Below are 54959 nucleotides of genomic sequence, written 5' to 3'. Positions count from 1 at the left end.
GCCATGATCCACACCATCAGCAAGCGCCTCACTCGCTAGTTCAGGAACAGGCTCTCAGACGCGGACCCGGAGCTCGTCGACACCGTTGATGTCGAACGAGCGCATGAACCTCGGCGGGTTCTCCGGGTCCGCGCTCAGGTCCGGGAACCGGTCGAGCAGGCGGTCCAGGGCGATCCTGCCCTCCATCCGCGCCAGCGGTGCGCCGAGGGGCCGCGCACCGTCGACCTCGGCCTGCACCAGGTCGGTCAGCAGGTCCCGGCGGGGAGCGCGGCGGCGCTCGGCGGAGTGGCCGAGCAGGTACTCGCCCCTCTCCGCGACCATCCGCGCCTGCCGCTGCGCCTCGTCGCTGTCGACGTCGATCTCCCGCGCGTTGAACTCGGCGTCGGTGGTGAGCAGCCAGTCGGCCCACCTGTGGAGCTCGGAGGTGCTGTGCCCGGGGGTCGGGGGTGCGCGCAGCGCCGTGGTGCCGCGCGTACGCTGCGCGTTGTGTTGGAGTTGCTGGTCGAGTGGTACGACGGCGTCGAGTTGTGGTTGGTGCAGCTCGTCTACCCCCTGCAGGTAGCCCTGGTCCTTGCAGTGCTGGTGCCGTTGTGCTGGGGAGTGGCGCGGGTCGTCGACCGCGCGGTGGACGGCGTCGAAGCCAAGTTCACCGGCGTGCGCGGCACCGGAACTCCCGTCGGTCGCGACGAGGGTGAAACCAGGCGGAGGAGAAGGACGGCGTGAGCTCGCGCAAGCGCATTTCGTCGGCGTTGGTCGGGCTGGTCGCCCTGGTCGTGCTCGGGTGGTTCGGCAAGGACGTCGTCGCCGACTCGCCGAGCACCGAGGTTCCCGGTGCCGATCAGTCCGGACTGCAGGTCAAGCAGCTCTCGCAGCTGCCGCCGGAGGCGGACAAGACCTACAAGCTCATCGTCAAGGGCGGGCCGTTCCCGTACTCGGGCAAGGACGGCTCGGTGTTCGGCAACCGCGAAGGCGAGCTTCCCAAGCAGAAGTCCGGTTACTACCACGAGTACACCGTGCCCACGCCCGGTTCGAAGGACCGTGGGGCGCGACGACTGGTCACCGGGAGCCAAGAAGAGGTGTACTACACCGGTGATCACTATGAGTCGTTCGTGGTTGTGGATACGGCGGGTTGAGTGCCATGTTCGGAGCGAAACTGGCAAGCAGGTTGCGGAAGGAGCAGCCGGTGAGTGATCAGCCGAACGCGGAGCTCACGGCTCGCGAAGCGGTCGAGACCGCCGAGGGGCGAGGGGCGACCGCCCACGTCCTCGACGGCGTCGACCTGACCAGCAAGCGCTTGACGCTCGACGGCATCGCCGCGGTCCTGGACTTCCCCGAGTGGGCGGGCCGGAACCTGGATTCCCTCTTCGACTGCCTGACGGACCTCTCCTGGTTGCCCGAGGGGGAGCACGTCCTGATCTGGACCGGCTTCCAGGACCTCGCCGACCACGACCCCAAGGCGTTCAACGGCATCAACTCGGTCCTGCGGGACGCGGCGGAACGGCCCATGTGCGGCCGCCGCTTCACGGCAGTGCTGACCAGGTCGTGATCAGCCGCTGTTAATACCGGCTGCTCCCGGTCGCCGTCCACGCGACGGCGACCGAGCAGTCCTCACCTGAGCGCGTCGGGAACCCAGCGGGGCTTGCGCTTCTCGGCGAACGACGCGATGCCCTCCTGGCCTTCCGCGCCCGCGAAGTGCTTCGCCGACAGCTGCAGCATCTCGGCGAAGTCCTCGCTCATCGAGTCCGGGCGGCGGCTGGTGAGCATGGCCTTGGTGGCCGCCAGGGCTTGGGGACCGCCGAGCGCCAGCATGTCGGTGTAGCGCTTGACCTCCGCGTCGAGTCCCTCGGCGGGCACGGCGGAGTTGAGCAGGCCGATCTCGGCCGCGCGGCGACCGTCGAAGGTCTCGCCGGTGAGGAACAGCTCGTGCGCCTGGCGGGCGTCGAGCCGGGGGAGCACGGTCACCGAGATCACCGCGGGCACCACGCCGATGCGGACCTCGGTGAAGGCGAAGCTCGCGGTCTCGGCGGCGACCGCGATGTCGCAGGCCGCGACGAGGCCGACGCCGCCCGCCCGAGCGGGTCCGGCGACCTTGGCCACGACCGGCTTCGGGCTGGTCCAGATCTGCTCCAGCAGTGCGGGGAACTCGTTGACTCCCTGCTGATCGGAGTCCGCCGAGCGCGACTCCTTGAGGTCCATTCCCGCGCAGAACACCTTGCCCGTGTGGGCGAGGACGATCACGCGCACCGCGTCGTCGTTCGTCGCCGCGTCCAGGCGCTCCTTGAGCTCCCGGCGGAGCTGAGCGGACAGGGCGTTGCGGTTGTGCGGCGAGTCCAGGGTGATCGTCCCGACCCCGTCGGCCACCTCGAAGTGCACGAGCTCATCCATGCCCGAGACGTTATCCAGCCCACCACCCCGACGCCAACACGCCGATGCGAACTCACGTGGGCGGGTAGCGGGTGTCCCAAGTGGGTGGGCGCGGGCCGAATTCCTGGGTGGCGTCTTGGGCGAGCCGTTCTATGACGTCGTGGAGTTCGAGTTCGGCCGTCCAGCGCTGCGGGATCTGGGCGGCGCCGGTGCCGGTCGCGGTGAGAGCGCCGGCGACAGCGGCGGTGGTGGCGCTGTTGCCGGAGTGGTTGGCCGCGATCCGCAGCGCGGTGTCGAAATCCCCGTCGGCGGCCAAGGCCGCGTAGGTGCCGATGGCGAGGGCTTCGGCGGCCGATCCGGCCGTGCCCAGTTCGCGTTCGAGCTCCTCTGGGGCGAGCCGGGAGCCACCGGCGAGGTTCGCGGCGGCGGTGAGGCGCCGGGTGACCTCCTCGTGGCCCCGGTGCGGGGCGAGCTGCGCCAGCGCGCCGGTCACCGCGTCGGCGAGCGGTTCGCCGACCAGCAGCCGCGACGTCAGGAAGCCGAGCGCTCCGGCGCTGAGCAGCGCGGTGGTGTGGCCGTGGGTGAGAGCGGCGCCGCGCATCCCGAGCGCGAACACCTCGGACGGGTCGTCCGACCACAGCGCGGCCGGGACGGCGCGCATGATCGCGCTGCTGCCCGCCGAATCGCTGACCGGCTGGTCCGGGCTGCCGATCGGCTGCTGGCCCTTGGCGAAGGCGATCAGCGTGCGCATCATGGTCCGTCCCGGGTTCCGGGTCTGGAACAGCGCGCGCTGCTGCACCAGCCAGCCGTCCGGTTCCGGTGCCTCGCGGAGGAAGACGCCGGCCGCGCGCGGCCAGCTGAGGTGCTGGGTGTGCAGCCACCGCTGGTAGGCGTGCTGCAGGTGCCGGATCGGGTCGTCGGCGTCGCCCGCGCGACGAGCGATGTTGGCCCGCAGCACGCCCTCCACCGAGAACAGCAGCAGCTGGGTGTCGCTGCCGAGCCGGCCGGAGGGGTGTCCGGCGGGCACGTACTCGGTGATGCCGTCGGCGCCGTGACGGGCGCGGATCTCGTCCCAGTTGTCGGAGGCGACCGGCATGCCCAGCGCCTCGCCGACCGCGCAGCCCAGCACCGCGCCGAGGAACCGGTCCCGCGACGCGGCCAGGCGCGGTACCCCGGTCAGGCCGGTGCGGTAGTCCGTTGTGGACGGTGTCTGCGCGGTGATGGCCGAATCGTCCGGCGGGTAGCGGGTTTCCCACCCGGCGGACTCGTCGGGATCGGGTCCGAACTCCGTCGCCGCGTCCCGCCCCAGGCGCTCGATCACGTCGAGGACCGGGAGCCGTTCCACCATGTCAGGGGGGATCGCGGTGGGGCCGTGCAGCGCGCCGAGCAGCTGACCGCACAGCACCGCCGCGCTGGCCGCGTCCCCGTCGTGCTCGGCCGCCGACGTGATCGCCGCGCGGAAGTCGTCCTCGCAGGCCAGCGACACGCGTGCGGCGACCGCGAGCGCGCCCAGCCCGCTGCGGCCGGCGCCCAGGTGCGCCGGGCCGGGCCGGAAGCCTGCCGGGCTGAGCAGACCCAGCTTCAGCGCGTCGCCGAGCGCGGTGCGTCCCGACTGCCAACCTGAGAGCCCTTGTCGCAGCGAGTCTCCGAGGCCGTTGCCGCGCAGCAGCCACAGCGTGGTGGTGCCCAGCACGCTCGCCGGGCTGTGGCCCAGGGGGTGTCCGTGGGTGAGCGCGGCGAGGTCGCCGCCGAGCGCGAACACGGTTCCGGGGTCGCCGGACCACAACGCGGCCAGCGCGCCGAACGGGACGGCGGTGGCCGTGTCCGCGGTGTTGATCGGCTGCTGCCGGGTGCCCTGCGGGTGCCCGGCAACGACCTTCGCGACCGCGGTGAGCAGCGTCGGCTCGTCGCTGGAGGTGTCGTGCAAGTCCGGCTCGGCGACGAGGAACCCGCTCGGCCGGGGCGATTCGCTGCCGCAGTCGCGCCACGGCACACCGCGCGTGTGCAGCCAGCGCCGCAGCGCCGCCTGCGCGGCGGCGGTCGGCTCGCCGGAGCCGGTCGAGCGCAGCTGGGTGTGCGCGCGGATCAGGCCTTCCAGCACGAACAGCAGGGCGCCGGTGCGCTGACCGACGCGGCCGAGCGCGGTGAACTCGCCGACCGCGCCGCCGAGCAGCATCCCCAGCACGCGGGCGGAGGCACCCGGCAAGCCGCCGTCGCGGTCGGCCAGACCGGTGTCCGGTGCTGCCGCGTCCACCGCGAGACGTCCTCGCAGCTCCGCGGCCCACAGCGGGCGGGTCGCGGGGTGGCTCTCCCAGCGGCGCCAGACCGCCAGCAGCCGCCGCTCCACCGGGTCGCGCCGGCAGGCGGCCAGCAGTGCGCGCTCGTCCTCGTCCAGCCCGCGCCCGTCCACTGCGGCCTATCCGGCGCTGTTCGCGACGGGTTCGGGGGCCTCGGCCTCGGAGATGTCCACTTCGGACAGCAGGCGTTCCAGGACTTCCCGCAGCTCCAGCTGGTCCACCCACTCCTCGGGCAACTCCTCGACACCGCGCGCGGTGCCCATCAGAGCACCGCAGATCGCTGCGGTCGCGGCGCTGTTGCCGGCGTGCGTGGCCGCGAGCGACACCGCGTCGGGCACCGAACCGGGGTGCGAGAGCGCGGCCGCGACCGCGATGGCCAGGGCCTCCGGGCCCTGCCAGCCGAGACCGAGCGATTCCAGGACGGTCGGGGACACCGGGCCGCTGGTGGCGATCTCCACCGCCGCCCGCAACCCGCTCGCCGTGCTCTCGGCGCCCTCCATCCGGTCGAGCTCGACCAGCACGGCCTGCACGGCGTCGATCAGCGTGCGACCGGCGTCGAGACCGGAGACGAGGCCCGCCAGCGCGGCCGCGGGGAAGTAGCCGTCCGGGTGGCCGTGGGTGAGCACGCCGATGCCGATCCCCAGGGCGATCGCCTCGGCCGGATCGGTGGACTCGAAACCGACCACCGCACCGCGGGCGGTGGCGGCGGCGTTGCGGGCGTCGTTGGGCGGGTTGCCGGGCGTCGGGTTCTCGCCGCGGTCGCCCCAGCGGGCCACCGCGGTCAGCGTCGCCTCGTCCGGGAACCGCTGCGCGCGCAGTGATTCCACGTCGGTGAGCTTCCCGCCGCCGTCCGGAGTGGGCCTGCCGCCCTGGGTGCGGACCCAGTCCCGCAGCGAGGCGCGCACCAGCGACGGCCGGTCCGGGTTCTCCCCGTTCAGCCCGGCCAGCACGAACGCGGCCTGCTGCGTGTAAGCGGTGGCGGCCCCGAAGCGGCCGAACAGCTCCGCGTGCTCGCGCACCCCGTCGGGGTTCTCGCGCAGCGTGGTGAGCAGGTCGCTGAACATCCAGGGAGCGCCCAGCGCGTCGCCCGCAGCGGTGCCGAGGACGCAGCCGGCGAGCCGGTCGCGGCGGCTGGGCCGGACCTGCTCTTCCTCCTCTTCGTCGGCGGCGGCCCCGGTTTCGGCCTCGGCCTCGTCCTCGGTCTCGGCGTCCTCCGCACCGGATTCACCGACGAGCTGAGCGGCGCGTTCCTCGCCGAACGCCTCCACCAGGAGCTTGTGCAGACCCTGGCTGAGATCGGCGTTGTTTCCCGCGTCGTCGTTGTCGCGGAACTTCCGCCACGCCAGCAGCAGCCGGAGCTCTTCGTCGGACAACCCGTCGTCGTCGGAGACGTCCTTGTCCGGGGCTTCTCCCGCTGCCGCCGACTCGGTCCCCTCGGGCTCGGTGGTCTCCTCGACGACGACCGCCTCGGCGACCTCGGTCTCCTCGGGCTCGGCCTCGACCGGTTCCGGCTCCACCTCGGTCTCTGCGACGTCCTCGGCAGGTTCCGGCTCCACCTCGGCCTCTGCGACGTCCTCGGCGGGTTCCTCCTGCGCGACCGGGTAGCGCGCGGCCCACAGCTGCCCGGACGGCGGGGTGGAGCCGAACTCCAGGTCCGCGTCGGCGGCCAGGAACTCCAGCGTTTCGCGCAGCTCCAGCTTGTCCTGCCAGTGCTGCGGGATGGCGGAGGCGGTGTGGGCGGCTCCCATGATGCCGCCGCAGATCGCCGCGGTGGAGCCGCTGGCACCGGAGTGGTTGGCGGCCAGCACCAACGCCTCCGGGAACGACTCGGGGTGGGTCAGCGCCGCGCACACCGCGATCGCCAGCACCTGGGCTCCGGAGTGCGCGGTGCCGAAGGCGTCCTCGATCTGCTCCGGCGTCGGCGTGCCGGTCGCCGCGAGCTCGACCGCCTTGCGCAGCGCGGTGATCGTCTCCTCGTGACCGTCCCATTCGGACAGTTCGAGGAGCGTGCGGTCCACCGCCTGCGGCAGCGAGCGGTCGGCGAGCAGCTGGTGCGCCAGCAGCGCCAGCGCGCCGGCGGGCAGGTAGGCGCTGGCGTGGCCGTGGGTGAGCAGCGCGGTGCGCGTCCCGGTGCGGAACGCCTCGGCCGGGTCGTCGGTCCACAGCGCGGTCGGAGCCGCGCGCATCACCGCGCCCCAGTCGGCCGCGTCGTTCGGCGGCTTCTCCAGGGAACCCCGCTCGTGGCCGCCCGCGTAGGCGCGCAGCGCCTGCATGGTCGTCATGCCCCGGACCCGGCGGTCGAACAGCTCGCGCTGGTCGATCAGCCAGCCGTCCGGCTCGTCCGGGCTGCGACCGGTCTCGGACCACTCGACGCCCTGGGTGTGCAGCCAGCGCTGGTAGGCCTGCTGCACGTGGATCGCCGGATCGGCGGAACCCCTCGCGCGGCGCGCGGTGGAGGCGCGGATGAGCCCTTCGGTGGTGAAGGCGGTCAGCTGCGTCTCGTCGCTGATCGACCCGGCCGGGCGGTGCCCGTCGACGTAGTCGATGAGCCCGGAATCGCCGTACTTCGCCCGGATCTCGGCCAGCGAGTCGGCTTCGATCGGGAAGCCGAGGGCATCGCCCGCGGCGGTGCCCAGCAGCATTCCGAGGATCCGCTGGGTGCGCCGGTCCTCCGGCGACGCGGGCGGGGGCGGTGCGGTCGACTCCGGCGGGGAGACCACCGACTCGACCTGCGGGGCCGACACCTCGGGTTCGGCGTCCTCCTCCGGTTCGGCGTCCTCCTCCGGTTCCGGGATCTCCTCGGCTTCGTCGGTCGCCTCCGGCTCCTCGCTCTTCGCGCGAGGCAACGACGAGCCGAAGTCCAGGTCGGAGACATCGCCCGACGCCGGGTAGCGCTTGGCCCAGGCGTCGCCGGCCGGCGGGGTCCCGCCGAACTCCAGCAGTCCGTCCTTGGCCAGCGATTCGACGATCTCGCGCTGCCGGAGGTCGCGCAGCCACACGCCGGGGAGCGCCGCGGCGCCGTCCCGGGCGCCGACCAGGTTGCCGCAGATCGCCGCGGTCGAGTCGCTGTCGCCGGAGTGGTTGACCGCGATCATCAGCGCGTCGGCGATGGTGTCGGCGCTCAGCGCCGCGCACACCGCGATCGCCAGCGCCTCGTGCCCGGCCCAGCCGCCGCCGAGGGCGTCCTTGAGCTGCTCGGGAGTGGCCTTGCCCTTCTCCGCGAGCTCTTCGGCGGCCTGCAGGGCGCGGTCGGTGTCCTCGTGCCCCGCGTAGGACGCCAGCAGTTCGCGCGCCTGCGCCAGCGCCGAGGGGAGCGATTCCTCGCGCAGCAGCCGGTGGACGAGCACCGCCAGCACACCGGCGGGCAGGTGGGCGTTGGGCTGGGAGTGGGTCAGCGCGGCGGTGGCGGCCGCGAGCTCGAAGACCGAGCGCGGGTCGTCCGACCACAGCGCGATCGGGGCCACGCGGACGACGCCACCGCAGTCGTCGGAGTCGTTGATCGGCCGCTCGAACGTGCCGGGAGCACCGACCGAGGCGAACTCGCGGAGCGCGCCGATGGAGCCGCTGTTGGGCGAGCGCACCGCGAACAGCTCGGACTGCTCGACCAGCCAGCCGTTGGCCTTGGGGTGCTTGGCCGCGAACGGCCCGGCCGAGCGCATCCACGCGTAGCCCTGGGTGTGCAGCCAGCGCTGGTAGGCCAGCTGGAGCGCGGGCAGCGGGCCGCCGGAGTCGCCGCTGCGGACCAGGCGGTGCGCGCGGATCATGCCTTCCAGCGTGAACAGTGTGAGCTGGGTGTCGTCGGTGAACTCGCCCGGGTGCTCGCCGTTGCGGTCGTACTCGGTGACGCCGTCCTCGCCGAAGCGGCTGCGGATCTGGTCGATCGGGTAGAACTCCACCGGCGCGCCCAGCGCGTCACCGATCGCCCCGGCCAGCATCGAACCGAGGAACCTGCGGCCGAACTCGGTTTCGGCGGGATCGGGCTGCTCCGGCTCGGCCGAGGCCGACGCCGACGCAGCGGGTGCCGGTGCCGGGGGAACGGCCGGAGTCGCGGGGCCGACTGGAACGGGCGGCGCGGCCGTCGGCGCCGCGGACGGCACGGCGGTGCCCGAGGGCGGCGACAGCGGAGCGCCCGCGGGTGCCGAGACGGGCGTGCCCGTCGCCGGCGACACCGGGACTCCTGTGGGCATCGGTGGCATCGGCACGCCTGCGGGCGGCGACATCGGGACGCCCACGGCCTTCGGCGGGACCGAGGCGGCGACCTTGGCGAGGTCTTCGCCGGGCAGCCTCGCCTTGACCGGGCTCGTGGGGTTGATCTGCAGGTCGATGCCGCTGAGCTGGTTGGTCGCCAGCTGGCGCCCGGTCATGCGCTGCCAGGTCGTCCAGTTCGGCGGCAGGAAGCCCTCGGAGGTGAACACCTGGAGCTGACGGCGTCCCGACTCGTGCTCCATCGTGAACAGGCCGGTTCCCTGCGGCTGCGCGAACAGGATCAGCTCGGAGTCGAGCATCGAGGCCAGCAGTGCCTGGCCCTGCGCGTAACCGGTGGTGGTCAGCTGCAGCGCGCGCTCGACGTCGTTGGTCGGCGCGGGCAACCGCAGTGCCACCGGGGAAGGTCGGTAGTTGGGGTTGGGGGAGAAGTCGTCGGTGATCTCACCCTGTTCGTCGACGCGGTAGCCACCGATGAATCCCCACGGCGGTACCTCGGCGTTGGGATCGGTGAAGATCGGGTCGACCACGTACAGCCAGGTGTTGGGCTGCTTCTTGGCCTGGTCCCGCATAGCCGGTGTGATGACCGGTCGACTCGGCTGCTGCGTGTTCATCTCGCCCTGTTGTCCCCGACTCCCTGTCCAGCCTTGCATTGATCGCCCCCACAGCGACGGTCACTCGAACGCATGGGCCCAACGGGTAAACGATGTACGGTGAGCTGCCGGTTCCCCGTCCAGACGCCGTCATGCACCCTCTCATGACCTCATGGGGTGAATCGTAGTCTTTGAGTGAACAACTCTGCGTGAAACGAGCTGCGCGGGGGTCCGGTGGATCACACGTCGGCCGGGACGGCCGCGGTTCAGTCGAGCGGGCCGGGACTTCAGTCGGAGAGCGCGGCGGCCATCAGGCAGCCCAGGCACGGCATCCCCGCAGGTCCGTCCAGCGCTTCGGCCTCACCCGGGGCGATGCTGAAACCGCAGTAGGCGCGCAGGGTTTCGGGCAGTGGATCACCGCTGGGAACCGGGAAGAAGTGGCAGGACTTGTCCTGCTCACTGCGCGCGAACTCAGGTCGCACCCGCGCGATCAGGTGCGGGATCGTGCTCATCGGGTGGTGACCCCCTGCGCGCGCAATCCTGGCAACAACGGCACAGATCACATCATGACGACGCCGCCGCCGGGGTGAACCCGGTTGGCGAATTCTCGCCAACCGGTTGCGCGCGAGAGGAGTCGACCCGCAGGGCTGTCCTCGGGGTGGGGGGAAGTTTTCATGAAAACTTCCCCGCCCACGAACAACGACGGGGAAGAGCGGTCTTCGCCTCAGGCCAGTGCGGGAACAGGTACGTCGACCGAGGCGAGGTCGTAGCGGTGCAGGACCAGGTCGGCCACGGCCGGGTCGTCGGCCATCGGACCCGCGATCAGCGGAGCGGCCGAGCACGCCTCGGCCTGCTCGGTGATCCGGTCCGGCAGCAGGCCCGGGGCCAGGAACCAGGAGCCCACCGCGAACCGCCGCGCACCGCGCGCCCGCAGCAGTTCCACGGCGGTCGGCACGTCCGGAGCCGCCGCGGCGGCGAAGGTGGCGACCGTGCCGGCCCAGGACGTGCGGGCCTGCCAGCGAGCGGCGACGTCGGCGACCAGCCGGTTGGCGGGGGAGTGCGACGAGCCCGCCCCCGCGAGCAGAACGCCGAGCTCCGGGTCGTCCGGATCGACGCCCGCGGCCAGCAGGCGGCGCCACGCGGCGGCGTCCAGCCGCGGGTCGGGTCCGAGCACGTCGCCGACGCGCACGCGCAGGTCCGGATGCCGCTGGTGCGCTTCGGCTACGGCGGAGGGGACGTCGACGCGGGCGTGGAAGGCGTGCCCGAGCAGCAGCGGCACGACCACGGCCTCCCGGTGCCCGTCCGCGCGCACGGCGTCCAGGACGTCGCCCAGCAGGGGCTGGGACAGGTCCAGGAACGCCACGCGCACGTCGAGTTCCGGCCGCAGAGCGCGCACCTCGCCGAGCAGCCGGTGGATCGTCGCGGCCGAGCGCGGATCCCGGCTGCCGTGCGCGACGGCGACCAGGGGCGGGGTGGTCATCGCGCTGCTTCGGCGAACGGGGTCAGCGGGACACCGATCAGACCGGCGGCCAGCGTGGTGCCGTCGGAGGGATCGATCACCAGGAACGACCCGTTGCGGCGGCTGTCCGCGTAGTCGTCGACCGGCAGCGGCTCGGCGGTGCGCAGCTGCACCCGGCCGATCTCGTTGAGCTGCAACGAGTCCGGAGCGGCGACGCTGGTCAGCTGCTGCTCGTCGAAGCGGGCGGCCAGCTCGGTGACCAGCGCCTGCACGGTGCGGGCGCCGTGCTTGACGAGCACCTTCGCGCCCGGGCTCAGCGTCTTCTCCGCCAGCCAGCAGATCGTGGCGTCGATCTCGTCGGTCAGCCGGGGAGCGGTGTCGGCCGCGGCGATCAGGTCACCGCGCGAGATGTCGACGTCGTCCTCCAGCAGCAACGTCACCGAGTGACCCGCCGCGGCTTCCGCGCGCTCGCCGTCGGCGGTGTCCACCTTGGACACCTTGGTGCGCACCCCGGCGGGCAGCACGACGACGTCGTCCCCGGGCCGCACCACACCGGCGCCGACCTGGCCCGCGTAACCGCGGTAGTCCGGGTGCTCCGCGGTGCGCGGGCGGATCACGTACTGCACCGGCATCCGGAAGGGCACGTCGTGCGGGTCCGGCGCGACCGGCACGCTCTCCAGGTGCTCCAGCAGCGACGGGCCGGAGTACCACGGCGTGTTCTGCGAGCGCTCCACCACGTTGTCGCCCAGCAGGGCCGACACCGGGATGGTCACCACGGCGTCGTCGGCGTACCCGAGCGCCTTGGCGTGGGCGGAGAACTCCTCGGCGATGCGGGTGAAGGCCGCCTCGTCGAAGTCCACCATGTCGATCTTGTTCACGGCGAGCACCAGCTGCGGCACGCCCAGCAGCGCGAGAACGGCCGCGTGCCGCCGGGTCTGCTCGACCACGCCGTTGCGCGCGTCGACCAGCAGCACCGCCAGCTGCGCGGTCGAGGCGCCGGTCACGGTGTTGCGGGTGTACTGCACGTGACCCGGGGTGTCGGCCAGCACGAAGGTCCGCTTCGGAGTGGCGAAGTAGCGGTAGGCCACGTCGATGGTGATGCCCTGCTCGCGCTCAGCGCGCAGGCCGTCGACCAGCAGCGACAGGTCAGGGGTGGCCAGGCCGCGGTCCGCGCTGGCCCGGTGCACCGCGTCGAGCTGGTCGGCCAGCACCGACTTGGTGTCGTGCAGCAGCCGGCCCACCAGCGTGGACTTGCCGTCGTCGACGGAGCCCGCGGTGGCCAGCCGCAGCAGATCGGTGTTCACCGGCAGCGTCACCTCGGTGCCGCTGTCCGGCGCGGTACGAGTCGTGGTCTCGGTCATCGTCTGGAAACCCATTCCTGGTGGCTGTGGGAAGGAGAAGGGAGGACGGGCGGGATCAGAAGTAGCCCTCGCGCTTGCGGTCTTCCATCGCGGCTTCGGAGATCCGGTCGTCCGCTCGGGTGGCGCCGCGCTCGGTGAGGCGGCTGGCGGCGACCTCGGCGATCACGTCGTCGACGGTGTAGGCCTCGGACTCGACCGCGCCGGTGCAGGAACCGTCGCCGACCGTGCGGTAGCGGACCGTCTTGGACACCGGGGTCTCGCCGTCGCGCGCCCCACCCCACGGACCGGAGGTCAGCCACATGCCGTCGCGCTCGTAGACCTCGCGCCGGTGCGCGTAGTAGATCTCCGGGAGGTCGATCTTCTCCCGCTGGATGTAGCGCCAGATGTCGAGCTCGGTCCAGTTCGACAGCGGGAACACGCGCACGTGCTCGCCCGGCCGGTGCTTGCCGTTGTAGAGGTTCCACAGCTCAGGGCGCTGCCGGCGCGGGTCCCACTGGCCGAATGCGTTGCGCAGGCTGAAGATGCGCTCCTTGGCGCGAGCGCGCTCCTCGTCGCGGCGACCGCCGCCGAAGACCGCGTCGAACTTGTTGTCACCGATGGCGTCGAGCAGCGGCTGGGTCTGCAGCGGGTTGCGGACGCCGTCGGGGCGCTCCTGCAGCCGACCGTCGTCGATGTAGTCCTGCACCCCGGCCACGACCAGGCGCAGCTGGTGCTTGTCGACGATCCCGTCGCGGAAGTCCAGCACCTCGGGGAAGTTGTGCCCGGTGTCGACGTGCAGCAGCGGGAACGGCACCGGGGCGGGCCAGAACGCCTTGATCGCCAGGTGCACCAGCACCGTGGAGTCCTTGCCACCGGAGAACAGGATCACCGGGCGGTCGAACTCGCCGGCCACCTCGCGGAAGATGTGGATCGCCTCGGACTCCAGCGCGGCCAGGTTGTCCACCTGCGGCGGCGCCGACACCTCGGTGTCTGCTGTGGTCATTACCCCTCCGTCGTCTCCCGGACACCCGCACCCGGGTCAAGTCGTGCTCGTGCGGCCGTACTAACTCAGCCGTGCAGACCGCATTCGGTCTTGGAGCTGCCCGCCCAGCGACCGCTGCGCGGGTCCTCGCCCGGCTTCGGCTTGGCCGTGCAGGGCTGGCATCCGATGGACGGATAGCCCGCTGGGACCAGCGGGTTGACCAGCACTCCGTTGTCGTCGATGTAGCGCTGCATCTGCTCGTCGGACCACGCCGCGAGCGGGTTGACCTTCACCAGCCCGTTGCGGTCGTCCCAGGTCAGGACCGGCGTGTTGGCGCGGGTCGGCGCCTCCACCCGGCGCACGCCGGTCACCCAGCCCTCGTAGCCGGCCAGGGTGTTGCGCAGCGGGACGACCTTGCGCAGGAAGCAGCAGCGCTGGGGGTCGCGATCGTGGAGCCGCGGGCCTTCGGCGGCGTCCTGCTCGGCCACGGTCTGCTCGGGGAGCGCGTTGACGATGTTCACGTCGTAGACCTGCTCGACCGCGTCGCGCGTGCCGATGGTCTCGGCGAAGTGGTAGCCGGTCTCCAGGAACAGGATCTCCACTCCCGGCATCGCCTTGGCCGCGAGGTCGACCAGCACCGCGTCCTGCATGTTGGAGGCCACGATGAGCTTGCCGTCGCCGAAGTTCTCGGCGGCCCAGCGCAGCGCCTCCTCCGCGGTCGCGTCGGCCAGTTCCGGAGCGGCCTTCTCGACCAGGGCCTTGAGCTCGGCGTCGCTGCGCCGCGTTCCGATCTGCGTGGTGGTTTCGGCGGTCATCAGTCCTCATCCCCTCCCAGAGCCAGTCCGACCAGCCGCACGGTGAAGACCCGCAGGCAGGCGTGGCACTTCCAGGCCCCGGAGGGTTCTTCCTCCGGGGTGAGCTCCTCGTCTCCGCAGTACGGGCAGCACTGCGGGACCACGCGCTCGCTCACTTGAGGTCGTCCTCTTCGGCGCGGGCGACCCACTGGGCGAACCGCTCACCGGTCTCGCGCTGGTCGAGGTAGTTGCGCACGAGCCGCTCCACGTAGGGGCCGACCTCGGAGGAGACGACCTTGTGGCCGCGGATCTTCCGGCCGAACCCGGTGTCGATGGCCAGGCCACCGCCCAGGTGCACCTGGAAGCCCTCGACCTGGTTGCCGTTGCCGTCCGGGACCATCTGGCCCTTCAGGCCGATGTCGGCGACCTGGGTGCGGGCGCAGGCGTTCGGGCAGCCGTTGAGGTTGATGGTCACCGGGTCGCTCACGCCCGCCTGGACGTCGGCGAGCCGCTTCTCCAGCTCCGTGACCAGGTCGATGGCCCGCTGCTTGGTCTCGACGATGGCGAGCTTGCAGAACTCGATGCCGGTGCAGGCCATCACGCCGCGCCGCCACGGCGACGGGTCGGCGTGCAGGCCCAGCTCGGCGAGGTCCGAGGTCAGACCGTCCACATCGGACTCGGCCACGTCGAGCACCAGCAGGTTCTGCTCCACGGTGGTGCGCACCCGCTGCGAACCGACGCGCTCGGCCGCCTTGGCGACCTCCATCAGCGTCGAACCGCTGACCCGGCCCGCGGCGCTCTTGACGCCCACGTAACGGTTTCCGTCGACCTGCTGGTGCACGCCGAGGTGGTCGCGGTGCCCCGAAGGGGTTTCCGGCGCGGGACCGTCGATGAGCTTGCGGCCCAGGTACTCGTCCTCCAGCACCTGCCGGAACTTCTCCGCGCCCCAGTCGGCGAGCAGGAACTTCAGGCGGGCCCGGTTGCGCAGCCGGCGGTAGCCGTAGTCGCGGAAGATCTGCACGACCCCGTGCCAGACCTCCGCGGCGTCCTCCTGGGAGACCCAGGCGCCCAGCCGCACGGCCAGCTTCGGGTTGGTCGACAGGCCACCGCCGACCCACAGGTCGTAGCCCGGGCCGTGCTCCGGGTGCACCACGCCGACCAGCGAGATGTCGTTGATCTCCGGAACCGTGTCCCAGCGCGGCGAACCGGAGATGGCCGTCTTGAACTTGCGCGGCAGGTTCGACAACGACTGGTCGCCGATGTAGCGCTCGGTGATCTCGGCGATCGCCGGGGTGGCGTCGATGATCTCGTCGGCGGCGATGCCCGCCACCGGGGAGCCGAGCACCACGCGCGGGCAGTCGCCGCAGGCCTCGGTCGTCGACAGCCCGACGCTCTCCAGCTTCTCCCAGATCGTCGGGACGTCCTCGACCCGGATCCAGTGCAGCTGGACGTTCTGCCGGTCGGTGATGTCGGCGGTGTCACGGGCGTAGGTCTGCGACACCTCGCCGATGACGCGCAGCTGCTCGGTGGTCAGCGCACCGCCGTCGATGCGCACCCGCATCATGAAGTAGCTGTCGTCGAGCTCTTCGGGCTCGATCGTGCCGGTGCGCGCACCCGGGATGCCCGGCGCGCGCTGGGTGTACAGGCCCCACCAGCGGAAGCGACCGCGCAGGTCGCCGGGGTCGATGGAGTCGAAACCACCGTGGGCGTAGATGTTCTCGATCCGCGCACGCACGTTGAGCGGGTTGTCGTCCTTCTTGGAGCGCTCGTTGGCGTTGAGCGGTTCGCGGTAACCGAGCGCCCACTGGCCTTCGCCGCGACCCTTGCGCTTGCGGGCGGGACGAGCAGGCGATTCCGTCGGGGGAACCATGTCCGCGACCTCCGGGACTTTCAGGCGCGAAACCCCCGCGTGGAATTACCGTCGGCGTGACGGCTCTCACTCCTCGGAGGCCCGCGCCGACTGGACAAGACAAAAAGACGGCGGGGGATCAGACCGTGCCGAGGCAGAGCGCGCTGGCCACCCGCCGCAGGTCAACGTACCTGCGGGCGACCAGCAGAAGCGTTGGCAGAGTCGCACCCACGTCGCGCAGCGTGCCACGCGTGAACCGGCGGGACCAACCCCATCCGCATGGTGGGACAGTGGAAGCGTGCCTGCTCAACCCCCCACCGGAGAACCCGCACCGGCCGACGGGAGCCTCCCGGAATCGGCCCTCGACGGGCTGGGTTCCCGCCCCTTCGGCGTCTACGTCCACGTGCCGTTCTGCGCCACCCGCTGCGGGTACTGCGACTTCAACACCTACACCGCCGATGAGCTGGGATCTTCGGCCAGTTTCGGTACCTGGCTGGAGGGTCTGCGAGCCGAGCTGGAGCTGGGCGCGAAGGTCCTCTCGGCGGGTCCCGCACCGGCCGCCGAGACGGTCTTCGTCGGGGGCGGAACGCCCTCCCTGCTGGGCGCCGATCGGCTCGCCTCGGTGATCGATGCGATTCGCGACACATTCGGCCTGGCGGCCGGGGCTGAGGTGACCACCGAGTCCAACCCGGAGTCGACCTCGCCCGAGTTCTTCGAACGGATTCGAACGGCCGGTTTCACGAGGGTGTCCCTCGGCATGCAATCGGCCGCCGAGCACGTCCTGCGCGTGCTCGAACGAACCCACACGCCCGGGCGCGCGGTGACCGCCGCCCGCGAGGCCCGCGCCGCCGGGTTCGACCACGTCAACCTCGACCTCATCTACGGCACGCCGGGCGAGCGCGAGCAGGACCTGCGCGACTCCCTGGACGCGGTGCTGGAAGCGGGCGTGGATCACGTCTCGGCGTACTCGCTGATCGTCGAGGACGGCACCGCGATGGCCCGCAAGGTCCGGCGCGGCGAGCTCCCGATGCCCGACGAGGACGTGCTGGCCGACCGCTACGAACTGCTCGACGCCAAGCTCGGCGAGGCCGGCCTGAGCTGGTACGAGGTCTCCAACTGGGCCACCGACGCCGACGCCGAGTGCCGCCACAACCTCGGCTACTGGCAGGGCGGCGACTGGTGGGGCGCGGGCCCCGGAGCGCACAGCCACGTCGGCGGGGTCCGCTGGTGGAACGTCAAGCACCCCGCCCGCTACGCCGCGACCCTCGCGGAAGGCGGCTCCCCGGCCCAGGCGCGCGAACTGCTCACCGCCGAGGACCAGCGCATCGAGCGCGTCATGCTCGAACTCCGCGTCCGCAGCGGTCTGTCGGTGCGCGCCCTCGACGACGCGGGCCGCCGCGCCGCCGACCAGGCCGCGGCCGACGGCCTGCTGGAACCCGGAGCCCTCGCCGACGGGCGCTGCGTCCTCACCGACCGAGGCCGCCTCCTGGCCGACGCCGTCGTCCAAGACCTCCTCGCCTGACATCGATCGTCGTGACGTCGCGTCCAGATCCGTGCGACCTCGGCAGCTCCCAGTTTTAGTCCAAACTGAGCCGACATTTCGGGCACGAGAGGCGCTCAGTTATGACTAAAACTGGGACCGGTGACGCACGAGCCCCCCGCGGGAGAGGGAACTCGCCTCGGGTGGTTCACGCGGCGGCGTCCCGAGTCGTCGGGTGCGCGCCCGCTCGCTGCGGCTCTCGGTTCCGGGGGACGAACACCGTAAACTCGACGGGGGTGCCCGGGTGTTGGGTGCGGGGAAGTTTTCATGAAAACTTCCCCATCCCACGAACCGAGCGTGCGCTGAGCAGGCTGTTGAGGAGGTGCGCGGGTGAACGCGGATGAACGCCGTTTCGAGGTCCTGCGGGCGATCGTGGCCGACTTCGTGTCGTCCAAGGAGCCGGTCGGTTCGAAGGCGTTGGTCGACCGCCACGACCTCGGTGTGTCCAGCGCCACCGTGCGCAATGACATGGCGGCGCTGGAGGAGGAAGGCTTCATCGTCCAGCCGCACACCAGCGCCGGGCGCGTGCCCACGGACAAGGGCTACCGGCTGTTCGTCGACCGCCTGCACGAGGTCAAGCCGCTGACCGGCCCGGAACGGCGGGCCATCGGCAACTTCCTCGACGGCGCGCTGGACCTCGACGACGTGATGCGCCGCAGCGTGCGGCTGCTCGCGCAGCTGACCCAGCAGGTCGCGGTCGTGCAGTACCCGACGCTGACCCGGTCCACCGTCCGGCACGTCGAGGTGGTGACCATCACCCCGGCGAGGCTGATGCTGGTGCTGATCACCAACACCGGCCGCGTGGACCAGCGGATGGTCGACCTCGGCGACGTGATCACCGACGACGACGTGGCCCGGCTGCGCACGGTGCTGAACTCGGCGATGACCGAGAAGCGGCTCGCCGACGCCTCCGCGGCCGTGGCCGAACTGCCCGACCAGGCCCCGCCGGAACTGCGGGACGTGCTCATCCGGGTCTGCGGCGTGCTCATCGAGTCGCTCGTGGAGCACCCGGAGGAGCGGATGGTGCTCGGCGGCACTCCCAACCTCACGCGCAACGTCGCGGACTTCCCCAACTCGTTGCGGCAGGTCCTCGAAGCGCTGGAGGAGCAGGTGGTGGTGCTCAAGCTGCTCGCCGCCGCCCGCGATTCGAGTACGGTCCGGGTCAGCATCGGGGCCGAGAACGAGGCGTTGGAGATGCAGACGACCTCGGTGATTTCCACCGGATACGGTTCGGATGGCATGGTCTTGGGCGGTCTGGGCGTCGTCGGCCCGACCCGCATGGACTACCCCGGAACGATGGCGGCGGTTCGCGCCGTGGCCGCGTACGTGGGCGAGATCTTGGACGGCCGGTGAGCTTTCGCACCGGTATGACCGGCATTAACTCGACTTAATCGAGCAGAGGAAGTACGGAGAAGGTGGCCAGGGACTACTACGCGACCCTCGGGGTTTCCCAGGACGCGACACCCGAGCAGATCAAGCGGGCTTACCGCAAGCTCGCCCGGGAGCTGCACCCCGACGTCAATCCGGAAGAGGCGGCTCAGGAGCGGTTCGCCGAGGTGACGACCGCTTACGAGGTGCTCTCCGACCCGAAGAAGCGCCAGGTGGTGGACCTCGGAGGGGACCCGCTCGGCAACGGTGGTGGCGCCGGTGGCGGCCAGGGCGGCGATCCGTTCGCCGGCTTCGGCGGGCTCGGCGACATCATGGACGCCTTCTTCGGCGGTGGGGGCGGCGGCGGTGGCCGCGGCCCGCGCAGCCGCGTGCAGCCCGGTTCCGACGCGCTGCTGCGCTTGGAGCTGACGCTGGAGGAGTGCGCGAGCGGGGTCAACCGCGACATCACCGTCGACACCGCGGTGCTCTGCGACGTGTGCGACGGCGGCGGCTCGAAGGCCGGCAGCGCGCCCTCGACCTGCGACACCTGCGGGGGTCGTGGCGAGGTGCAGTCGGTGCAGCGGTCCTTCCTGGGCCAGGTCATGACCTCTCGCCCCTGCCCGGTCTGCCGCGGCTTCGGCGAGGTCATCACCGACCCCTGCCAGCAGTGCTCCGGCGACGGCCGGGTCCGCGCCCGGCGCACCATCACGGTCAAGATCCCGGCTGGTGTGGGCGACGGCATGCGCGTCCGGCTCGCCGGTGAGGGCGAGGTCGGCCCCGGCGGTGGCCCGGCGGGCGACCTGTTCGTCGAGGTCGAGGAGCAGCCGCACGAGCGGTTCACCCGCGATGGCGCCGACCTGCACTGCAACGTCGAACTGCCGATGACCGCGGCGGCCCTGGGCACCGTGCTGCTGCTGGAGACGCTGGACGGATCGCGCGAGGAGATCGCCGTCGAGCCCGGGACCCAGCCGGGGACCGAGCACGTGATCACCGGTCGCGGGCTGCCCAAGCTGCGTTCCAACGGCAAGGTCAGCGGCCACGGCGACCTGCACATCCACCTGGACGTCGTGGTTCCGACGAACCTCGACGACACCCAGTCGGAACTGCTGCGCGACCTGTCCAAGCTGCGCGGCGAGGAGCAGCCCGAGCCGACCGTGACCGCCAACGGCAACGGCAGGCAGGGACTGTTCTCCCGGTTCCGCTCGTTCGGCCACCGCTGAGGCGGGCTCGTGTCGCTGCCGGTCTTCTCGGTTGAGCGGTTGCCCGCCGTCGGGCCCGCCACGCTGGACGGTCCCGAGGGCAAGCACGCCGCGACCGTGCGCCGCCTTCGCGCCGGGGAGCAGTTGCTGCTCTCCGACGCGCAGGGCGGCCTGGCGCGGTGCGTGGTGGACACCGCCGAGCGCGACTCGCTGCGCCTGACCGTCTCGGAGACCTGGCGCGAGCCGCAGCCCGAGCTGCGCGTCCGGGTGGTCCAGGCCCTGGTCAAGGGCGATCGCGGGGAACTCGCCGTCGAGCTCGCCACCGAGGCGGGTGTGGACGCGGTCGTGCCCTGGCGCGCGGCCCGCTGCGTGGCCAAGTGGGACGACGGGCCGCGCGGGGCCAAGGCCCTGGCACGCTGGCGCAGCACCGCTGCCGCGGCGGCCAAGCAGGCCCGCCGCGCCTGGACGCCCGAGGTCGCCGAGCCGGTCAGCACCAAGCAGCTCGCGGAGCTCGTCGCCGAGGCCGACGTCGCGCTGGTCCTGCACGAGTCGGCGACCGGCCCGCTCACGGCGGTCGATCTCCCCATCTCCGGGGAGGTGCTGCTGGTCGTGGGCCCGGAGGGCGGCATCTCCGACGACGAACTGGCGACCCTCCGCGACGCCGGAGCTCAGATCACCCGTCTGGGGCACACCGTGCTGCGGGCGTCCACGGCCGCGGCCGTGGCGCTGGGGGCGCTGGGGGCCGTCACCACCCGCTGGTCCTGACACCCTTGGTGACCAAGATCGAGAACTTCATCCGTTCGCGTGGCGCGATCGGTCGACCGGGCGATACGCTCTGTGCTTGCGCGAGTGCGACGGGCGACCGTCGTCACCGATGTCGCACGGGCATCGGGTTCTCCGCACTCGCCGGACACCTCCCCCCTTGGTCCGGCGAGCGCTGCGCCGCAAGTGGAGCACTCCCCCCAGCCCCGGTTGCGGCGCAGCACCTCAACCCGTGGAAGTTCTCATGAAAACTTCCCCCTCCGACTCGAACATCCACTTCGGCTAGCCTGCGGGCATGAGCGAGGAGAAGGAGCTGTTCCTGCGCATCATCGCGCGGGAGATCCCGGCCGACATCGTGCGGGAGAACGAGCGGGTCATCGCGATCCGCGACATCAACCCGCAGGCCCCGACGCACGTCCTGGTCATCCCCAAGGAGCGCTACCGCAACGCCTCGGAGCTGGCGGCCGCGGACCCCGCGCTGCTGGCGGAGCTGATCAGCACCGCGCACGAGATCGCCCAGGCGGAGGGCGTCGTCGAGTCCGGGTACCGGTTGTTGTTCAACACCAACGCCGACGCCGGGCAGACGATCTTCCACGTCCACCTGCACCTGCTCGGCGGGGAATGGCTCGGTGGCATGACCGGCGGTCCGCTCAAGGGATGACCGGCGGAGGGTCCCGGGGGAGCAGGTCACGAACCCGTTTGCTCCCTTCGACTACCATCGGTGCCAGGGAGCACTGACCGAACGACCAGCGCGCAACGCGCAGAAGGTAGGCCCGAACTACGTGGCCGGTTTCGCTGTGGGTGGCGCCGCCGCCCAGTCCGGAGAGCAGTCGCAGACCGCAACGGCTCAGTCCAAGGTGAACGTCCCCGACGACGTCGTCCTGCCGCTGGTGGGGAGCCGGGACGAGAACCTGCGGGTGATCGAGGACCTGCTCACCGCCGACGTCCATGTCCGGGGCAACGAGGTGACTCTCTCCGGGGAACCTGCCGAGGTCGCGTTCGCGGAACGGGTGTTCGCCGAGCTGATCTCGCTGATCAGCAAGGGCGGTCAGGTCGGTCCCGACGTCGTGCGCCGCAGCGTGGGGATGCTCTCGGCCGACGACAACGAGTCGCCCGCCGACGTGCTCAGCCTGGACATCGTGTCCCGTCGCGGGCACACCATCCGCCCCAAGACGCTCAACCAGAAGCACTACGTCGACGCCATCGACAACAACACGGTCATCTTCGGCATCGGCCCCGCCGGTACCGGCAAGACCTACCTGGCGATGGCGAAGGCCGTGCAGGCGTTGCAGGCCAAGCGGGTCAACCGGATCATCCTGACCCGCCCCGCCGTCGAGGCCGGTGAGCGGCTGGGCTTCCTGCCGGGCACCCTCTACGAGAAGATCGACCCGTACCTGCGGCCGCTGTACGACGCGCTGCACGACATGGTCGACCCGGAGTCGGTGCCGCGCCTGACGCAGGCCGGGACGATCGAGATCGCCCCGCTGGCCTTCATGCGCGGCCGGACCCTGAACGACTCCTTCATCATCCTGGACGAGGCGCAGAACACCACGCCCGAGCAGATGAAGATGTTCCTGACCCGGTTGGGCTTCGGCTCCAAGATCGTGGTCACCGGAGACGTCACCCAGATCGACCTGCCCGGCGGTCAGCGCAGCGGCCTGAAGATGGTGCAGGAGATCCTCGACGGCGTCGACGACGTGCACTTCTCCCAGCTGGACAGCCACGACGTGGTGCGGCACCGGCTGGTCACCGACATCGTCAACGCATACGACCGCTGGCACGCGCACAACGACGCCGACCAGCACGACGGACGGCGCAACGGCCAGCGACGAGGACCAGCATGACCATCGAGATCGCCAACGAATCCGGCGTCGCGGTTCCCGAGGAGACGATCGTCTCGGTGGCCCGCTTCGCGCTCGACAAGATGAGCGTCAGCCAGCTCGCCGAGCTGTCCATCGTGCTGGTGGACCTCGACGTCATGGCCGACCTGCACGAGCGCTGGATGGACCTGCCCGGTCCGACCGACGTGATGTCCTTCCCGATGGACGAGTACGACTCGGCCCGCCGGCCCGACTCGGCCGGCTCCGGCCCCGCGCTGCTCGGCGACATCGTGCTGTGCCCGGCGTTCGCCAGGGACCAGGCGAAGAAGGCCGGTCACAGCACGCTCGACGAGCTGCACCTGCTGACGGTGCACGGCGTCCTTCACCTGCTCGGCTACGACCACGCCGAGCCGGAGGAGGAGCGCGAGATGTTCGGGCTGCAGAACCGGATCCTGGCCGAGTACCGCGAGGCGCGGGACGACGCCGAGCGGGCGCAGGCCCAACGCAGCGCGGACGACAAGGTCCTGGGCGCGGTCGGTCTGGACGACGAGCCGGGCACCGGCCCGGCTCCGGCGAACTAGGGGAGTGGCGTTGGCCGGTTCCACCGCGTTCCTGGTGCTCGCGGTGCTGCTGGTGCTGGCAGCCGGGGTGTTCGCAGCCTCGGAAGCGGCCATCACCGTGGCATCGCACGCGCGTGCCGAAGACCTCGCCCGCCAGGGCCGCACGGGGGCCAAGCAGCTGGTCCTGCTGCTCGGCGACCGGCCGAGGCACGTCAACCTGCTGCTCCTGCTCCGGCTCACCTGCGAGATGGGCGCGACCGTGCTGGTCACGGTCATGGCGCTGCGGATCGCGGATTCGGAGACGTGGGCGCTGGTCATCGCGGTGCTGATCATGCTGGTGGCCTCGTACGTCCTGGTCGGCGTCGGCCCGCGCACGCTCGGCCGCCAGCACCCGTACAGCATCGGGCTGAAGGTCGCCGCTCCCGTCCGCGTGCTGGCCCGGCTGCTGAACCCGCTGACCAGGCTGCTGATCCTGATCGGCAACATGATCACCCCCGGCAAGGGGTTCCGCGAAGGACCGTTCTCCACCGAGGTCGAGCTGCGCGAGCTGGTCGACCTGGCAGGTGAGCGCGGTGTCGTGGCCGCCGGAGAGCGGGAGATGATCCACTCGGTCTTCGAGCTCGGCGACACCCTCGCCCGCGAGGTGATGGTGCCGCGCACCGAGATCATCTGGATCGAGCACGACAAGTCCGCCCGGCAGGCGCTCGCCCTGTGCCTGCGCTCGGGGCTCTCCCGGATCCCGGTGATCGGGGACAGCGTCGACGACATCGTCGGCCTGGTGACGCTCAAGGACCTCACCCGGATCGTGCTGGAGGCCACCACCGCCTCCGGGCCTGCCGTGGAGGAGCTGATGCGGCCCGCCACGTTCGTGCCGGACATGAAGCGGTGCGACGAGCTGCTGCGCGAGATGCAGATCTCCCGCGAGCACCTGGCCATCGCGGTCGACGAGTACGGCGGCACCGCGGGCCTGCTGACCATCGAGGACATCGTGGAGGAGATCGTCGGGGAGATCACCGACGAGTCCGACCGCGAGGAGCACCGCCCGGTCGAGCACCTCGACGACGGCGTGGTCCGGGTCAGCTCCCGGCTCCCGGTCGAGGACCTGGGCGAGCTGTTCGACGTCGAGCTCGACGACTCGGACGTGGAGACCGTCGGCGGGCTGCTGGCGCAGCGGCTGGGCCGCGTTCCGCTGCCGGGGGCCGAGACCGAGATCGCCGGTCTGCGGCTGCGCGCCGAGGGCGGCAAGGACCACCGGGGACGGATCCGCATCAACGCGCTGCTGGTCCACCGGGTGAACACCGACCAAGCACCGCTGCGCGGTGCCGACCAGGAGGGAAGCAGCAGCCGTGGCTGAGCACGTCGAGAAGGCGGCACCGCAGGAGCTCGACCCGGAGGACGCCAAGATCGTCACGCTCGCGCGTTCCTCCCGCGCCCGCAACGGCGCCGCCGAAGGCGCGGCGGTCCGCGACACCGATGGCCGCACGTACGCGGCCACCACGATCGCCCTGCCCTCCCTGAACCTCACGGCCTTGCAGGCCGCGGTCGCCGCAGCGGTCTCCAGCGGAGCCGAAGGCCTGGAGGCGGCCGCGGTCGTCACCGACGCCGACGCCCTCGACCACGCCTCGGTCGCCGCTGCTCACGACATGACCAAGAACGCACCGGTCCTGCGCGCCGACGGCAAGGGCGAAGTCCAAGGCCTCATCGCCGACTGACGCACCCCAACGGCATTCGGGACCCGGAGCTCCGCGCATACCGGGTCGGCGATTTTTCGCGGAGATCCGGTCGGGGAGCTCCGGCCGGGCCGTGCGGTGGGTGGTGAGCAGGCCGGGACGAGGAGACGTCACAATGGGGCGGTGACCTCCCAAGATGCCCACCGTTCCGGATTCGCCTGCTTCGTCGGCCGACCCAACGCCGGCAAGTCGACGCTGACGAATCGACTGGTCGGAACGAAGGTGGCGATCACCTCCAGCAAGCCCCAGACGACCCGGCACGCGATCCGCGGCATCGTGCACCGCCCCGACGCCCAGCTGATCATCGTCGACACCCCCGGACTGCACCGCCCGCGCACGCTGCTCGGCCGCAGGCTCAACGACCTGGTCTACGAGACCTGGTCCGAAGTGGACGTCGTCGGCCTGTGCGTGCCCGCCGACGAGAAGGTGGGTCCCGGGGACCGGTTCATCGCCGAGCAGCTCAAGAAGGTCGCTCGTCGCACCCCCGTGATCGGCGTCGTCACCAAGACCGACCTCGTTCCCAAGCAGCAGGTGGCCGAGCAGCTGCTGGCGCTGCAGGAAGTGATGGATTTCGCCGAGCTGATCCCGGTTTCGGCCAAGGACTCCTTCCAGGTCGACGAGCTCTCCGACGTGCTCGTCTCGCAGATGCCCGAAGGTCCGCAGCTCTACCCGGACGGCGAGCTGACCGACGAGCCGGAGTCGACGCTGATCGCCGAGCTGATCCGCGAGGCCGCGCTCGAAGGCGTGCGCGACGAACTCCCGCACTCGCTGGCGGTCACCGTCGAGGAGATGAACCCGCGCGAAGGCCGTGACGACCTGATCGACGTGCACGCGCTGATCTACGTCGAGCGCTCCAGCCAGAAGGCGATCGTCATCGGCCGGGGCGGAGAGCGCCTGCGCGCGGTGGGTTCTCAGGCGCGCAGGCAGATCCAGGCGCTGCTGGGCAGCAAGATCTACCTCGATCTGCACGTCAAGATCGCCAAGGACTGGCAGCGCGATCCCAAGCAACTCCGCAAGCTGGGGTTCTGATCACTTTTTCCACGTTGGTTTTTCGGAACCGCTCACGACGGTCGAACGTCTGAGTTACGTTTCCGGTCGGCCTCGCAGCGGGCCGGAAACTTCCGAATAACCCTGGAGAAGGACTCTGTCGTGAACTACCCCTACGGCGGCCCGCCGTCCGGTCCGCAGCAGCCCTACGGCGGCCCGCCTTCGGGCCCGCAGCCTCAGCAGCCCTTCGGTCCCCCGTCGGGGCCCCAGCCCCAGCAGCCGTACGCGCAGCAGCAGGGCTACCCGCAGCAGTACCCGCCGCAGCCCTACGGCGCGCCGGGCGCGCACCCGGCCGGGCAGCTGGCCGAGTGGGGCACCCGTGCGCTGGGCTACCTGATCGACGGCGCGATCCCGATGGCCGTCGTCATCATCATGTACGTCATCTCCGGCCTGGTCGTCGGTGGCGCCGCCAGCTCCGGTGACACGGACACGGTGGCGACCGCCGGGATCACCGTCGCGATCATCGCCGGCGTGCTCTACATCGCCGTGCTCGTGTTCACCATCTGGAACACCGCCTACCGGCGCGGCACGACCGGTCAGACGCTGGGCCAGAAGTTCGCCAAGATCAAGACGGTCAGCGAGCACACCGGTCAGCCCATCGGCTTCGGCAGCGCCTTCTTGCGTCAGATCTGCCACGTCGTCGACTCGGCGATCTGCGGTCTGCCCATCGGCTGGCTCTCGCCGACGTGGGACGAGAAGAAGCAGACCTGGGCGGACAAGATCATGAAGACCGTCGTGGTCACCGTTCCGGAGGGGCAGCAGGGCCCGCAGCCGCCGCAGGCTCCGGGTGGCTTCCAGCCCCCGCAGCAGCCCGGCTACGGCCAGCAGCCGCCGCAGCAGTGGTGAGCCTTGACTGACGTCGATGCCGGTGCGGGACGACCCGCACCGGCATCGTCTTTTCTCCACCGGATGCGCCTGCCCGCGGCGACGGTGCTCGTCGGCTGCGCGGGCGCCGCGCTCGTGCTGGCGGCGAATCCCGCATCGGAATCCGGGTTTCCGCTGCCGCCGTGCCCGATCAAGCTGCTGACCGGGTTCGACTGCCCGGGATGCGGCGGTACCCGGATGATCTTCAGCCTGCTGCACGGCGACCTGCCCGCCGCCCTGCACCACAACGCCTTCGCCCTGCTGGTCCTCCCGCTGCTGGCCTGGGCCTGGGCGGTCTGGGTCGCCGGCCGCCTCGCCCGCCGACTGCCGACCTGGACCCGATGGCGCTGGACGCCGCAGGTCGCGCTGGCCGTGACCGCGGCCTGGGTCCTGCTCCGCAACACCGTCCCGGCCCTCCGCCTCTAGGGGCTGTTGAGGAGTTGCTTCGCGTGGCGGTGCGGGTAGCGGGACCTGATGCATGTCGTGTGGGTGGGTGGGGAAGTTTTCATGAAAACTTCCCCACCCACACGGACTCCCCGTTTGTCCTCGCCACGAAGGTGCTGGCGAACCCGCGGCGGTGCGGGCTGAGTCCCGCACATGGAACAGCGGCTCTGCCGCATTCCTCAACAACTCCTAGGCCGTCGGCGCGGCCGTGCCGCGTCTCCCGAGGACGTCCGGGCCCCTCGTCGGGCCGAAGTGCGAAAATGGACCGGTGAGCCTCTACCGGGATACCGCGGTCGTGCTGCGGGTGCAGAAGCTGGGCGAGGCGGACCGGATCATCACGCTGTTGACCCGGCGCTACGGCAAGGTGCGCGCGGTCGCCAAGGGCGTTCGCCGCACGACCTCCCGCTTCGGCGCGCGGGTCGAGCCGTTCTGCCACGTCGACGTGCAGCTCTACACCGGACGCACGCTCGACGTCATCACCCAGGTGCAGACGGTCGACGCCTTCGGAGTGCAGATCGTCGAGGACTACCAGCGCTACACCGCTGCCTGCGCGGTGCTGGAGACCGTCGACCGGCTGGCCGCCGAGGAAGGCGAGCCGGTGCTGCGCCTCTACCTGCTCGCGGTCGGAGCCCTGCGCGCCCTGTCCGGCCGGGACCGCGACTCCTCCCAGGTGCTCGACGCCTTCCTGCTGCGGGCGATGTCCTTCGCCGGCTGGGCGCCCGCCCTGGTCGAGTGCGCCCGGTGCGGTCAGGCGGGACCGCACGCGGCGTTCAACGTCCAGGCCGGGGGAGCGGTGTGCACGACGTGCAGGCCCGCCGGGTCGGTCCGTCCGTCGGCGCTGACGTTGCCGCTGATGGAGGCGATGCTGCACGGTGACTGGGACGCCGCCGAAGCAGCAGCCGGGCCCGTCCGCCGGGAGGCCAGCGGCCTGGTCGCCGCGCACCTGCAGTGGTACATGGAGCGGCAGCTTCGGTCCCTGCCGCTGGTGGAGCGGACCGTGCCCGAGCTGATCCGCGAACGGGCCTCGGAAGCGGCGCTGGTCGGGGCTGCGGAGGACGGGAGCGGGCAGCCGCTGAACTGATGATCGAGCTCGACCGGGACAATGGCCGCGCACGTCGAGCACGCCGAAGGAGAACCTGGATATGTTGCGACGCCGCGGGCGAGGCAAGGACGACCCGACCGTTCGGGCACCTGAGCCGCTCTCCTCGGGGGCCAAGCCACCGGCGTTGCCGGCGGAGTTCGTGCCCAACCACGTCGCTGTGGTGATGGACGGCAACGGTCGTTGGGCCAACGAGCGCGGGCTACCGCGCGTCGAGGGCCACAAGCGCGGCGAGGCCGTGGTGCTCGAACTGGCCAAGGGAGCCATCGAGCTCGGCGTGAAGTGGCTTTCGCTGTACGCGTTCTCCACCGAGAACTGGAAGCGCAGCCCCGAGGAGGTGCGCTTCCTGATGGGCTTCAACCGGGACGTGATCGCGCGGCGCGTCGACGAGCTCGACGAGATGGGCGTGCGAGTCCGCTGGTCGGGCCGCAAGCCGAAGCTGTGGCGGAGCGTGGTCAACACCTTGCAGGCCGCCGAGGTTCGAACCGCTGGCAACGAAGTCCTCAACCTCACCATGTGCGTGAACTACGGTGGTCGGGCGGAGGTCGGTGACGCCGCGCGGGAGATCGCGCGACTGGCGGCCGCCGGGAAGATCAACCCGGAACGGGTGGACGAGCGCACGATCGCCAAGTACACCTACCAGCCGGAGATGCCGGACGTGGACCTGTTCATCCGGCCGTCGGGTGAGCAGCGGACGTCGAACTTCCTGCTCTGGCAGTCGGCCTACGCCGAGATGGTCTTCCAGGACACGCTGTTCCCCGACGTCGATCGCACGCACTTCTGGCAGGCGTGCGAGCAGTACGCGCGCCGGGACCGCCGCTTCGGCGGCGCAATCGATCGGTCGGCGACAGCCACGTCGGCCCAGGAGGGCTAATTGATGACCCAAGAGGCCGCAACCACCGCGCGGTTGATGACCGCGGCGAAGGAAGCGCTCGAGAACTACCACGACGTGCACGTCGACGACGACGGTGCGCTGACGTTCCGGCACTCCGAGGTGCCGTGCGCGGTTCAGGCGATGCAGCTGGCCGAGGGCCTCACGGTGCTCAGCTTGACCTGCGTCGTCGCGTGGGACCTGCCCGCCGGTGACGAGCTGGCGCAGTCGGTCGCGGAACGTGCCGGTCAGGGCCTGTTCGGCACGCTCGGCGTGGTCCGCACCGAACGCGGCGTGGACGTGACCCTGCGCTACGCGTTCCCGGCGGAGGGCATGGACCCGGCGCCGCTGGGCACCCTGCTGATGCTGGTCGTCGCCACGGCGTCGCAGCTGCGCTCGGAGCTCCTCGCCGAGTCCGAGGGCTCGATCTGATCGGAGTTCGCCGGTTCTCGCCCGCGGTTCTGGCCATGACTGGACGTGATCGAGTCGGTCCAGTGATGGCCACAACCGCGTCACCGCACCCGCCCGAGTGATGTTCCGGTGTGTTGGAACCTGATCTGAACTGCGGTTTCAACGCTCGGGCCCGCACGTGACGAACGGGCCCTCCGCTGGGCTGGCACGATTGCGCTCGTGACCGAGATCGCCGAGCCGCAGCGGACGCGCCGTCCCGCGATCACCTCGCTGGAGGTGATGTGCGGGGTGCTGGTCCTCGCCGTGCTCTTCCAGCCGAAGTTGACCGCGATCCTGGACGTGCCCGCGCTGCGCACCGGCTCGACGGTGTTCGTGGCGGTGTGCGTGCAGGCCATGCCCTTCCTCGTGTTCGGCGTGCTGGTCAGCGGGCTGATCGCGGCGTTCGTGCCACCCGGTGTGCTGCGCCGCGCCCTGCCGGTGCGGGAGGGCGCGGCAGTGCCGGTCGCCGGGTTGGCCGGTGTCGCCCTGCCGGGGTGCGAGTGCGCCTCGGTGCCGGTCGCGCGACGGCTCATGCAGCAGGGCATCGCGCCCTCGGCCGCGCTCGCGTTCCTGCTGGCCGCGCCGGCGGTGAACCCGGTCGTCCTGGTCTCCACCGCCGTGGCCTTCCCCGGTGACCTGTGGATGGTGCCGGCCCGCTTCTCGGGGTCGCTGCTCACCGCCTGCGTGATGGGCTGGCTGTGGTCGCGGCTCGGCCGGGCCGAGTGGCTCGCCGAGCGAGCGCTGCGGCGCGTCGAGTCGCACCAGACCGGAGGCGGCAGGTGGGCGGTGTTCGCCGAGTCCGCGCGCCACGACCTGGTGGAAGCCGGCGGATTCCTGGTGCTCGGCGGGCTGACCTCGGCGGTGTTCAACGTGCTGGTGCCCGCCGAGTGGCTGGAGACGCTGGGCGGGCAGCTCCTGCTCGGCGTCCTGGTGATGGCCCTGCTGGCGGTGGTGCTGGCGCTGTGCAGCGAGGCCGACGCGTTCGTGGTCGCCTCCATGCCGGGCCTGCCGCTGCTGCCCAAGCTGGTGTTCCTGGTGGTCGGACCCGCGGTCGACCTCAAGCTGATCGCGATGCAGTCCGGTGCCTTCGGCCGTCGCTTCGCCGCGCGCTTCGCCCCGGCGACGTTCCTGGTCGCGATCGGATGCGCGAGCGCGGTCGGCGCCGTGCTGCTGGGAGGTGCGTGATGCGGCGGGAGACCCAGAACATCCTGCTGGTGCTGCTCGGCGGTGCACTGCTGAAGATCTCGCTGACCGGTGGTTACCTGCGCTACGTCAAGCCCTCGTTGCAGCCTTGGCTGATCGTGGCCGGACTGGTGATGGTCGGCCTCGCGATCTTCGCCATCGTGCGCGACATCCGCGCCGGACGTGCCGTGGACCAGCACGAGCACGGCACCCGCAGTCCGTGGATGCTGCTGCTGCCGGTGCTGGCGATCTTCCTGATCGCCCCGCCCGCACTGGGCTCGGACTCGGTCACCCGCGATCGCGCCGCCGCCGCGCCTGCGGCCCCGAGCCAAGCCCGGTTCCCACCGTTGCCGCAAGGTGAGGCACCGGTGCTGAGCATGTCGGAGTTCCTGACCCGCGTGGTCTGGGACGACTCCGGTGCGCTGAACCACCGCGACGTCCGGCTGCGGGGCTTCGTCGTCCACCCGACGCCGGAGACGACGCAGCTGGTCAGGATGCGGATCAGCTGCTGCGCTGCGGACGCGACCCCGGTCAAGGTCGACCTCGCCAGCCCGCGCGCGGAGGAGCTGCCTGCCGATACCTGGATCGAGATCACCGGACGTCTCCGCCCGGGGACGGCGACCGAGGCCAACGACTACGTGCCCACCGTCGACCCGCTGGCGATCACGAGGATCCCCGCACCACCGGAGCCCTACGAGTTCTAGGAGTTGTTGATGAGTTGTTTTGCTTGACGGTGCGGGTGGCGGAACCTGAGCGCCTTCGTGGACTCCGTGCGCCGCTCCTGATGTATGCCAATACACGGCGTCGGCGGCGTACTCGCCACGAAGGCGCTCAGAACCCGCGGCGGTGCGGGCTGAGTCCCACACCTGAAACAGCGGCTCCGCCGCATTCCTGAAGAAGTTCCTAGAGGCTCTTCGCGGCGCAGTCGGGGCAGGTGCCGATGATCTCCACGGTGTGGCTGACGTCGGAGAAGCCGTGCTCCTGCCCGATCCGCTCGGCCCAGTTCTCCACCGGCGGGTCGGCGACCTCGACGGTGCGACCGCAGTGCCTGCACAGCAGGTGATGGTGGTGGTGGCTGGAGCACCGGCGGTAGACGGCCTCGCCGGAGGGGGTGCGCAACACGTCGACCTCGCCGGCGTCGGCGAGCGTCTGCAGCGTCCGGTAGACGGTCGTCAGACCGATCCCCTCGCCCTGACGCCGCAGCTCCTCGTGCAGTTCCTGGGCCGAGCGGAAGTCGTTGACCTGGTCAAGCAGCTGCGACACCGCAGCCCGTTGCTTGGTGGCCCGCAGTCCCGGTACGCCCACGGAGGGCTCCTGGCCGGTGGTCACGCTGTCTCCGTCTCCTGTCCGCCGTCGTTCGCGTCGCTGCCCGCCCGTTCGCGGGCGATCTCGTCGGCGTGCGCCACGGCATCCACCACGATATGCGCCAGGTGCTCGTCGACCAGTCGGTACATGACCTCCCGGCCGTGGCGCTCGCCGTAGACCACGCCCGCCGACTTCAGCACCCGCAGGTGCTGGCTGATCAGCGGCTGCGCCACGCCGAGCGCGTCCACCAGCTCGTGCACGCAGCGCTCCGACGTGCGCAGCTGCAGCACGATCGCGATGCGCACCGGCGCGGCCAGCGCCCGCAGCAGCTCACCGGCGTCGTGCAGGACCCGCTGGTCGCGCACCTGCACAGGCCGCACGTCGCGGTCCGGTGAGTGGACGTGGTCCTCCGGCCGGTCCGGACGCGGAGCGCTGCTCTGGTCGGGGGCCACGCCATGACGTTCCACGCGCACCATCCTACGGGTAGCGGGTGAGCTCCCCGATCGGTCGATGCCGGTCGCGGTCACCCGCGGCGAGCGGACGCCCCCGCAGCGCTCACGGCCCAGCCCGAACGCGTGCGCTGCGCCATCGGTACGCTGGGAAACTCCAGCTCGACCAGCTGGTTCGACGTGTTTCCAGTGATTTCCCCCCGGAGTGCAACGTGCCCGCCGACCAGATCGACACGATCGTCAGCCTCTGCAAACGCCGCGGATTCGTCTTCCCGTCCGGCGAGATCTACGGCGGTACCCGGTCGGCATGGGACTACGGACCGCTCGGCGTCGAGCTCAAGGACAACATCAAGCGCCAGTGGTGGAAGTTCATGGTCCAGGGCCGCGACGACGTCGTCGGCCTGGACTCCTCGGTGATCCTGCCGCGCCAGGTCTGGGAGGCCTCCGGCCACGTCGGCGCCTTCCACGACCCCCTGGTGGAGTGCACCTCTTGCCACCGCCGCTTCCGCGCCGACCAGCTCGCCGAGGAGTACTCCGAGCGCACCGGCAAGGAGGTCACCGAGGACGACCTGTCGGACGTCCCGTGCCCGAACTGCGGCAACCGCGGCCAGTACACCGAGCCGCGCGAGTTCAACATGATGCTCAAGACCCACCTGGGCGCCGTGGAGTCCGAGGAGGGCTTGCACTACCTGCGGCCCGAGACCGCGCAGGGCATCTTCGTCAACTTCGCCAACGTGATGACCACCGCGCGCAAGAAGCCGCCGTTCGGCATCGGCCAGATCGGCAAGAGCTTCCGCAACGAGATCACGCCCGGCAACTTCATCTTCCGGACCCGCGAGTTCGAGCAGATGGAGATGGAGTTCTTCGTCGAGCCCGGCGAGGACGAGCAGTGGCACCAGTACTGGATCGACCAGCGGATGCGCTGGTACACCGACCTGGGCGTGGATGCGGGCAACCTCCGGGAGTACGAGCACCCGGCGGACAAGCTGTCGCACTACTCGAAGCGGACGGTCGACATCGAGTACCGGTTCCGCTTCGGTGGTCAGGAGTGGGGCGAGCTGGAGGGCATCGCCAACCGCACCGACTTCGACCTCACCACGCACTCCAACCACTCGGGCGTGGACCTGACCTACTTCGACCAGGCCAGCAACTCTCGCTACCGCCCGTACGTGATCGAGCCGGCGGCCGGTGTGGGACGTCCGATGATGGCGTTCCTGATCGACGCCTACACCGAGGACGAGGCCCCGAACGCCAAGGGCGGGATCGACAAGCGCGTCGTGCTCAAGCTCGACCGGCGGCTCGCCCCGGTCAAGGCGGCTGTGCTCCCGCTGTCGCGCAACGCCGACCTCTCGCCGAAGGCCCGCGACGTGGCGGCGATGCTGCGCCGCAACTGGAACGTCGACTTCGACGACGCCGGTGCGATCGGCCGCCGCTACCGGCGCCAGGACGAGATCGGCACACCGTTCTGCGTGACGGTCGACTTCGACAGCCTCACCGACCACGCCGTCACGGTGCGCGAGCGGGACACGATGAGCCAGGAACGGGTGTCCATCGACAAGCTCGACGAGTACCTGGGCGCCAGGCTGATCGGCTGCTGATGCCGAGGTTGAACACCGTTTCACCGGGCGCGTTTTCGAGGCGGGCCCGGCCCGGTAGCGGTCGGTTGGCCATCTGCGAGGATGCCTGAGTGAGCGCACATCATCCCGCCCACCGGTCGCGGACCGGTCGCATCCTCTCCCGCGCCCTCGTCGGCGCGTTGCTGGTGGCGATCCTCGTGGTCGGCGGTACCGCGGTCCGCGTGTGGCAGGAGGCGCGCGCGGACGGTCGGCAGCCGGTGGACATCGTGGTGGTGCTGGGAGCCGCGCAGTACCACGGCAAGCCGTCCGACGTGCTCGAAGCGCGCCTGGTGCAGGCCTTGGGGCTCTACGAGGACGGGCTGACCGACTACATCGTCACCGTCGGCGGTCGCAAGGCCGGCGATGCCTACACCGAAGCCCAGGCAGGCAAGAACTGGCTGGTGGAGAACGGCGTGCCGCGCGACAAGATCGTCGAGGTCGACGTCGGCACCGACACCCTCGGCAGCATGCAGGCGGTCTCGGACCTGGCCGATCAGCGCCGCTGGGACAGCGCGCTGATCGTCAGCGACCCCTGGCACTCGCTGCGGGCCCGGACGATGGCCAACGACATGGGCCTCGAGTCCTGGGCGTCGCCGGCTCGCTCCGGTCCGGTCGTGCAGACCCGCGAGATCCAGATGAAGTACATCGTCCGCGAGACGGGCGCACTGCTGTTCTACCGCCTCACCCACGCCCCGGCAGAGCTCAACGGCGACGGCCTCGGCTGACCGCCGCTCCGACCTCCGCCCCGCGTCGCCGTCCTCAGCAGCTCCCAGTTTTAGGGGTCGTTGCAGAATCACCTTGCTTGGCGGTGCGGGTAGCGGAACCTCACACGCCGTCTGGACTCCGTGCGCCACTCCTGATGTATGCCAATACACGGCGTCGCGGCGTACTCGCCAGACGACGTGTGAGAACCCGCGGCGGTGCCAGCTGAGTCCCACACCTGAAACAACGGCTCCGCCGCATTCTGAAACGACCCCTTAGTCCAAACCGAGCCATGATCATGTCCGTTTTGCCCGCTCAGTTTCGACTAAAACTGGGGCGGGCAGGGCTGTGCGCTTTCGGTTGACCCCGTTCTCGGGGTCGTGGCGTGGAGATGTCATCTCCGGGGCTTAGCCTCGTCCGATGAGTTCCGCGAACCTGGCCGGTTATGGCGAGCACGACTTGCGGCGGCTGCACCCGGAGGCGCCGAAGGAGGCCGCGGCGGCGCACCCCGACGACCGCAGCCCGTTCGCGCGCGACCGCGCCCGCGTGCTGCACTCCGCCGCGCTGCGCCGGCTCGCGGGCAAGACCCAGGTCATGGGGCCGAACGAGGGCACTGACGTGCCGCGCACGCGGTTGACGCACTCGCTGGAGGTCGCGCAGATCGGCCGCGGCATCGCCACCGCCCTGGGCGCGGACCCCGACCTGGTGGACACGGCCGGGCTCGCGCACGACATCGGTCACCCGCCGTTCGGGCACAACGGCGAGCGGGCGCTCAACGAGCTGGCGGCCGGGTGCGGCGGGTTCGAGGGCAACGCGCAGACGCTGCGGATCCTGTCCCGGCTGGAACCGAAGGTCACCGACTCGGGCGAGATCGGCCGCGGCCTGAACCTGACCCGCGCCTGCCTGGACGCGGCCACGAAGTACCCGTGGCCCAAGCGCCCCGGCGAGATCAAGTTCGGCGCCTACGCCGATGACATGGAGGTCTTCGAGTGGCTCCGCGAGGGGGCGCCGGAGGACAAGCGCTGCCTCGAAGCGCAGATCATGGACTGGGCCGACGACGTGGCCTACTCGGTCCACGACGTCGAAGACGCGGTCATCTCCGGCCGGATCTCGTTGCGCGCGCTGACCGATCCGCAGGAGAGGGCGCAGATCGCGAAGCTGGCCGACGAGCGCTTCCTGCGTCGCGGTGAGACGGCGCTGCTGGAGCACGCCGCTGAGGAGCTGGCTCGCTGGCCGGTGGTGGCCGCCGCGCTCGACCACGACGGGACCTTGTCCGCGCAGGTCGCGCTCAAGCGCTTGACCAGCGAGCTCGTCGGCCGCTTCGTGGCCGCCGCGGTGAGCGGAACGGTCGCGCGCTTCGGTTCCGGGCTTACCCGCTACGCAGCTGATCTGGTGCTGCCGGAGAAGGCCGTCGCGGAGGTGACGGTGCTCAAGGCGATGGCCGTGCGCTACGTGCTGCACGACGGTGAGCGGCGGCGGATGCAGGCGAGGCAGCGGGAGCAGCTGGCCGAGCTCGTCGAGGCGTTGAGCGCGAGCGCGCCGGACTCGCTGGATCCGGTGATGCGCGACGCCTGGATGCACGCTTCGGGGGATTCATCCCGGTATCGGGTGGTTCTGGACCAGGTCGCTTCGCTGACGGATGCGCAGGCTGTGTTCTGGCATGAACAGCATGTACACAGCGTGTCTAAAAACCTGTGACGTTAATCCGAATGGGGGTGAATGGATCTCGGTTCGTCGAGGACAATCCTCACCCAGAGTGTCGTCCGGCGGTCCTGCCGGCGCGGCGGCATGTGCCCCGATCCCCGTACCGCTCAGCACCCCGAGCCGAGCGGCGGCGGCCCGTCGTTCCCCGGCGCCGGACCGCGAGGAGACCCCGAATGCGCAACCGGCACTACATCCAGAAGCTCGTCGTCGGTGGCGAGCCGTACGTGAACGCGGACAACCTCGCCGACTGGATCAAAGATCTTCGATGGCAGGACCCCGCGGGCCAGCGCGCCGCCGAGTACATCGCCCAGGAGCTGCGTCTCATGGGCCTCAGCGACATCGAGGAATCGCTGCGCTGACAACCCAACGCGGGACCTGACGCGCTCCGCCGACGCCGTGCGCCCGGCGTCGCGGGCGCGTCAGGACCGGGAACGGGAAAGTCGGCTAGAAGCCGGGGTCGTTCGCGACCCTGGTGGGGCGCCGCGCTCTGGCAGACTCGGGATCAAGCCCGAGCCTCCCCGACGCGGAACGGAGCCCCGCCGACGTGAACGATCACCTCGACTTCACCCTGGCCCTGCACGCGAGGCTGGCTCCGCCACCGGCGAAGACCTTCTGCTGGTCGCCGTACTCGGTGAGCAGCGCTCTCGGGCTCGCGGCCACCGCCACCGGCGGACGCACCCGCGAAGAGCTGGTCGGCGCGCTGCGCGAGGAACCGGCGAGCCTGCTGGAGGTGCTCGGCGCGGCGGCGGAGCTGCGGGCCGGCTCCGGCGAGCAGCCGGTGCTGGCGGTGGCCAACACCCTCTGGGCTCACGCGGACCTGCCGATCGAGGAGTCCTACCGGCTGGCGCTGCAGGACTGGCCGGGCAGCGCCGTGCGCAACGCGCCGTTCCAGGACGATCCGGAGGCCGCGCGCAAGCTGATCAACGCCGACGTCGCAGAGACCACCCGCGACCTCGTCCCCGAACTGCTGCCGACCGGCGCCGTCCACCCGCAGACAGTCGCGGCCCTGGTCAACGCCCTGTACTTGAAGGTCTCCTGGCGCGAGGCGTTCGAGACGACCAAGACCGGCGAGCGGCCGTTCCACGCCCCGGACGGTGACCAGGACGTGCCCACGATGACGGCCGCGCGCACCTTCGGGTACGCGGCCGCCGACGGATGGCAGGCGGTCAGCATCCCGGCGGCGGGGGGAGCGGAGGCGGTCGTGCTGCTGCCCGACGCCGACCTCGCCGAGGCGGAGCCGCAGCTCGACGCCGAACGGCTGTCCGGGCTGCTCGGAGCCCTGGAGCAGCGCAAGGTCGAGCTCTTCCTGCCGCGCTTCAAGGTTTCCGGCGGCGCGGAGCTCACCGAACCGCTGGGTGCCCTCGGCGTGCGCGACCTGTTCACCCCGGCCGCCGACTTCACCCCGCTGACCGACCGGTCGCTGCGGGTGTCGCAGGTGCTGCACGAATCGGTGCTCGACGTCGACGAGGCAGGGCTGGAAGGAGCGGCGGCGACCGCGATGATGATGCGCTTGACCGCCATCGTCCGGGAGCCGGAACCGGTGCGCGTCGAGGTGGACCGGCCGTTCCTGTTCCTGGTGCGCCACCGCGACAGCGGCGCGATCTACTTCCTGGCCCGCGTCACCGATCCGAGCTGATCTGTCACGCTTCGGCGTCCCGTCTCGTCACCCCTGCGAGAACCCCGAGAACCGGGGTGGCGAGGAGGGAGCGAGCACATGCCGCGCATTCCGGGCGTGCCCACCGGTGAAGCCAACCTGCTGACCAGGCTCACCTACAAGTTCTCCAAGCGCCGCTACGGCGCGGTGCTGGACCCGTTGGCCGTGGTCGCCCACCACCAGGGCCTGATGATGGCCTCGGGCGTGTCCGAGCTGGCGCTGGAGAAGGCCGCGAAGTCGCTGCCGGCGAACCTGCGCGAGCTGGCCGTCTACCGGGCCGCCACCAAGATCGGCTGCTCGTGGTGCGTTGACTTCGGCACGATGCTGCAGCGCAACGAGGGCTTGGACATCGACCGTCTCAAGGAGATCGACCACTACCAGACCTCGGAGAAGTACACGGAGACCGAACGGCTGGTCATCGCCTACGCCGACGCGATGACCGAGCAGCCGATGCAGGTCACCGACGAGCAGGTCGCCGAGCTCGACGCGCGCCTCGGGCACAAGGGCGTGGTCGAGCTGACCTACATGATCGCCGTGGAGAACCAGCGCTCGCGCGTCAACCACGCGCTGGGGCTGACCGCCCAGGGCTTCACCAGCGGCGAGGCCTGCCGAGTGCCGATGCCCTAGGAGTCGTTGATGAGTTGTTTTGCGTGGCGGTGCGGGTAGCGGAAACCCCTGAAGGGGATAGCGCAGCGCCTTCGTGGTCTCCGTGCGCCGCTCCTGATGTCTTCCGCTTACCCCCGGGGTGGACATCGGTGTCGGCGGCGTACTCGCCACGAAGGCGCTGGCGAACCCGCGGCGGTGCGGGCTGAGTCCCACACCTGAAACAGCGGCTCCGCCGCACTCCTCAACAGCCCCTAGAACTCCACGCGGGTCAGCTTGTCGGGGTTGACGATGTCGAAGAACTCCGCTGGCCGTCCGTCGCGGACGGCCACCGCGAACACGCGGGGACCCGCTTCCGGGGTTCCGGGGAACAGCAGTCCTAAATCGCCGTTGATCAGGACCGGGCGCGCGTCGCCGACCAGTTCCACGCCGTACTTCTCGATGAGCCCCACCGCGAACCGCGCGACCTTCTCGGCGCCGACGACCGGGCGCCGCGCGGTGCGGGCGTTGCCGCCGCTGTCGCCGTAGACGGTCGCCGAGGGGTGCAGCAACCGGGTGAGGGCGGCGAGGTCCTTGGCCGCCACCGCGGTCATGAAGTCCTCCAACACCCGCTGCTGCTCGGGCAGCGGGACCCGCGCCGGTGGTGCGGCGTCGCTCATCGTCCGGCGCGCCCGCGACGCGTGCTGCCGCGCGGCAGGGACGCTGCAGCCCAGCACCTCGGCGATCTCGGCGAACGGCACCTCGAACCCGTCGTGCAGCACCAGCGCGAGCCGCTGGTCCGGCGGCAGCTCGTGGAGCACCCGCATCGCCGCGATCCGCAGGTCTTCCTGACCGGAGACGATGTCGCCCGGATCGGAGTCCACGGCGCTCACCAGCGGTTCGGGCAGCCACGGCCCGACGTAGCTCTCGCGCCGCACGGCCGCGGAGCGCATCCGGTCCAGGCACAACCGGCTCACCACGGTCGTCAGCCAGCCGCCCAGGTCGCGGATCTTCTCGTGATCGGTGTCGACCAGCCGGAGCCACGCGTCCTGCACGGCGTCCTCGGCGTCGGCGAGCCGCCCGGTCAGCCGGTAGCCGAGACCGACGAGCCGGCTTCGGTGCCCGTCGAATTCGGTGGCGAGAGTGCTGGTGTCAGGCCTCACCGGATTGATTCTGCCGCACCGAGCGGACACCCGGTCGTGGTCGATCTCCTTGGCCCTAGACTGGGTGACGTGACAGGGAGGATCCGGGAGAGCGACATCGCCGAGGTGCGCGATCGCAACCGGATCGACGACGTCGTCGGTGAGTACGTCGCGCTGCGCAACGCGGGTGGCGGCGCGCAGAAGGGCCTGTGCCCGTTCCACGACGAGAAGACCCCGTCGTTCAACGTCCGTCCCAGCCACGGCACCTTCCACTGCTTCGGCTGCGGCGAGGGCGGCGACGCGATCGCCTTCATCATGAAGATGGAGCACCTCGGCTTCGTCGAATCGGTGGAGCGGCTGGCCGACCGGGTCGGTCTCCAGCTCACCTACGAGGGCGGCACGCCGGGCCCCAAGCGCGATCGCGGCAGCCGGGCGCGCATGGTCGAGGCCCACCGCATCGCCGCCGAGTTCTACGCCGAGCAGCTGCGCTCGCCCGAGGCCCAGCCGGCCCGCGAGTACCTGACCACCCGCGGCTTCGACGAGGCCGCCGCCCAGCGCTTCGGCTGCGGATTCGCCCCCAGCGGCTGGGACAAGCTGACGAAGTTGCTGCTCAACAAGGGCTTCGAGGCCGAAGAGCTGATCAAGTGCGGCTTGTCGCGCGAGGGCAGGCGCGGTCCGATGGACCGCTTCCACCGTCGGCTGCTGTGGCCGTTGAAGGACCTCGGCGGTGACGTGGTCGGCTTCGGCGCGCGGCGGATCTTCGACGACGACCCGATCGAGGCGAAGTACGTCAACACCTCCGCCACGCCGATCTTCAACAAGTCGCAGGTGCTGTTCGGCATCGACCTGGCCAAGCGCGAGATCGCCAAGCGCCGGCAGGCCGTGGTCGTCGAGGGCTACACCGACGTGATGGCCATGCACCTGGCCGGTGTGCCCACCGCGGTCGCCTCGTGCGGCACGGCCTTCGGCGACGAGCACATCTCGGTGCTGCGGCGCCTGATGATGGACGACGACGCGTTCCGCGGCGAGGTCATCTTCACCTTCGACGGCGACGAGGCCGGGCAGAAGGCGGCGATGAAGGCCTTCGACGGGGAGCAGCAGTTCGCCGGCCAGACCTACGTGGCGATCACGCCGGACAACATGGACCCGTGCGAGCTGCGCGAGGCCCAGGGCGACGCCGCGGTGCGCGACCTGGTGGCCCGGCGCAGGCCGCTGTTCGAGTTCGCGATCCGCAGCCTGCTCACCGACTACGACCTGGACTCGGTGGACGGTCGCGTGGCCGCGCTCAAGCGCACGGTCCCGTTGATCGCCCAGATCAAGGACCCGGCCAGTCGTGACGGGTACGCGGCCCGGCTCGCCTGGTGGGCGGGCTGGAACGACGAGAACCAGGTGGTCAAGCGGGTTCGGGAGAGCTCAGGGGCCCCCGTCCGCAAGCAGCGCAGGCCGCGTCGCGAGGAGAACCAGCAGTCGCTGGGCATGGACGTCGAGCTGCCGTCGAAGCCGCCGAGGCACGATCCCCGCTGGTTGCAGCGGGAAGCGCTCAAGGCCGCGCTGCAGGTCCCGGCCCTGGCCGGTCCGCTCTACGATTCGCTGCCCGCCGAGGCGTTCACCGAGCCGATCTACGCGGAGGTGCAGAAGGCGCTGCTGACCGCAGGCGGAACGGCCTCGGGCCTGAGCGGCGCGACGCTGGTCGACGCCGTCTCGCAGCGCTGCGAGAGCCAGGTCGCGGCGCGGTTGTGCACCCAGCTCGCGGTCGAGGCGTTGGAGTGGACGACCGAGGACGACCCGCGCTACGTGGGCGCGATCATCGCGCGGTTGCAGGAACGCCTGGTCAGCAGGCAGATCGCGGACATCAAGTCGAAGGTCCAGCGGATGTCGCCGCTGGAGGACGCCGAGGAGTACAACGCCCTGTTCGGCGACATGGTCGCCCTGGAGGGATACCGCAAGGCACTGCTGGACCAGGCGATGGGAACGACCCTGTGATCAAGAGACTGCTGGCGAAGTTGAGCGGAACCGCGGAGGTCCCGGTGGACTTCCCGGGCAGCCTCGACGTCGACGAGCAGGTCCTGTCGGCCGCCGACGGCGAGGACGGCGCGGTGCTGGCCACCCACCTCGGCCTCTGGCTTCCGGAGGGGCGGCGGATCGGCTGGCACCTGGTCAGCAAGGCCACCTGGGGCGGCGGCGTGCTCACCGTGACGGAGGCCGAGGAATCCCGGCGGATCGACGGCGCGGTCTTCCTGCAGGATCTGCAACCCCGACGCCTGGTGCTGACCGGCGAGACGCGGTTGCCCGACGTGGTCCACGAGCGGGTCAACCGCTCGATCCGCTCCCGCCACCACCGGGAGCTGCCGGGCGGCGGCGCGTGGTTCCTCCAGCGCAAGGTTCCCGGCCGCAACGGCATCGAGCTCCAGATCCGTGCCGACCCGGGCACCGACGAGGCCGCCCTCGACCGGCTGGCCGGAGCTCTGGTACAGCGCCTGCGAGAGTCCCGCGACCTGCCTGCCTGAGCACTTCCGCCGCACCCTCGACGCGACCCTCGCGACCGGTATACGGTACGGGCGTACTGCTAGCGGAGGTGGCGGCATGTGGGATCCCGGCAAGTACCTGACCTTCAGCGACGAGCGCGATCGCCCGGCCTTCGACCTGCTCTCCAGAGTCCGCGCCGAGAGCCCCAGGCGGGTCGTCGATCTCGGGTGCGGTGCGGGGAATCTGACGTCGCTGCTCACCGGCCGTTGGCCGCGCGCCCAGGTCGAGGCGCTGGACTCCTCCGAGGCGATGGTCTCCGAAGCGCTCTCGCGGGGTGTCCCGGCGCGCGTGGAGGACGTGCGGGATTGGAAGCCGCAGCCGGACACCGATGTCGTCCTGTGCAACGCGGTCCTGCAGTGGATCCCGGACCACGTCGAACTGCTGCACCGCTGGTTCTCGCAGTTGCCCAGCGGTGCCTGGTTCACCTTCCAGGTGCCCGGCAACTTCGACGCCCCGTCGCACGCCACCATCCGCGAGCTCGCGTCGGAGCCGCGCTGGCGCGGGAAGCTCGACGGGGTGCTGCGCCACTCCGACGTCGTGCGCGGCCCGCTGGAGTACGCCGACGAGCTCGCCGATCCGGACCTCGAAGTCGACGCCTGGGAGACGACCTACGTGCACGCGCTGCGCGGCGACGCCCCGGTGCTGGAATGGGTGACCGGAACAGCGCTACGGCCGGTCCGAGCGGCATTGGACGACGAGGAGTGGACCGAGTTCCGAACCGAGTTGTCGAATCGGCTGTCCGCGGCTTATCCGAAACGTCCGGACGGAGTGACCTGGTTCCCCTTCCGCCGCGTCTTCGTCGTCGCTCACCGCGTGTGACCTGCACAGATGTTCGTGTCGAAGCTAACCGTGGGGGTGCCGTGAAACCCCTTCCGGGCATCAGCTAAAGTAGTTGTCACCACCGCGAGAGAGTGGCGGTGACAAGAGAACATTCCTCCGTAGCTCAATGGCAGAGCATTCGGCTGTTAACCGAAGGGTTACTGGTTCGAGTCCAGTCGGAGGAGCGCAAAGCCCAGACCAGCGGTCTGGGCTTTTTCGTGCCTTCCGGGCAAGGATCCCCACAACCGCCTGCTCGTGGGTGGGGCTTTCATGTCAACCCCCACCCACGAGAACCACTTCACCTCTTGCGCTTGCCCGCACCGCCGAACCGAGGCCAGGCGAACACGATGGCAGCGATGGCGAACAGCGCACCGACGAGACCGAGCGGGAAGATCGCCACCCAGCCGATCCACGCCCAGGGGCGTTCGACGTCGCGCACCACGGTCATCGTCGCGGGCCGGTGCCCGCCGTCGGGCAGGTTCTGCACGACGGGGAACCGCTGCCCGATGTTCTCGCTGGAGAAGTCGGTCTCGACGCTGACCGCGTTGCTCGTCGAGCCGTCCTGCCATCGCACCTGGAGAGCGCACTTCTCCCAGAAGTTCAGGAACAGCGGACCGTCCGACCAGCACTCCACCGGGGTGGCGCTGCCCGATCGCTGCTGCCTGCCGTCGACGTCCGACGCGGTCGCCCCGCTACCCACGAGCGCGATCACCCCGAGCGCACCGAAGAACAGCCCGATCACCAAACACACCGCAGCCAAGACGAGTCGCACATGAGCCGGGTCCTGCTGAGCCTTCTTCGTCTTGGTCACGGGCCCGCCTCCTTCTCCGCATTCGACGTCTGCTGCTGCCAGTTCTCATCTACTTCGCTGGCACCCTTGAGCGTCTCGCTGGTCCCCTTGACGATGTCGCCGCTGAGCATCGGCGTGAACTCGACACCATCGCTGACGAGCCGGCCCTCGGCGTTCCGCGTCGCGTTCGTGAACGCGCTGGGCTGAACCTTCCCCATGGCGTTGTCGACCGACTCGGCCATCGACCCGTTGAAACCGCTGCGCACCAGGTTCGATCTGCCGAACGAGCCGGCGAGGGTGTCGACCTTGCTGGCACCGGTGGCCACCAGCCTGCCAGCGTCGTCACCGACCTTGCCCAGGGCGCTGCCCAGCCTGCCCATCTGGCCGAGCAGGTCGCTGAGGTGGGTCATCAGCTTCGACAGCTGCTGCGTGACCTTGCCCATGGTTACGCCGACCCGGCTCACGATCCACGCCACGGCGGCGCCCAACGAGGCGCCGAACGTCACCCACGACGCGCCGAGCGCGATGAGGACGTAGCGGATGACCTCGCTGATGAGACTGGAGATGAGATCCCGGACGATCGAGCGCACGGTGCCGACGACGACGCCGGCGCCGTGAATCGCCCCGGCCACGCCGGTCGCACCGCTGCCCAAGCCGTCGACGAACCCGGAGAACTTCTCGGCAGCGGCTCGGTACGCGTCGCCCGCGTCGCCCTCCCAATCCTTCGTGTCTTTCTTGGCCTGGGTGCTGATCTCCTTGGCGAGCTCGTGCAGCTTCGCGGATTTGGTGTGCCAGTCCTGGCTGGCGGCTTTGATCGTGCGAGGATCGCCAAGCAGGTCGTCCAGCGGTTTCCGCAGGGGCTCGATGTGCTCGATGGCCCAGCTGATGCCCGCGCTGACGAGGGCGCCGAACGGGTCGACGACGGTTCCGAGCGCTTCCAGGCCGAGCCCGGCGCCCTGGGCGGCGACGTTGCCCCACTCGCCCTTCTCGATCCCATCGGAGAGCTTCACGACCGTGTCGACGGAACCCCCGCCTTCCGTGGCCGAGACGTTGTTCGCCATCAGGTCGCTCACACGCCCACCTTCCCGATCTTGTCCGCATTCGCGCTGTCAGTGTCGCCGTAGTCGGCCGCGCAGTCGCGCACCGCACCCGCGAGGTTCGATCCGGAATCGCTCACGGCTTTGATCGTGGTCGCGGCGTTCTGGGATTCCTGGCCCGCGCTCTCGGCGAAGAACTGGCCGAGCACGCCGTAGACCTCTCCGCCCAGAGCCGGGACATCGCCGACGATCTGGCCGATCTTGCCCGCGATCTCGTCGAGCTTGCCCGCGTGCGCGGTGAGTTCGTCGGGCAGCACCTTGAACTTGCTCATCGCGGTTTCACCTCAAGAAGGTCTCGTCGCCGAAGTCGTCCTCGTCCTGCTCGTTGTGCGACGAATCGGCGGTTTCGGGGTCGGGCGTCGGGAGCTGGCTGCGGAGGAAGTCCATCGTGTCCCCTTCGCCGATCAATGGTGCGAGCGCTTCGGTCGCCTTGTGGGCGACCTTGCCCTGCGCCTGCCCGACAGCTCGCATCAGCGCGGCGCTGAGCTCGGCGGGCGAGGTGCTACGGATGCGGTCGGAGAACTCCACGCCCTGCAGTACGCCACCGGCTCCGACGGTCACCGTGACTACCCCGGACGGATCGGAAGCGGTTTCTGTGACGGCGGACAGCTCCTCGCTGATCTGCTGAGAGCGGGCGATCATTTCCTCGCCCTGGTGCTCGTACTCGGCGATCCGTCGGCGGGCCTCTTCCTCGGTCGCAGCTCGTCCAAAGGGAGTGTCGATCATGTTCTCTCCTGGGTGGCTGAGGCGGTCCGAGGAACCGTCTCAAAGGTGGCCGGAGATCGTGAATGGATTAGTGAAGTTCATGCCGAATCAGGTGCGAATTGGGCTGGTTGCCCGCTTGACGCGCGAGTGTGCGCTGTCGTGCTCCGACCTCGGGTCATGCTGGGCGAGAGGGCTCACGCGATTGGTCGCTTCGCCTGCCTGCTCCGGTCGGCTTCGTGGGGGCGATGAGTTTCTGGTTCCCGGGTGGTCTCACCTTCGGGCGCGTCATCGGCGCCGGATCATCGTGAGGCAGGAGGCCCGCAGTGGGGAAGCAGGACCAACCGCACGTAGCACCTGACATCGTCGACCGCGCTCGGTTCGACGCTGCGCTCGCTGAACAAGTGGTGGCGGAGAAGGAGGTCACCCGGCACAACGACCGGGTTTCGGCAGGCCGCCGCAGGCTTCCGATGGTCGAGGTGCCCGACTACACCTTCACCGGTCCCAGCGGTCCGGTGCGGTTGACCGAGCTGTTCGGGGACGGCTACTTGCTCCTGGTGCAGAACGTCATGTTCGGCACCGACTGGGAACGCGGTTGCCCGAGCTGCACGTGGGCGGTCGACAACCTGCCCGCCGACATGCGCCGGTTGACCGACGAGGGGATCGCTTTCGCGATGGTCTCGCAGGCCCCGATCGAGAAGCTCGAGGCGTGGCGGGCGATGAAGGGCTGGGATCACCTCTGGGTGTCGTCGGCCGGGACCGGCTACCACTACGACTGGGGCTGGACGCAGCAGGACGATCAGGGCGTGGAGCGGCCGCAGCCCGGCTACTCCTACTACCTACTCAAGGACGGCACGCCCTACCTGACCTACATGACCACCGCTCGCGGCACCGAGGCGATCCTGCCGGTGGCCGGGATCATGGACCGCACGGTCTACGGCCGTCAGCAGGAATGGGAGGACAGCCCGGCCGGGTGGCCGCAATACCCGACGTACGGCTGACCACCCGACATCGCTAGCGTGTTCGGTCGTGGCGAAGCTCTACTTCCGGTACGGGGCGATGAACTCCGGCAAGTCGACGGCGTTGATCCAGGTCGCGCACAACTACAAGGAGCGCGGGCAGCAGGTCTTCGTGGTCAAGCCCGAGATCGACACCAAGAGCCCCGTGGTGCTGTCGCGGATCAGCGTGACGCGGGAAGTCGACATCGTTCTGGACGCCGACACGCCTCTGCGCGACGTCGTGCTGGCGGCAGGCGTTCCGGACTGCGTGCTCGTCGACGAAGCGCAGTTCCTCACCGGAGTGCAGGTCGAGGACCTGTTCCGGCTGGCCGTTCTCGACGGGATCCCGGTGATCGCCTACGGGCTGCGCAACGATTTCCGCACTCGCGGCTTCCCCGGGAGCCTGCGGCTGATGGAGCTGGCGCACTCCATCGAAGAGCTCAAGACGATCTGCCGATGCGGCCGCAAGGCGACGCTCAACGCGCGCACGGTCGACGGCGTGTTCACCCAGGACGGCGACCAGGTCGCCATCGACGGAGACGTCGGCTACGAATCCATGTGCGGCACTTGCTACCTCCACAAGGTCGGCACGCTCGGCTGACGAGGAGGACACGTGATCCGGCCCGCGATCGCCGCCGACGCCGAAGCCCTGTCGAGGCTGGCGCGAGACGCCTACGCCCACTACGTCGAGCGCATCGGTGCCGAGCCCGCTCCGATGACCGAGGACTACGCGGCGCTGATCGCCTCCGGTGACGTGTGGGTCGCCGAGGAGCGGGGCGAGGCGGTGGGACTGCTCGTTCTCCGGTGCAGACCCGGGTACCTGCTGCTGGAGAACGTCGCCGTGTCCCCGGCGGCTCAAGGCGAGGGCATCGGCAGGTGTCTCCTCGACTTCGCCGACGCCCGAGCCCGCGAGCGAGGACTCGACGAGATCCGCCTCTACACCAACGAGTCCATGACCGAGAACCTCGCCTACTACCCGCGGATGGGCTACGCCGAGACCCACCGCGCGGTCGAGAACGGTTACCACCGGGTCTTCTTCACCAAACGGCTCTAGATCCGAGTTCGCCGGTTCGGCCGGAGATCGGTGGTGTTCGCGCGTGCATCGCAGAAGCTCTCCCAGCCCCGCTGGTGATGTCCCGAAGCGGTTCCCGGTGACGAATTCGCGTGCGGTGTCCGCCCTCCGAGCGAGGTGGGCCCGCCCGAGGACGCCCGTGGGCGGGCAGGTCGCGAGATCCTGCCCGCCCGCAGCCGGTCACTCGAAGTCGCAGCGCACCTCGGGGGCCTCGGCCGTGCCGGTGGCCTGGCACGCCAGCGTCGAGCCGTCCACCAGCGGTCCGTTGCGGTTGATGTGCTTTCCGGCGACGAAGAAGTCGACCGTCGAGAACCCGTCGCCCTGGACGTCGCGCGTGGTGTTCGGGTCCATCGTGGAACCGAACCCGTCCCCGTTGGTGTTGAGCACCCGGTACTCCAGCGCGTAGTCACCCGAGGTGATGCGCACCTCGGGCACGTTCTGGGTCTGCGCCGGCGCCTGGACGGCGTTCGCCGCGGGCTGCTGCGCGACGTCCTGCGCGGGGCCTGCGATGGCTGCCGCGCCGACTCCCGCGATCGTCCCGAAGGCCAGCGCCCCGGCGACCACGACGCGCTTGGTGTTGATGAACGACATGCTGTCTCCCTCAGTCGAAGTATCAATTCACTAGTTAACTAGTGAATTGAGTCTAAGCTAGCAGGTGTGGGCAAGGGAGCACCGCAATCGAGGCAGGTTTGGTCCGAAATGATCACGATCAGCACCCGTTCGCCGGAAGAACCCGCCGAGCAGGTGCAGTAGCCGGAACTTCGGGAGGCCGGCCGGCGTTGGGGGAGTGGAGAAGGCAACAACCGGGGGAGAGATCGTGGCGTACGAGTACAAGGTCGTGGAGCTTCGGGAGAAGTGGCTCGGCGGCAAGATGTCCGGCGAGAAGCTCGAGAAGGTGCTCAACGACGAGGCCGCCCAGGGCTGGCAGCTCAAGGCGATCACGGGTGCCGACGTGAAGGGCCGCATGGGGCCGGGAGGCGTCGAGGGCTTGCTGGTGACCTTCGAGCGTCAGGCCTGATTCACAGCCAGTTGCGCCGCTTGAAGATCGCGTAGAGGCTCACGCAGACCACGAGCATCAGCATGATCGCGAACGGGTAGCCCAGCGACCAGTGCAGTTCGGGGATGATGTCGAAGTTCATCCCGTACACGGTGCCGATCAGGGTCGGGGCGAACAGGATCGCTGCCCACGACGAGATCCGCTTGAGCTCCTCGTTCTGCGCGTAGCTGGCCTCGGTCATGCGCTTCATCTCCTCGTTCTGCGCCTGCGTGACCAGCGTGGCGTTGACGGTGAGGATGTTGTCGAGCATCTCCCGGAAGGCGTCGACGCGTTCGGCGACCGTCGTGGCGTGGTCGGCGACGTCGCGGAGGTAGCGCTGCAGCTCCTCGTCGATCTCGTACTTCTCGAACCCAGCTTCCAGGCTGCGCAGGATCGCCAGCAGCGGCCTGGTGGCGCGCTGGAACTCGATGACCTCGCGGGACAGCTCGTAGATGCGCCGGGACACGTGCGGATCGGAGCTGAAGACCTCGGTCTCGATCTCGTCGATGTCGTTCTGCAGGCCCGCGATGACCGGCGCGTACCCGTCCACCACGTGGTCGAGCACGGCGTAGAGCACCGCTTCCGGGCCGCGCCGGAGCAGTTCCGGTTCGGTTTCCATCCGCCTGCGCACGACCGAGAGGTCCGGCGCCTGCCCGTGGCGGACGGTGAGCACGAAGTTCGGGCCGATGAACAGGTGCAGCTCGCCGAAGCTGACCTCTTCGACGTCGTCGAGGTAGGTGGCGGCGCGGAGCACCACGAACAGCGTGTCGCCGTAGCGCTCGATCTTGGGCCGCTGGTGGGCGACGATCGCGTCTTCGACCGCGAGCTTGTGCAGATCGAATTCCTCCGCCGCGGCCAGCAGCTCCTCATCGGCCGGTCGGTACAGGCCGATCCAGGCCATCGTCCCGTCAGCGCCGGGCAGCCGGCGGTAGGTCTCACCGAGGCTCGGCGGGGTCGAGATCCGCACGCCGTCGCGGTAGATCGCGGTGTCGATCAGCGGTCGATCGGCCAGCGGCCGGTCGTCCTCGGGGCGCGGGTCCATCGAGTGCTCGGGCGCCGTCTCCTCGCGGAGCACCGGCTCGGTGTGCCTGCCACGCCTGCGCAGCGGACGTGGGCGCCATTCGGGCACGGTGACCTCCCGAGGTCGTCGGGGCGGACGATCGAGTCGAGCGTACCCAGCCGTGCCCGATGCGCGCTGGACCCGGGCAGACATCACAGCCGCCACGACCCCGCGGGTCGCGGCGGCTGAGTGCTCGTGGATCAGGGTTTGCGGCCGACTCCCGCCCAGACGACGGAGTCGTTCGGGCTGTCGAACTCGATCACCGGCGCGTTCTCACCGGTTTCCTCCGGGTGCCACAGCGGCGTCCAGGTGCAGCCCGGCTCCACGAGCTCGTAGTCGCCGAAGAAGTCCTCGATCTCGTTGTGCGGGCGCCAGATGACGGGAGTGGCCGACTTGTCGTACATCTTCCCGAACTCGGCCATCTCGGCCTTGCGCTTGTCCGGCACGTCGTCGGCGGTGCCGTGGGTGATCACCAGGTAGGAGCCCTGGGGCAGCAGCTCGCGGAACCGCGCGACGGCCTGCGGACCGATGTCCTCGCCGTTCGGGCCGGGCTGCGTCACGTGCAGCACGGCGATCAGGAGCAGCGCCACCGGCTGTTCGGGGTCGATGACCCCGCTGTCCTCGATCTGCTTCCACAACCGGTCGGGTTCGCGCAGGTCCCCGTGCAGCACGTCGTGCTTGCCGATGACGTCGTCCTCCTCGAGCAGGATGCGCGAGTGGGCGACGGCGACCGGTTCGTTGTCGACGTACACGCAGCTGGCGTCGTCCACGATCTCGTCGGCGACCTGGTGGGTGCTGCCCATGGTCGGAACGCCGGACCCGATGTCGATGAACTGCCTGATGCCCTGCTTGCAGAGGTACCGCACGACGCGGTGCAGGAAGAGCCGGTTGGCCTTGGCGGCCGGCGCGACGAACGGGTAGCGCTCCAGCGCCCTCTCACCGAAGACGCGATCCACCGCGTAGTTGGCCCTGCCGCCGAGGTAGTAGTCGTAGACCCGGGCGACGTTGGGGTGTTCCAGGTCCACACCTTCAGGCGCGAACATCTCCGCCCTCGACTGACTCACGGTCTTACCCCTTCGCGGTACGCGTACTTCTCTGACGCATCGTAGCGATCACGTCACGCTCGCATGCCGCCGTAGTCTGCCACCGAACGGGTGGCGCGGTCATGCACCTATCGGGTTGATTCCCCTCCGGTTCCGGGGGAGCCGGAAAACACCCGCTGTGATCTCCGCAGGGACGGGGCCTCAAGCTCGGACGCACCCGCGGATCCGCTCCGCGCCCCGGAGAATCGGAGAAAATCGGGCCGTTCGCGCTCGTTTCGGGCGTGACGGGCGGTGGATCGAATTCGCATTCGATCCACTTTGATCGATTCCGAAGGCGACATCAACGCGGTTCACTCGCGAACCGGATGATCCGCCCCGATCGGCGGTTCCGGCAGAGGCCACCCTGAACGAAGATCGATGTTGGCGGATGCGAGAATCATGGTGCGGTCGGCGAGGTTCCAGCGTGGCGACGTCCCGGCCGACCAGCATCGCCAGTCCGCACGCCGCGGACCGTCGGCCGGATAACGATCCAGGGTCGAAATGCGCGATGTCGCCTCAGTTCGGCTCGCGGCCAACGGCATCGGTGCGGATGATTCGTGCTAAGCCTCGTGGCTCGCGGGAGCCGCTGGGATCGACCGCGTTGGATGATTCGATCGATTTCCGACCGAGACGAATTCGTGATGCGATTCGGCGCAACGGTTGTCCGTTCGCGCTCCGTCCTTCGAATGCAGGTGGTCGTTCGAGGGAACTGACAAGGACGGGGGAGTCAGATGTCCGCACCAGGAATCGGCAAGGAACGCCACATCACGCTGCCGGATTTCGATTCGGTGGCCAAGCTGCCGAAACCGATCAAGGCAGTCGTTTACCTGATCATCATGTCCGTGCTGACCGTGGCCGCCATCGGGGCTCTGATGGCCACCATCGCGATCATCGGGCAGCTGTCCGGAGCGTTCGACGTCTTCCGCCTCCTCGGCTGAAGAGACCGACACCTTCGGCGAAGGCCCGGCGCCCCCCACAGGCGCCGGGCCTTCGTCATGTCCGGGTCCCGCGCGCGGATCACTCCGGTCGCGCGATCGCGCGGCAGCACCGATACTCGGGCGTCCCTGGTGCGGTTGCGGTGGAGGTGCGTTGATGGGCAGACCGCTCGCGACCACAGCCCTCGCGGTGGCGCTGCTCGCCTGCGAGGGCGCCCCGAGCGACCTCGCACCACCCCCGGCCCCGGCCCGCACGAGCGTGGAGCGCACGGCCGCTCCCGAAGAATTCCCGCGATATTCCGGATGCGCGAACTCCGTCGAGGAATACGACGATCCACCGGGATTCGCGCAATGCGGCAGCATCTGCGACCGAGAACCGGTCAGCGGTGAACAAACACCGTTCTCACCAGTGCGAACGTGTTGAGGACCAACACCCCGGAGCGCTGATTCGCGACTCCGCTCGCGACGATCAGTAGACCACCCGCCGCAAACCTGATGCGCTGGGTTTCCGCCGTTCCGCCCAATATCATGTTGGGCCGTCCGGCCGGAACACCCGGCGACCCCGCTCTGTGACGCCCTCGATACGATCCCCGATACCGAGCACCCCGCGGGGGCAGTAGCTCAGCTGGTCAGAGCAGCGGACTCATAATCCGTCAGGTCGTGGGTTCAAGTCCCACCTGCCCCACTTTCCCCGGTCAGAATGCGATTCTGCGATCTTTCCGCGGGAATGCGCGCACGAGGATTCAGGCGCGCTGATCCAGGATGTCGCGCTCGGGGTCTCGGCGCGGTTGCCGCGCGGCGTGAGGACGCGTCCGGTGTGGATCTGGGGTCGAGAGTTCTGCGGTGCTCTTCGATTTCAGCCGGCTCGGTCCTGCTTGAACGCGGGGCGGGCGGTCGGCGGGATCCCGGGCGGCGGGATCAGGTGTCGAAAGGGGTGCGGAGCTCGCGCATTCCGGCTTCGCTGTGGTCAGCGTGCGGCTGATGTTCTTGCGCGTGAGCGGGTTCCGGCTCGACGAACTGGATCGGGGCGATCTCGTTCGGAGCTCCCTGCTCGGGAACCGGCGTCTCGGCGGACGCGGGTTGTGCGGCGGTGATGGGATTCCTCCCGGTAGAAGCACACCGGCTGCTCACCCGGAGGTGAGCAGCCGGCGGCGTTCGTGAGCTACGAGGTTCAGACGCGAACCGAGCTGGCCTGCGGGCCCTTCGGGCCCTGCGTGACCTCGAAGGTGACCTGCTGGTCCTCTTCGAGGCTGCGGAAGCCGCTGGCCTCGATGGCCGAGTAGTGGACGAAGACGTCCGGGCCACCGTCGTTCGGGGCGATGAAGCCGAAGCCCTTTTCAGCGTTGAACCACTTCACGGTTCCCTGTGCCATGTTTGTCTCCTCCTGGGAGCTGGAGCGTGTGACGGGCGCCCACACTGCGTGGGAGCCCGGGCCGGGGATCTCGAACGGCGGCTTTCCAGCTACAACCACGGACAGCTGCTCGCTCGCATCAAATCCTGCGAGCGTGCGCAAACACGAACCCAGAAATACAACGACCGGCGCCAAGCTTACACACCACCCGCCGCAGTCCACCCCGACGCCGACGCATCCACCCTTTTGGGTGAACGACTCAGGTAGTGACCAGGCGTTTCTCCTGACCGCGAGATGCCTTGCGCGATGGGCACACCGCCCCTGCGCCCGTACGGGAAGGGGAAATTCGATGTCGCGGCGGCGCAGTGGTGGTTACGGTCTGGATCATGTTGGCCGAGGATCTGGTGGCGGCGCCGCGGGGTCGGCGGATGTGCTTCAGCGCGGTCTCCGATCGGTGGACGCCCGCGCTGCCCGACGAGCTCGTCGACGTCCTGAACGCCGTCGACCCCGACGCGGTCGAGGCGTTGTCGGACTGGAGCGAGGCCGCCATGCTCGTGCCGTTCGCGAACTCGGTCGACCGGGCGATGTACTGGCAGGAACCGGACGACATCGATCAGGCGCTCGCCGCTCCGGAGGTCCGCGCGGCGTTGTTGCCGGTCGCCCGCGCCGTCGCCTCGGCGCCCTCTGCTCGGTGGTGGTCGTCGCCCGTCGACCTCGGCGCACAGGTCGCGGCGACGACCGATCCGAGCGGCGAGGTGCCCGAGGTCAGACCAGCGGCCGAAGTGCTCGCCGAAGGACGGGCGGAGACGCTCGATGACGAGCACCGTTCCCGGAAGCGACCCGCCGACCCGAACGCGTCGTTCAGCGGCTTCTGGTGGTCCACGCCGTCGCGCCACCTGGTCAACAGCACCCGAGCTCGTCCGGTAGCGCTCGGGCTCTGCCTGGAGGAGGACAGCTTCGGGCCCGAATGGGCATGGTGCCGGTCCGTGCGACCGACCGGTGAGCCGCGCGTCTACGAGATCGCCGGACCGCGAGACTGGTGCGCGCTGGCCGAGCGCTACCCGATGGACGTCACGCTCGCCCGCAAGCACGACTGGTACCGGGTCACCGGCATGACCGGGCGCTGGGTGATCCCGGACTGGGAAGCCGTCGCCGCTGACCACGACGCCGTGCACCTCACCCTCACCGGCTACCTCACCACCGCGGGGCGCGCGCTGCCGGTCGGCGACGCGCGCACCGTGCTCGCGGGCTGGGATCCCGACCAGACCTTCTGGTTCACCGATGCGCTCGACGTCGGCGAACCCGTCCTCTGGCGCGGCGAGCCCGACGACCTCGAGAGCTGGGCGCCCGCCGCACCCGGCGAACGCCCGCCCGAGTCACCCGCCCAGCCGAAGCGCCCGCGAGGCTGGCGCCTCCTGCTCCGGGCCCTGCGAACGCGGCCGGGCAGCGTCGTGCGGTGGAACGACTAGGAGCTGTTTAGGAACTGATCTTGGTGAGGTCGCGGAGCCAGATGTCGATGG

Annotated in this window: 58 protein-coding genes and 2 tRNA genes; 37 read left to right on the top strand and 23 right to left on the bottom strand. The window is 70.1% G+C overall.

Features of this window, described 5'->3' with window-relative positions; genetic code table 11:
- Positions 1-54: 54 nt before the first annotated feature.
- Positions 55-321 carry a hypothetical protein gene (locus ACYVF3_RS11055; RefSeq protein WP_461154127.1) on the bottom strand — a complete coding sequence of 89 codons (267 nt, stop codon included), beginning with the start codon at positions 319-321 and terminating at the stop codon, positions 55-57.
- 165 nt (positions 322-486) lie between these two features.
- Between ACYVF3_RS11055 and ACYVF3_RS11050 the strand changes: the two genes are divergently transcribed.
- Genes ACYVF3_RS11050 through ACYVF3_RS11040 form a run of 3 tightly spaced genes read left to right on the top strand, consistent with a single transcriptional unit; the run spans position 487 to position 1546 of the window.
- Positions 487-723, top strand: coding sequence for a hypothetical protein (locus ACYVF3_RS11050; RefSeq protein WP_461154126.1), 237 nt, complete (start codon positions 487-489; stop codon positions 721-723).
- Entirely contained in the window at positions 720-1133 is a 414-nt protein-coding gene (locus ACYVF3_RS11045; protein WP_461154125.1) for a guanyl-specific ribonuclease, read from the top strand. Before ACYVF3_RS11050 ends, ACYVF3_RS11045 begins: the two co-directional genes overlap by 4 nt.
- 50 nt (positions 1134-1183) lie before the next feature.
- Positions 1184-1546: a barstar family protein gene (locus ACYVF3_RS11040; protein WP_461154124.1), complete on the top strand. Its 363-nt coding sequence runs from the start codon at positions 1184-1186 to the stop codon at positions 1544-1546.
- Between the two features lie 62 nt (positions 1547-1608).
- Here ACYVF3_RS11040 and ACYVF3_RS11035 read toward each other — a convergent pair whose 3' ends face one another.
- From ACYVF3_RS11035 to ACYVF3_RS10985, 11 genes are all read right to left on the bottom strand, one after another.
- Positions 1609-2385 (bottom strand): enoyl-CoA hydratase family protein, encoded by a 777-nt coding sequence (locus tag ACYVF3_RS11035; RefSeq protein ID WP_461154123.1) that lies wholly within the window; start codon positions 2383-2385, stop codon positions 1609-1611.
- Between the two features lie 52 nt (positions 2386-2437).
- Positions 2438-4774, bottom strand: a complete 2337-nt coding sequence (locus ACYVF3_RS11030) for an ADP-ribosylglycohydrolase family protein (protein WP_461154122.1) — start codon at positions 4772-4774, stop codon at positions 2438-2440.
- A gap of 6 nt (positions 4775-4780) precedes the next feature.
- Positions 4781-9478: a type VII secretion system-associated protein gene (locus ACYVF3_RS11025; RefSeq protein ID WP_461154121.1), complete on the bottom strand. Its 4698-nt coding sequence runs from the start codon at positions 9476-9478 to the stop codon at positions 4781-4783.
- 266 nt (positions 9479-9744) lie between these two features.
- The gene (locus tag ACYVF3_RS11020; protein WP_461154120.1) at positions 9745-9969 is read right to left on the bottom strand and encodes a hypothetical protein; all 225 of its coding nucleotides are present in this window, start codon (positions 9967-9969) and stop codon (positions 9745-9747) included.
- Between the two features lie 212 nt (positions 9970-10181).
- Positions 10182-10937, bottom strand: coding sequence for a sirohydrochlorin chelatase (locus tag ACYVF3_RS11015; protein ID WP_461154119.1), 756 nt, complete (start codon positions 10935-10937; stop codon positions 10182-10184).
- Entirely contained in the window at positions 10934-12277 is a 1344-nt protein-coding gene (locus ACYVF3_RS11010; RefSeq protein ID WP_461154129.1) for a sulfate adenylyltransferase subunit 1, read from the bottom strand. The genes ACYVF3_RS11015 and ACYVF3_RS11010 overlap by 4 nt, the downstream gene beginning before the upstream one ends.
- A gap of 55 nt (positions 12278-12332) precedes the next feature.
- Complete coding sequence (cysD, locus tag ACYVF3_RS11005; protein ID WP_461154118.1) at positions 12333-13259, bottom strand: sulfate adenylyltransferase subunit CysD; 927 nt, start codon at positions 13257-13259, stop codon at positions 12333-12335.
- A gap of 65 nt (positions 13260-13324) precedes the next feature.
- Positions 13325-14053, bottom strand: a complete 729-nt coding sequence (locus tag ACYVF3_RS11000) for a phosphoadenylyl-sulfate reductase (RefSeq protein WP_461154117.1) — start codon at positions 14051-14053, stop codon at positions 13325-13327.
- Entirely contained in the window at positions 14053-14208 is a 156-nt protein-coding gene (locus ACYVF3_RS10995) for an Insertion element protein (protein ID WP_145745482.1), read from the bottom strand. The genes ACYVF3_RS11000 and ACYVF3_RS10995 overlap by 1 nt, the downstream gene beginning before the upstream one ends.
- Positions 14205-15902: a nitrite/sulfite reductase gene (locus ACYVF3_RS10990; protein ID WP_461154116.1), complete on the bottom strand. Its 1698-nt coding sequence runs from the start codon at positions 15900-15902 to the stop codon at positions 14205-14207. The genes ACYVF3_RS10995 and ACYVF3_RS10990 overlap by 4 nt, the downstream gene beginning before the upstream one ends.
- Before the next feature lie 118 nt (positions 15903-16020).
- Complete coding sequence (locus ACYVF3_RS10985) at positions 16021-16113, bottom strand: putative leader peptide (protein WP_461154115.1); 93 nt, start codon at positions 16111-16113, stop codon at positions 16021-16023.
- 66 nt (positions 16114-16179) lie between these two features.
- Between ACYVF3_RS10985 and hemW the strand changes: the two genes are divergently transcribed.
- From hemW to ACYVF3_RS10900, 17 genes are all read left to right on the top strand, one after another.
- Positions 16180-17403, top strand: a complete 1224-nt coding sequence (gene hemW / locus ACYVF3_RS10980) for a radical SAM family heme chaperone HemW (RefSeq protein ID WP_461154114.1) — start codon at positions 16180-16182, stop codon at positions 17401-17403.
- Between the two features lie 348 nt (positions 17404-17751).
- Complete coding sequence (gene hrcA / locus ACYVF3_RS10975) at positions 17752-18774, top strand: heat-inducible transcriptional repressor HrcA (RefSeq protein ID WP_461154113.1); 1023 nt, start codon at positions 17752-17754, stop codon at positions 18772-18774.
- Positions 18775-18836: 62 nt separating this feature from the next.
- Positions 18837-20009: a molecular chaperone DnaJ gene (gene dnaJ, locus ACYVF3_RS10970; RefSeq protein ID WP_461154112.1), complete on the top strand. Its 1173-nt coding sequence runs from the start codon at positions 18837-18839 to the stop codon at positions 20007-20009.
- A gap of 9 nt (positions 20010-20018) precedes the next feature.
- Positions 20019-20753, top strand: a complete 735-nt coding sequence (locus ACYVF3_RS10965) for a 16S rRNA (uracil(1498)-N(3))-methyltransferase (RefSeq protein WP_461154111.1) — start codon at positions 20019-20021, stop codon at positions 20751-20753.
- Between the two features lie 292 nt (positions 20754-21045).
- The gene (locus tag ACYVF3_RS10960) at positions 21046-21411 is read left to right on the top strand and encodes a histidine triad nucleotide-binding protein (RefSeq protein WP_461154110.1); all 366 of its coding nucleotides are present in this window, start codon (positions 21046-21048) and stop codon (positions 21409-21411) included.
- 121 nt (positions 21412-21532) lie between these two features.
- Positions 21533-22594, top strand: a complete 1062-nt coding sequence (locus ACYVF3_RS10955; RefSeq protein WP_461154109.1) for a PhoH family protein — start codon at positions 21533-21535, stop codon at positions 22592-22594.
- Positions 22591-23151 (top strand): rRNA maturation RNase YbeY, encoded by a 561-nt coding sequence (gene ybeY, locus ACYVF3_RS10950; RefSeq protein ID WP_461154108.1) that lies wholly within the window; start codon positions 22591-22593, stop codon positions 23149-23151. The genes ACYVF3_RS10955 and ybeY overlap by 4 nt, the downstream gene beginning before the upstream one ends.
- A gap of 10 nt (positions 23152-23161) precedes the next feature.
- Positions 23162-24484 (top strand): hemolysin family protein, encoded by a 1323-nt coding sequence (locus tag ACYVF3_RS10945; RefSeq protein ID WP_461154107.1) that lies wholly within the window; start codon positions 23162-23164, stop codon positions 24482-24484.
- Positions 24477-24842: a cytidine deaminase gene (locus ACYVF3_RS10940; protein WP_461154106.1), complete on the top strand. Its 366-nt coding sequence runs from the start codon at positions 24477-24479 to the stop codon at positions 24840-24842. The genes ACYVF3_RS10945 and ACYVF3_RS10940 overlap by 8 nt, the downstream gene beginning before the upstream one ends.
- A gap of 141 nt (positions 24843-24983) precedes the next feature.
- On the top strand, positions 24984-25889 hold the full coding sequence (gene era, locus ACYVF3_RS10935; protein ID WP_461154105.1) for a GTPase Era: 906 nt from the start codon (positions 24984-24986) through the stop codon (positions 25887-25889).
- Between the two features lie 120 nt (positions 25890-26009).
- The gene (locus tag ACYVF3_RS10930; RefSeq protein WP_461154104.1) at positions 26010-26753 is read left to right on the top strand and encodes an RDD family protein; all 744 of its coding nucleotides are present in this window, start codon (positions 26010-26012) and stop codon (positions 26751-26753) included.
- 63 nt (positions 26754-26816) lie between these two features.
- Positions 26817-27197 (top strand): DUF2752 domain-containing protein, encoded by a 381-nt coding sequence (locus ACYVF3_RS10925; protein WP_461154103.1) that lies wholly within the window; start codon positions 26817-26819, stop codon positions 27195-27197.
- Positions 27198-27483: 286 nt separating this feature from the next.
- On the top strand, positions 27484-28296 hold the full coding sequence (gene recO, locus ACYVF3_RS10920; protein ID WP_461154102.1) for a DNA repair protein RecO: 813 nt from the start codon (positions 27484-27486) through the stop codon (positions 28294-28296).
- A gap of 61 nt (positions 28297-28357) precedes the next feature.
- Positions 28358-29188, top strand: a complete 831-nt coding sequence (locus ACYVF3_RS10915; protein WP_145745514.1) for an isoprenyl transferase — start codon at positions 28358-28360, stop codon at positions 29186-29188.
- Positions 29189-29191: 3 nt separating this feature from the next.
- Positions 29192-29617, top strand: coding sequence for a hypothetical protein (locus ACYVF3_RS10910; RefSeq protein WP_145745515.1), 426 nt, complete (start codon positions 29192-29194; stop codon positions 29615-29617).
- A gap of 258 nt (positions 29618-29875) precedes the next feature.
- Positions 29876-30820 (top strand): permease, encoded by a 945-nt coding sequence (locus tag ACYVF3_RS10905; RefSeq protein ID WP_461154128.1) that lies wholly within the window; start codon positions 29876-29878, stop codon positions 30818-30820.
- Positions 30820-31521, top strand: coding sequence for a TIGR03943 family putative permease subunit (locus ACYVF3_RS10900; protein WP_461154101.1), 702 nt, complete (start codon positions 30820-30822; stop codon positions 31519-31521). Before ACYVF3_RS10905 ends, ACYVF3_RS10900 begins: the two co-directional genes overlap by 1 nt.
- 199 nt (positions 31522-31720) lie before the next feature.
- On the opposite strand, the gene ACYVF3_RS10895 is transcribed toward ACYVF3_RS10900, so the two are convergent.
- Positions 31721-32146 carry a Fur family transcriptional regulator gene (locus ACYVF3_RS10895; protein WP_461154100.1) on the bottom strand — a complete coding sequence of 142 codons (426 nt, stop codon included), beginning with the start codon at positions 32144-32146 and terminating at the stop codon, positions 31721-31723.
- A complete protein-coding gene (locus tag ACYVF3_RS10890; RefSeq protein WP_461154099.1) occupies positions 32143-32589 on the bottom strand; it encodes an ArsR/SmtB family transcription factor in 447 nt (148 codons plus the stop codon). The genes ACYVF3_RS10895 and ACYVF3_RS10890 overlap by 4 nt, the downstream gene beginning before the upstream one ends.
- 194 nt (positions 32590-32783) lie before the next feature.
- On the opposite strand from ACYVF3_RS10890, the gene ACYVF3_RS10885 reads away from it, so the two are divergent.
- The 6 genes from ACYVF3_RS10885 (at position 32784) to ACYVF3_RS10860 (ending at position 38874) form a co-directional block, all read left to right on the top strand.
- Positions 32784-34169, top strand: a complete 1386-nt coding sequence (locus ACYVF3_RS10885) for a glycine--tRNA ligase (RefSeq protein WP_461154098.1) — start codon at positions 32784-32786, stop codon at positions 34167-34169.
- 89 nt (positions 34170-34258) lie between these two features.
- Complete coding sequence (locus tag ACYVF3_RS10880) at positions 34259-34912, top strand: YdcF family protein (RefSeq protein WP_461154097.1); 654 nt, start codon at positions 34259-34261, stop codon at positions 34910-34912.
- A 397-nt stretch (positions 34913-35309) separates the two neighbouring features.
- On the top strand, positions 35310-36587 hold the full coding sequence (locus tag ACYVF3_RS10875) for a deoxyguanosinetriphosphate triphosphohydrolase (protein ID WP_461154096.1): 1278 nt from the start codon (positions 35310-35312) through the stop codon (positions 36585-36587).
- Between the two features lie 179 nt (positions 36588-36766).
- On the top strand, positions 36767-36952 hold the full coding sequence (locus tag ACYVF3_RS10870; RefSeq protein ID WP_093420954.1) for a hypothetical protein: 186 nt from the start codon (positions 36767-36769) through the stop codon (positions 36950-36952).
- A 185-nt stretch (positions 36953-37137) separates the two neighbouring features.
- Positions 37138-38229 (top strand): serpin family protein, encoded by a 1092-nt coding sequence (locus tag ACYVF3_RS10865; RefSeq protein ID WP_461154095.1) that lies wholly within the window; start codon positions 37138-37140, stop codon positions 38227-38229.
- A 78-nt stretch (positions 38230-38307) separates the two neighbouring features.
- Positions 38308-38874 (top strand): carboxymuconolactone decarboxylase family protein, encoded by a 567-nt coding sequence (locus ACYVF3_RS10860; protein WP_461154094.1) that lies wholly within the window; start codon positions 38308-38310, stop codon positions 38872-38874.
- Positions 38875-39104: 230 nt separating this feature from the next.
- Here the strand turns inward: ACYVF3_RS10860 and ACYVF3_RS10855 are convergent, their stop codons facing one another.
- Positions 39105-39992: a sigma-70 family RNA polymerase sigma factor gene (locus ACYVF3_RS10855; protein WP_461154093.1), complete on the bottom strand. Its 888-nt coding sequence runs from the start codon at positions 39990-39992 to the stop codon at positions 39105-39107.
- A 69-nt stretch (positions 39993-40061) separates the two neighbouring features.
- Here ACYVF3_RS10855 and dnaG point away from each other — a divergent pair, with 69 nt between their 5' ends.
- The 4 genes from dnaG to ACYVF3_RS10835 all read left to right on the top strand — a co-directional run bounded on the left by dnaG (position 40062) and on the right by ACYVF3_RS10835 (position 43501).
- Positions 40062-41954: a DNA primase gene (gene dnaG / locus ACYVF3_RS10850; RefSeq protein WP_461154092.1), complete on the top strand. Its 1893-nt coding sequence runs from the start codon at positions 40062-40064 to the stop codon at positions 41952-41954.
- Positions 41951-42478, top strand: coding sequence for a hypothetical protein (locus ACYVF3_RS10845; RefSeq protein ID WP_461154091.1), 528 nt, complete (start codon positions 41951-41953; stop codon positions 42476-42478). Before dnaG ends, ACYVF3_RS10845 begins: the two co-directional genes overlap by 4 nt.
- 76 nt (positions 42479-42554) lie before the next feature.
- The gene (locus ACYVF3_RS10840) at positions 42555-43316 is read left to right on the top strand and encodes a trans-aconitate 2-methyltransferase (protein WP_461154090.1); all 762 of its coding nucleotides are present in this window, start codon (positions 42555-42557) and stop codon (positions 43314-43316) included.
- Between the two features lie 113 nt (positions 43317-43429).
- Positions 43430-43501 (top strand) — tRNA-Asn (locus tag ACYVF3_RS10835).
- A 113-nt stretch (positions 43502-43614) separates the two neighbouring features.
- Here the strand turns inward: ACYVF3_RS10835 and ACYVF3_RS10830 are convergent.
- Genes ACYVF3_RS10830 through ACYVF3_RS10815 form a run of 4 tightly spaced genes read right to left on the bottom strand, consistent with a single transcriptional unit; the run spans position 43615 to position 45929 of the window.
- On the bottom strand, positions 43615-44127 hold the full coding sequence (locus ACYVF3_RS10830; protein ID WP_461154089.1) for a DUF6346 domain-containing protein: 513 nt from the start codon (positions 44125-44127) through the stop codon (positions 43615-43617).
- On the bottom strand, positions 44124-45179 hold the full coding sequence (locus ACYVF3_RS10825) for a WXG100 family type VII secretion target (protein ID WP_461154088.1): 1056 nt from the start codon (positions 45177-45179) through the stop codon (positions 44124-44126). Before ACYVF3_RS10825 ends, ACYVF3_RS10830 begins: the two co-directional genes overlap by 4 nt.
- Entirely contained in the window at positions 45176-45475 is a 300-nt protein-coding gene (locus ACYVF3_RS10820) for a type VII secretion target (protein ID WP_461154087.1), read from the bottom strand. Before ACYVF3_RS10820 ends, ACYVF3_RS10825 begins: the two co-directional genes overlap by 4 nt.
- A 7-nt stretch (positions 45476-45482) precedes the next feature.
- On the bottom strand, positions 45483-45929 hold the full coding sequence (locus ACYVF3_RS10815) for a YbaB/EbfC family nucleoid-associated protein (RefSeq protein ID WP_461154086.1): 447 nt from the start codon (positions 45927-45929) through the stop codon (positions 45483-45485).
- A 302-nt stretch (positions 45930-46231) separates the two neighbouring features.
- Between ACYVF3_RS10815 and ACYVF3_RS10810 the strand changes: the two genes are divergently transcribed.
- From ACYVF3_RS10810 to ACYVF3_RS10800, 3 genes are read left to right on the top strand one after another with little or no spacing between them, the layout of a single operon-like run.
- A complete protein-coding gene (locus ACYVF3_RS10810) occupies positions 46232-46906 on the top strand; it encodes a DUF899 family protein (protein ID WP_461154085.1) in 675 nt (224 codons plus the stop codon).
- A gap of 28 nt (positions 46907-46934) precedes the next feature.
- Entirely contained in the window at positions 46935-47504 is a 570-nt protein-coding gene (locus tag ACYVF3_RS10805; RefSeq protein ID WP_461154084.1) for a thymidine kinase, read from the top strand.
- A 12-nt stretch (positions 47505-47516) separates the two neighbouring features.
- Positions 47517-47957 carry a GNAT family N-acetyltransferase gene (locus ACYVF3_RS10800; RefSeq protein ID WP_461154083.1) on the top strand — a complete coding sequence of 147 codons (441 nt, stop codon included), beginning with the start codon at positions 47517-47519 and terminating at the stop codon, positions 47955-47957.
- A 198-nt stretch (positions 47958-48155) separates the two neighbouring features.
- Here the strand turns inward: ACYVF3_RS10800 and ACYVF3_RS10795 are convergent, their stop codons facing one another.
- Positions 48156-48566, bottom strand: coding sequence for a hypothetical protein (locus ACYVF3_RS10795; RefSeq protein WP_461154082.1), 411 nt, complete (start codon positions 48564-48566; stop codon positions 48156-48158).
- Between the two features lie 226 nt (positions 48567-48792).
- On the opposite strand from ACYVF3_RS10795, the gene ACYVF3_RS10790 reads away from it, so the two are divergent.
- On the top strand, positions 48793-48993 hold the full coding sequence (locus ACYVF3_RS10790; protein WP_461154081.1) for a DUF4177 domain-containing protein: 201 nt from the start codon (positions 48793-48795) through the stop codon (positions 48991-48993).
- Position 48994: 1 nt separating this feature from the next.
- Here the strand turns inward: ACYVF3_RS10790 and corA are convergent, their stop codons facing one another.
- Positions 48995-50140 (bottom strand): magnesium/cobalt transporter CorA, encoded by a 1146-nt coding sequence (gene corA / locus ACYVF3_RS10785; RefSeq protein WP_461154080.1) that lies wholly within the window; start codon positions 50138-50140, stop codon positions 48995-48997.
- A 131-nt stretch (positions 50141-50271) separates the two neighbouring features.
- Positions 50272-51135 (bottom strand): SAM-dependent methyltransferase, encoded by an 864-nt coding sequence (locus ACYVF3_RS10780; RefSeq protein ID WP_461154079.1) that lies wholly within the window; start codon positions 51133-51135, stop codon positions 50272-50274.
- A 749-nt stretch (positions 51136-51884) separates the two neighbouring features.
- Between ACYVF3_RS10780 and ACYVF3_RS10775 the strand changes: the two genes are divergently transcribed.
- Both ACYVF3_RS10775 and ACYVF3_RS10770 read left to right on the top strand, forming a co-directional pair.
- Positions 51885-52091, top strand: a complete 207-nt coding sequence (locus ACYVF3_RS10775; protein WP_145745554.1) for a hypothetical protein — start codon at positions 51885-51887, stop codon at positions 52089-52091.
- Between the two features lie 607 nt (positions 52092-52698).
- Positions 52699-52773: transfer RNA gene (locus tag ACYVF3_RS10770), tRNA-Ile, on the top strand.
- Between the two features lie 486 nt (positions 52774-53259).
- On the opposite strand, the gene ACYVF3_RS10765 is transcribed toward ACYVF3_RS10770, so the two are convergent.
- The gene (locus ACYVF3_RS10765) at positions 53260-53460 is read right to left on the bottom strand and encodes a cold-shock protein (protein WP_145745597.1); all 201 of its coding nucleotides are present in this window, start codon (positions 53458-53460) and stop codon (positions 53260-53262) included.
- Between the two features lie 365 nt (positions 53461-53825).
- On the opposite strand from ACYVF3_RS10765, the gene ACYVF3_RS10760 reads away from it, so the two are divergent.
- A complete protein-coding gene (locus ACYVF3_RS10760) occupies positions 53826-54908 on the top strand; it encodes a hypothetical protein (protein ID WP_461154078.1) in 1083 nt (360 codons plus the stop codon).
- The last annotated feature ends 51 nt before the right edge of the window (positions 54909-54959 follow it).

The organism is Saccharopolyspora tripterygii (genome assembly GCF_054778355.1).
Note: the sequence above shows the minus strand (reverse complement) of the source record. Positions and strands in the feature narration are given on the sequence as shown.

Coding starts and splice junctions, on each gene's coding strand:
- ybeY (WP_461154108.1), top strand. CDS start 22,591: ATGACCATCGAGATCGCCAACGAATCCGGCGTCGCGGTTCCCGAGGAG.
- ACYVF3_RS10765 (WP_145745597.1), bottom strand. CDS start 53,460: ATGGCACAGGGAACCGTGAAGTGGTTCAACGCTGAAAAGGGCTTCGGC.
- ACYVF3_RS10910 (WP_145745515.1), top strand. CDS start 29,192: ATGACCCAAGAGGCCGCAACCACCGCGCGGTTGATGACCGCGGCGAAG.
- ACYVF3_RS11020 (WP_461154120.1), bottom strand. CDS start 9,969: ATGAGCACGATCCCGCACCTGATCGCGCGGGTGCGACCTGAGTTCGCG.
- ACYVF3_RS10815 (WP_461154086.1), bottom strand. CDS start 45,929: ATGATCGACACTCCCTTTGGACGAGCTGCGACCGAGGAAGAGGCCCGC.
- ACYVF3_RS10990 (WP_461154116.1), bottom strand. CDS start 15,902: ATGGTTCCCCCGACGGAATCGCCTGCTCGTCCCGCCCGCAAGCGCAAG.
- ACYVF3_RS11035 (WP_461154123.1), bottom strand. CDS start 2,385: ATGGATGAGCTCGTGCACTTCGAGGTGGCCGACGGGGTCGGGACGATC.
- ACYVF3_RS11025 (WP_461154121.1), bottom strand. CDS start 9,478: ATGAACACGCAGCAGCCGAGTCGACCGGTCATCACACCGGCTATGCGG.
- ACYVF3_RS10925 (WP_461154103.1), top strand. CDS start 26,817: ATGCGCCTGCCCGCGGCGACGGTGCTCGTCGGCTGCGCGGGCGCCGCG.
- ACYVF3_RS10820 (WP_461154087.1), bottom strand. CDS start 45,475: ATGAGCAAGTTCAAGGTGCTGCCCGACGAACTCACCGCGCACGCGGGC.
- ACYVF3_RS10915 (WP_145745514.1), top strand. CDS start 28,358: ATGTTGCGACGCCGCGGGCGAGGCAAGGACGACCCGACCGTTCGGGCA.
- ACYVF3_RS10960 (WP_461154110.1), top strand. CDS start 21,046: ATGAGCGAGGAGAAGGAGCTGTTCCTGCGCATCATCGCGCGGGAGATC.
- ACYVF3_RS10900 (WP_461154101.1), top strand. CDS start 30,820: ATGCGGCGGGAGACCCAGAACATCCTGCTGGTGCTGCTCGGCGGTGCA.
- ACYVF3_RS10905 (WP_461154128.1), top strand. CDS start 29,876: ATGTGCGGGGTGCTGGTCCTCGCCGTGCTCTTCCAGCCGAAGTTGACC.
- ACYVF3_RS10840 (WP_461154090.1), top strand. CDS start 42,555: ATGTGGGATCCCGGCAAGTACCTGACCTTCAGCGACGAGCGCGATCGC.
- ACYVF3_RS11000 (WP_461154117.1), bottom strand. CDS start 14,053: ATGACCGCCGAAACCACCACGCAGATCGGAACGCGGCGCAGCGACGCC.
- cysD (WP_461154118.1), bottom strand. CDS start 13,259: ATGACCACAGCAGACACCGAGGTGTCGGCGCCGCCGCAGGTGGACAAC.
- ACYVF3_RS10795 (WP_461154082.1), bottom strand. CDS start 48,566: ATGTCGTTCATCAACACCAAGCGCGTCGTGGTCGCCGGGGCGCTGGCC.
- ACYVF3_RS11010 (WP_461154129.1), bottom strand. CDS start 12,277: ATGACCGAGACCACGACTCGTACCGCGCCGGACAGCGGCACCGAGGTG.
- ACYVF3_RS10870 (WP_093420954.1), top strand. CDS start 36,767: ATGCGCAACCGGCACTACATCCAGAAGCTCGTCGTCGGTGGCGAGCCG.
- ACYVF3_RS11015 (WP_461154119.1), bottom strand. CDS start 10,937: ATGACCACCCCGCCCCTGGTCGCCGTCGCGCACGGCAGCCGGGATCCG.
- ACYVF3_RS10775 (WP_145745554.1), top strand. CDS start 51,885: ATGTCCGCACCAGGAATCGGCAAGGAACGCCACATCACGCTGCCGGAT.
- ACYVF3_RS10875 (WP_461154096.1), top strand. CDS start 35,310: ATGAGTTCCGCGAACCTGGCCGGTTATGGCGAGCACGACTTGCGGCGG.
- ACYVF3_RS10760 (WP_461154078.1), top strand. CDS start 53,826: ATGTTGGCCGAGGATCTGGTGGCGGCGCCGCGGGGTCGGCGGATGTGC.
- ACYVF3_RS11055 (WP_461154127.1), bottom strand. CDS start 321: ATGGTCGCGGAGAGGGGCGAGTACCTGCTCGGCCACTCCGCCGAGCGC.
- ACYVF3_RS10860 (WP_461154094.1), top strand. CDS start 38,308: ATGCCGCGCATTCCGGGCGTGCCCACCGGTGAAGCCAACCTGCTGACC.